Source organism: Klebsiella sp. 2-CIP_Kleb. (assembly GCF_050378715.1).
Lineage (GTDB): Bacteria > Pseudomonadota > Gammaproteobacteria > Enterobacterales > Enterobacteriaceae > Klebsiella > Klebsiella quasipneumoniae.
The window spans coordinates 395,744-452,515 of record NZ_JBNRLG010000003.1 but is presented as its reverse complement, the minus strand read 5'-3'; the positions used below and the strand labels follow the sequence as shown (position 1 = coordinate 452,515).

At 55.6% G+C, this 56,772-nt stretch carries 53 protein-coding genes, 1 other RNA gene, 3 pseudogenes and 1 other annotated feature (1 of these 58 running past the window's edge); of the genes and pseudogenes, 28 read left to right on the top strand and 29 right to left on the bottom strand.

The window, feature by feature from the left end:
* Positions 1-238: 238 nt before the first annotated feature.
* From raiA to pheA, 3 genes are all read left to right on the top strand, one after another.
* The gene (gene raiA, locus ACQUTP_RS15155) at positions 239-574 is read left to right on the top strand and encodes a ribosome-associated translation inhibitor RaiA (protein ID WP_002914111.1); all 336 of its coding nucleotides are present in this window, start codon (positions 239-241) and stop codon (positions 572-574) included.
* A 105-nt stretch (positions 575-679) separates the two neighbouring features.
* Positions 680-804: a sequence feature (Phe leader region), on the top strand.
* Positions 681-728 carry a pheA operon leader peptide PheL gene (gene pheL / locus ACQUTP_RS15150; RefSeq protein WP_100250063.1) on the top strand — a complete coding sequence of 16 codons (48 nt, stop codon included), beginning with the start codon at positions 681-683 and terminating at the stop codon, positions 726-728. (Overlaps the previous feature by 48 nt.)
* A 24-nt stretch (positions 805-828) precedes the next feature.
* Positions 829-1,989, top strand: coding sequence for a bifunctional chorismate mutase/prephenate dehydratase (gene pheA / locus ACQUTP_RS15145; RefSeq protein WP_049092790.1), 1,161 nt, complete (start codon positions 829-831; stop codon positions 1,987-1,989).
* On the opposite strand, the gene ACQUTP_RS15140 is transcribed toward pheA, so the two are convergent.
* The 3 genes from ACQUTP_RS15140 to aroF form a co-directional block, all read right to left on the bottom strand.
* On the bottom strand, positions 1,986-2,858 hold the full coding sequence (locus ACQUTP_RS15140; protein WP_004206842.1) for an SMP-30/gluconolactonase/LRE family protein: 873 nt from the start codon (positions 2,856-2,858) through the stop codon (positions 1,986-1,988). The two genes, pheA and ACQUTP_RS15140, sit on opposite strands and share 4 nt — an antisense overlap.
* Positions 2,859-2,920: 62 nt before the next feature.
* Positions 2,921-4,042 carry a bifunctional chorismate mutase/prephenate dehydrogenase gene (tyrA, locus tag ACQUTP_RS15135; protein ID WP_004206843.1) on the bottom strand — a complete coding sequence of 374 codons (1,122 nt, stop codon included), beginning with the start codon at positions 4,040-4,042 and terminating at the stop codon, positions 2,921-2,923.
* A gap of 9 nt (positions 4,043-4,051) precedes the next feature.
* On the bottom strand, positions 4,052-5,122 hold the full coding sequence (gene aroF, locus ACQUTP_RS15130; protein WP_004206844.1) for a 3-deoxy-7-phosphoheptulonate synthase AroF: 1,071 nt from the start codon (positions 5,120-5,122) through the stop codon (positions 4,052-4,054).
* 342 nt (positions 5,123-5,464) lie between these two features.
* On the opposite strand from aroF, the gene ACQUTP_RS15125 reads away from it, so the two are divergent.
* From ACQUTP_RS15125 to ACQUTP_RS15115, 3 genes are read left to right on the top strand one after another with little or no spacing between them, the layout of a single operon-like run.
* Positions 5,465-5,974, top strand: a complete 510-nt coding sequence (locus ACQUTP_RS15125; RefSeq protein ID WP_017900644.1) for a YfiR family protein — start codon at positions 5,465-5,467, stop codon at positions 5,972-5,974.
* Complete coding sequence (gene dgcN / locus ACQUTP_RS15120) at positions 5,967-7,190, top strand: diguanylate cyclase DgcN (RefSeq protein ID WP_062913707.1); 1,224 nt, start codon at positions 5,967-5,969, stop codon at positions 7,188-7,190. Before ACQUTP_RS15125 ends, dgcN begins: the two co-directional genes overlap by 8 nt.
* A 13-nt stretch (positions 7,191-7,203) precedes the next feature.
* Complete coding sequence (locus ACQUTP_RS15115; RefSeq protein WP_017900643.1) at positions 7,204-7,686, top strand: OmpA family protein; 483 nt, start codon at positions 7,204-7,206, stop codon at positions 7,684-7,686.
* Between the two features lie 8 nt (positions 7,687-7,694).
* On the opposite strand, the gene ACQUTP_RS15110 is transcribed toward ACQUTP_RS15115, so the two are convergent.
* From ACQUTP_RS15110 to ffh, 7 genes are all read right to left on the bottom strand, one after another.
* Positions 7,695-9,053 carry a PepSY-associated TM helix domain-containing protein gene (locus ACQUTP_RS15110; RefSeq protein ID WP_004206847.1) on the bottom strand — a complete coding sequence of 453 codons (1,359 nt, stop codon included), beginning with the start codon at positions 9,051-9,053 and terminating at the stop codon, positions 7,695-7,697.
* A gap of 54 nt (positions 9,054-9,107) precedes the next feature.
* Positions 9,108-9,569: a DUF2946 domain-containing protein gene (locus ACQUTP_RS15105; RefSeq protein WP_004206848.1), complete on the bottom strand. Its 462-nt coding sequence runs from the start codon at positions 9,567-9,569 to the stop codon at positions 9,108-9,110.
* 119 nt (positions 9,570-9,688) lie between these two features.
* The gene (gene rplS, locus ACQUTP_RS15100; protein WP_002914145.1) at positions 9,689-10,036 is read right to left on the bottom strand and encodes a 50S ribosomal protein L19; all 348 of its coding nucleotides are present in this window, start codon (positions 10,034-10,036) and stop codon (positions 9,689-9,691) included.
* Positions 10,037-10,075: 39 nt separating this feature from the next.
* A complete protein-coding gene (trmD, locus tag ACQUTP_RS15095; protein WP_002914147.1) occupies positions 10,076-10,843 on the bottom strand; it encodes a tRNA (guanosine(37)-N1)-methyltransferase TrmD in 768 nt (255 codons plus the stop codon).
* A 31-nt stretch (positions 10,844-10,874) separates the two neighbouring features.
* Complete coding sequence (rimM, locus tag ACQUTP_RS15090) at positions 10,875-11,423, bottom strand: ribosome maturation factor RimM (protein ID WP_004150977.1); 549 nt, start codon at positions 11,421-11,423, stop codon at positions 10,875-10,877.
* Between the two features lie 18 nt (positions 11,424-11,441).
* Positions 11,442-11,690 (bottom strand): 30S ribosomal protein S16, encoded by a 249-nt coding sequence (rpsP, locus tag ACQUTP_RS15085; RefSeq protein ID WP_002914149.1) that lies wholly within the window; start codon positions 11,688-11,690, stop codon positions 11,442-11,444.
* Between the two features lie 306 nt (positions 11,691-11,996).
* Positions 11,997-13,361 (bottom strand): signal recognition particle protein, encoded by a 1,365-nt coding sequence (ffh, locus tag ACQUTP_RS15080; RefSeq protein WP_002914152.1) that lies wholly within the window; start codon positions 13,359-13,361, stop codon positions 11,997-11,999.
* Positions 13,362-13,524: 163 nt separating this feature from the next.
* Here ffh and ACQUTP_RS15075 point away from each other — a divergent pair, with 163 nt between their 5' ends.
* Positions 13,525-14,316: a cytochrome C assembly family protein gene (locus tag ACQUTP_RS15075; protein WP_002914153.1), complete on the top strand. Its 792-nt coding sequence runs from the start codon at positions 13,525-13,527 to the stop codon at positions 14,314-14,316.
* Between the two features lie 19 nt (positions 14,317-14,335).
* Entirely contained in the window at positions 14,336-15,622 is a 1,287-nt protein-coding gene (locus ACQUTP_RS15070) for an HlyC/CorC family transporter (protein ID WP_004149392.1), read from the top strand.
* A gap of 119 nt (positions 15,623-15,741) precedes the next feature.
* Here the strand turns inward: ACQUTP_RS15070 and grpE are convergent, their stop codons facing one another.
* Positions 15,742-16,332, bottom strand: coding sequence for a nucleotide exchange factor GrpE (grpE, locus tag ACQUTP_RS15065; RefSeq protein WP_004174800.1), 591 nt, complete (start codon positions 16,330-16,332; stop codon positions 15,742-15,744).
* A 124-nt stretch (positions 16,333-16,456) separates the two neighbouring features.
* On the opposite strand from grpE, the gene nadK reads away from it, so the two are divergent.
* From nadK to bamE, 3 genes are all read left to right on the top strand, one after another.
* Positions 16,457-17,335: an NAD(+) kinase gene (gene nadK, locus ACQUTP_RS15060; protein ID WP_002914158.1), complete on the top strand. Its 879-nt coding sequence runs from the start codon at positions 16,457-16,459 to the stop codon at positions 17,333-17,335.
* Positions 17,336-17,421: 86 nt separating this feature from the next.
* Entirely contained in the window at positions 17,422-19,083 is a 1,662-nt protein-coding gene (recN, locus tag ACQUTP_RS15055) for a DNA repair protein RecN (RefSeq protein ID WP_004206849.1), read from the top strand.
* Between the two features lie 147 nt (positions 19,084-19,230).
* Entirely contained in the window at positions 19,231-19,572 is a 342-nt protein-coding gene (gene bamE / locus ACQUTP_RS15050; protein WP_002914160.1) for an outer membrane protein assembly factor BamE, read from the top strand.
* Between the two features lie 66 nt (positions 19,573-19,638).
* Here bamE and ACQUTP_RS15045 read toward each other — a convergent pair whose 3' ends face one another.
* Both ACQUTP_RS15045 and ACQUTP_RS15040 read right to left on the bottom strand, forming a co-directional pair.
* The gene (locus ACQUTP_RS15045) at positions 19,639-19,929 is read right to left on the bottom strand and encodes an RnfH family protein (RefSeq protein WP_004145682.1); all 291 of its coding nucleotides are present in this window, start codon (positions 19,927-19,929) and stop codon (positions 19,639-19,641) included.
* Positions 19,919-20,356: a type II toxin-antitoxin system RatA family toxin gene (locus ACQUTP_RS15040; protein ID WP_004174798.1), complete on the bottom strand. Its 438-nt coding sequence runs from the start codon at positions 20,354-20,356 to the stop codon at positions 19,919-19,921. The genes ACQUTP_RS15045 and ACQUTP_RS15040 overlap by 11 nt, the downstream gene beginning before the upstream one ends.
* A gap of 149 nt (positions 20,357-20,505) precedes the next feature.
* Here ACQUTP_RS15040 and smpB point away from each other — a divergent pair, with 149 nt between their 5' ends.
* The 3 genes and pseudogenes from smpB to ACQUTP_RS15025 form a co-directional block, all read left to right on the top strand.
* On the top strand, positions 20,506-20,988 hold the full coding sequence (gene smpB / locus ACQUTP_RS15035; protein WP_002914164.1) for an SsrA-binding protein SmpB: 483 nt from the start codon (positions 20,506-20,508) through the stop codon (positions 20,986-20,988).
* Positions 20,989-21,132: 144 nt separating this feature from the next.
* Positions 21,133-21,495, top strand: a transfer-messenger RNA (tmRNA) gene (gene ssrA, locus ACQUTP_RS15030).
* A gap of 215 nt (positions 21,496-21,710) precedes the next feature.
* Positions 21,711-21,890 (top strand): annotated as a pseudogene (locus ACQUTP_RS15025) (integrase arm-type DNA-binding domain-containing protein); the annotation flags it as partial.
* Positions 21,891-22,013: 123 nt separating this feature from the next.
* Here ACQUTP_RS15025 and ACQUTP_RS15020 read toward each other — a convergent pair.
* From ACQUTP_RS15020 to ACQUTP_RS14995, 6 genes and pseudogenes are all read right to left on the bottom strand, one after another.
* Positions 22,014-22,281, bottom strand: a pseudogene (locus ACQUTP_RS15020) (integrase core domain-containing protein); the annotation flags it as partial.
* A gap of 17 nt (positions 22,282-22,298) precedes the next feature.
* Entirely contained in the window at positions 22,299-22,994 is a 696-nt protein-coding gene (locus ACQUTP_RS15015; protein ID WP_043521400.1) for an alpha/beta fold hydrolase, read from the bottom strand.
* Between the two features lie 46 nt (positions 22,995-23,040).
* Positions 23,041-24,420 (bottom strand): MFS transporter, encoded by a 1,380-nt coding sequence (locus ACQUTP_RS15010; protein WP_285756430.1) that lies wholly within the window; start codon positions 24,418-24,420, stop codon positions 23,041-23,043.
* 1 nt (position 24,421) lies between these two features.
* On the bottom strand, positions 24,422-25,279 hold the full coding sequence (locus ACQUTP_RS15005) for a phytanoyl-CoA dioxygenase family protein (RefSeq protein ID WP_004205782.1): 858 nt from the start codon (positions 25,277-25,279) through the stop codon (positions 24,422-24,424).
* A 596-nt stretch (positions 25,280-25,875) separates the two neighbouring features.
* Positions 25,876-26,940: an iron-containing redox enzyme family protein gene (locus tag ACQUTP_RS15000; RefSeq protein WP_285756429.1), complete on the bottom strand. Its 1,065-nt coding sequence runs from the start codon at positions 26,938-26,940 to the stop codon at positions 25,876-25,878.
* A gap of 181 nt (positions 26,941-27,121) precedes the next feature.
* On the bottom strand, positions 27,122-27,697 hold the full coding sequence (locus ACQUTP_RS14995; protein ID WP_004205780.1) for a TetR/AcrR family transcriptional regulator: 576 nt from the start codon (positions 27,695-27,697) through the stop codon (positions 27,122-27,124).
* Positions 27,698-28,400: 703 nt separating this feature from the next.
* Here ACQUTP_RS14995 and aroA point away from each other — a divergent pair.
* The 5 genes and pseudogenes from aroA to ACQUTP_RS14970 all read left to right on the top strand — a co-directional run bounded on the left by aroA (position 28,401) and on the right by ACQUTP_RS14970 (position 34,337).
* Positions 28,401-29,764 (top strand): annotated as a pseudogene (aroA, locus tag ACQUTP_RS14990) (3-phosphoshikimate 1-carboxyvinyltransferase).
* Between the two features lie 39 nt (positions 29,765-29,803).
* Positions 29,804-30,583 (top strand): phytanoyl-CoA dioxygenase family protein, encoded by a 780-nt coding sequence (locus ACQUTP_RS14985; protein WP_285756428.1) that lies wholly within the window; start codon positions 29,804-29,806, stop codon positions 30,581-30,583.
* Positions 30,584-30,586: 3 nt separating this feature from the next.
* Positions 30,587-32,317, top strand: a complete 1,731-nt coding sequence (locus ACQUTP_RS14980) for a thiamine pyrophosphate-binding protein (protein WP_032426134.1) — start codon at positions 30,587-30,589, stop codon at positions 32,315-32,317.
* A gap of 13 nt (positions 32,318-32,330) precedes the next feature.
* A complete protein-coding gene (locus ACQUTP_RS14975; RefSeq protein ID WP_049003959.1) occupies positions 32,331-33,536 on the top strand; it encodes a multidrug effflux MFS transporter in 1,206 nt (401 codons plus the stop codon).
* 12 nt (positions 33,537-33,548) lie between these two features.
* On the top strand, positions 33,549-34,337 hold the full coding sequence (locus ACQUTP_RS14970) for an SDR family oxidoreductase (RefSeq protein WP_069135455.1): 789 nt from the start codon (positions 33,549-33,551) through the stop codon (positions 34,335-34,337).
* 170 nt (positions 34,338-34,507) lie between these two features.
* On the opposite strand, the gene ACQUTP_RS14965 is transcribed toward ACQUTP_RS14970, so the two are convergent.
* The 3 genes from ACQUTP_RS14965 to ACQUTP_RS14955 all read right to left on the bottom strand — a co-directional run bounded on the left by ACQUTP_RS14965 (position 34,508) and on the right by ACQUTP_RS14955 (position 36,944).
* Positions 34,508-34,729, bottom strand: coding sequence for a hypothetical protein (locus tag ACQUTP_RS14965; protein ID WP_043521388.1), 222 nt, complete (start codon positions 34,727-34,729; stop codon positions 34,508-34,510).
* 409 nt (positions 34,730-35,138) lie between these two features.
* Positions 35,139-35,939 carry a nucleotidyltransferase domain-containing protein gene (locus tag ACQUTP_RS14960; protein WP_285756427.1) on the bottom strand — a complete coding sequence of 267 codons (801 nt, stop codon included), beginning with the start codon at positions 35,937-35,939 and terminating at the stop codon, positions 35,139-35,141.
* A gap of 120 nt (positions 35,940-36,059) precedes the next feature.
* Positions 36,060-36,944: a LysR family transcriptional regulator gene (locus ACQUTP_RS14955; protein WP_285756426.1), complete on the bottom strand. Its 885-nt coding sequence runs from the start codon at positions 36,942-36,944 to the stop codon at positions 36,060-36,062.
* Between the two features lie 211 nt (positions 36,945-37,155).
* Between ACQUTP_RS14955 and ACQUTP_RS14950 the strand changes: the two genes are divergently transcribed.
* Complete coding sequence (locus ACQUTP_RS14950; protein ID WP_004205767.1) at positions 37,156-37,728, top strand: flavin reductase family protein; 573 nt, start codon at positions 37,156-37,158, stop codon at positions 37,726-37,728.
* Positions 37,729-37,747: 19 nt separating this feature from the next.
* Here ACQUTP_RS14950 and ACQUTP_RS14945 read toward each other — a convergent pair whose 3' ends face one another.
* Positions 37,748-38,101, bottom strand: coding sequence for a helix-turn-helix domain-containing protein (locus tag ACQUTP_RS14945; RefSeq protein WP_004205765.1), 354 nt, complete (start codon positions 38,099-38,101; stop codon positions 37,748-37,750).
* Positions 38,102-38,434: 333 nt separating this feature from the next.
* Between ACQUTP_RS14945 and oqxA the strand changes: the two genes are divergently transcribed.
* On the top strand, positions 38,435-39,610 hold the full coding sequence (gene oqxA / locus ACQUTP_RS14940; RefSeq protein WP_148390354.1) for a multidrug efflux RND transporter periplasmic adaptor subunit OqxA: 1,176 nt from the start codon (positions 38,435-38,437) through the stop codon (positions 39,608-39,610).
* 23 nt (positions 39,611-39,633) lie between these two features.
* Positions 39,634-42,786: a multidrug efflux RND transporter permease subunit OqxB gene (oqxB, locus tag ACQUTP_RS14935; RefSeq protein WP_285756425.1), complete on the top strand. Its 3,153-nt coding sequence runs from the start codon at positions 39,634-39,636 to the stop codon at positions 42,784-42,786.
* Between the two features lie 68 nt (positions 42,787-42,854).
* On the opposite strand, the gene ACQUTP_RS14930 is transcribed toward oqxB, so the two are convergent.
* From ACQUTP_RS14930 to ACQUTP_RS14915, 4 genes are all read right to left on the bottom strand, one after another.
* Positions 42,855-43,334 carry an RrF2 family transcriptional regulator gene (locus tag ACQUTP_RS14930; protein WP_004205761.1) on the bottom strand — a complete coding sequence of 160 codons (480 nt, stop codon included), beginning with the start codon at positions 43,332-43,334 and terminating at the stop codon, positions 42,855-42,857.
* Positions 43,335-43,608: 274 nt separating this feature from the next.
* A complete protein-coding gene (locus tag ACQUTP_RS14925) occupies positions 43,609-44,001 on the bottom strand; it encodes a C-glycoside deglycosidase beta subunit domain-containing protein (protein ID WP_043521384.1) in 393 nt (130 codons plus the stop codon).
* A gap of 11 nt (positions 44,002-44,012) precedes the next feature.
* Positions 44,013-45,026, bottom strand: a complete 1,014-nt coding sequence (locus ACQUTP_RS14920; RefSeq protein ID WP_023290705.1) for a sugar phosphate isomerase/epimerase family protein — start codon at positions 45,024-45,026, stop codon at positions 44,013-44,015.
* Between the two features lie 20 nt (positions 45,027-45,046).
* Complete coding sequence (locus ACQUTP_RS14915) at positions 45,047-45,820, bottom strand: TIM barrel protein (RefSeq protein ID WP_080841353.1); 774 nt, start codon at positions 45,818-45,820, stop codon at positions 45,047-45,049.
* 220 nt (positions 45,821-46,040) lie between these two features.
* On the opposite strand from ACQUTP_RS14915, the gene ACQUTP_RS14910 reads away from it, so the two are divergent.
* From ACQUTP_RS14910 to ACQUTP_RS14900, 3 genes are all read left to right on the top strand, one after another.
* Positions 46,041-47,498, top strand: a complete 1,458-nt coding sequence (locus tag ACQUTP_RS14910) for an MFS transporter (RefSeq protein ID WP_285756424.1) — start codon at positions 46,041-46,043, stop codon at positions 47,496-47,498.
* Between the two features lie 127 nt (positions 47,499-47,625).
* Entirely contained in the window at positions 47,626-49,125 is a 1,500-nt protein-coding gene (locus ACQUTP_RS14905) for a GMC oxidoreductase (RefSeq protein WP_428902405.1), read from the top strand.
* Between the two features lie 269 nt (positions 49,126-49,394).
* Positions 49,395-50,642: an MFS transporter gene (locus ACQUTP_RS14900; RefSeq protein WP_096833922.1), complete on the top strand. Its 1,248-nt coding sequence runs from the start codon at positions 49,395-49,397 to the stop codon at positions 50,640-50,642.
* An 11-nt stretch (positions 50,643-50,653) separates the two neighbouring features.
* Here ACQUTP_RS14900 and ACQUTP_RS14895 read toward each other — a convergent pair whose 3' ends face one another.
* Positions 50,654-51,298, bottom strand: coding sequence for a TetR/AcrR family transcriptional regulator (locus tag ACQUTP_RS14895; protein WP_012967405.1), 645 nt, complete (start codon positions 51,296-51,298; stop codon positions 50,654-50,656).
* A 202-nt stretch (positions 51,299-51,500) separates the two neighbouring features.
* Here ACQUTP_RS14895 and ACQUTP_RS14890 point away from each other — a divergent pair, with 202 nt between their 5' ends.
* From ACQUTP_RS14890 to ACQUTP_RS14880, 3 genes are read left to right on the top strand one after another with little or no spacing between them, the layout of a single operon-like run.
* Positions 51,501-52,595 (top strand): LLM class flavin-dependent oxidoreductase, encoded by a 1,095-nt coding sequence (locus ACQUTP_RS14890; RefSeq protein WP_043521379.1) that lies wholly within the window; start codon positions 51,501-51,503, stop codon positions 52,593-52,595.
* Positions 52,596-52,615: 20 nt separating this feature from the next.
* Positions 52,616-53,239, top strand: a complete 624-nt coding sequence (locus ACQUTP_RS14885) for an NADPH-dependent FMN reductase (RefSeq protein ID WP_048298064.1) — start codon at positions 52,616-52,618, stop codon at positions 53,237-53,239.
* Positions 53,214-55,658, top strand: coding sequence for a glycoside hydrolase family 3 protein (locus ACQUTP_RS14880; RefSeq protein WP_096833923.1), 2,445 nt, complete (start codon positions 53,214-53,216; stop codon positions 55,656-55,658). Before ACQUTP_RS14885 ends, ACQUTP_RS14880 begins: the two co-directional genes overlap by 26 nt.
* A gap of 136 nt (positions 55,659-55,794) precedes the next feature.
* On the opposite strand, the gene ACQUTP_RS14875 is transcribed toward ACQUTP_RS14880, so the two are convergent.
* On the bottom strand, positions 55,795-56,772 hold the 3' portion of the coding sequence (locus ACQUTP_RS14875) for a carbohydrate porin (RefSeq protein WP_043521376.1). It continues 333 nt past the right edge of the window; the window shows 978 of its 1,311 coding nt (coding positions 334-1,311); the start codon falls outside the window, past its right edge; the stop codon is at positions 55,795-55,797.

The following is a 56,772-nucleotide window of genomic DNA, read 5'->3' as shown; positions in this document are numbered from 1 at the left end:
GCTGCCGTTTTTTTATTCGTTATCCTGGTTAGCTGAAGCGGTTTAGCGTCGAGTTAACTCATCAAATATGGCCTGCTTTGGCAGGTTCGACAAGTAAAATCTCACTTCTTCCTGCCCTGTCTCACAAAATGAATTCGTTGACAAAAAGTGACAATAAAACGTGATTTAAATCACACATTTTGACATTAGGAAAGGTATGCTGGATTCACCAAGACGGGAAAGACAAGAGGTAAAATTTATGACAATGAACATTACCAGTAAACAAATGGAAATTACTCCGGCAATCCGCCAGCATGTCGCAGACCGTCTCGCCAAACTGGATAAGTGGCAAACTCATTTAATTAACCCGCACATCATTCTGTCTAAGGAGCCGCAGGGTTTTATCGCTGATGCAACCATCAACACGCCAAACGGCCATCTGGTTGCTAGTGCGCGTCATGAAGATATGTACGCCGCCATTAACGAATTGATCAACAAGCTGGAACGGCAGCTCAATAAAGTGCAACACAAAGGGGAAGCCCGCCGCGCCGCGACGTCGGTGAAAGAGGCAGGCTTTGTGGAAGAAGAAGAGTAATCCTTAACTTAAGTTGTGTCATGCCACGCGCCTTCGGGCGCGTTTTTTATTGACAGAGTGAAAACAGTACAGGTACTGTAATCCCCACTACTTAAAGGAATTCATCATGAAACTCGTCCCGTTCTTCTTCGCATTCTTTTTTACCTTCCCCTGACCGGGAGGCAATTCGTCGTATAAGAAAGAATGCGAAGACGAACAATAAGGCCTCCCACCCGGGAGGCCTTTTTTATTGGATAACAACAAAGGCAACATCTATGACCGAGGAAAACCCATTACTGGCGCTGCGCGACAAGATAAGCGCGCTGGATGAGAAACTGCTTGCTCTGCTGGCGGAGCGTCGCGGGCTGGCTGTTGAGGTTGGTAAAGCCAAACTGGCCTCCCATCGCCCGGTGCGTGATATTGACCGCGAACGCGATCTGCTGGAGCGTCTGATGACCCTCGGCAAGCGCCATAATCTGGACGCTCATTACATCACCCGCCTGTTCCAGCTGATTATCGAAGACTCTGTACTGACCCAGCAAACCCTGCTGCAGCAGCATTTGAATAAAATTAACCCGCATTCGGCTCGCGTGGCGTTCCTCGGTCCCAAAGGCTCTTATTCGCATCTGGCGGCGCGTCAGTACGCCGCTCGCCACTTTGAGCAGTTTATTGAAAGCGGCTGCGCGAAGTTCGCCGATATTTTTAATCAGGTGGAAACCGGCCAGGCCGATTACGCCGTAGTGCCGATTGAAAACACCAGCTCCGGCGGGATCAACGATGTCTACGATCTGCTGCAGCACACCAGCCTGTCGATCGTAGGCGAGCTGACGATCCCTATCGATCATTGCGTACTGGTCAGCACCTCGACGGATGCCGATAAAATTCAGACCGTCTACAGCCATCCGCAACCGTTCCAGCAGTGTAGCCAGTATCTGAGTCGCTACCCGCACTGGAAGATTGAATATACCGAGAGCACCTCAGCGGCGATGGAAAAAGTCGCGCAGGCGAACGCCCCGACCGTCGCGGCGCTGGGCAGCGAAGCGGGCGGCGCTCTGTACGGCCTGCAGGTGCTGGAGCACTGCCAGGCCAACCAGACGCAGAATATTACGCGCTTCCTCGTTCTGGCGCGCAAATCGGTAAACGTCTCCGATCAGGTTCCGGCGAAGACCACGCTGTTAATGGCGACCGGTCAGCAGGCGGGTGCCCTGGTGGAAGCCTTACTGGTGCTGCGCAATCACAATCTGATCATGACCAAACTGGAATCTCGCCCCATCCATGGCAATCCGTGGGAAGAGATGTTTTATCTCGATATTCAGGCAAACCTGGACTCGCTGCCCATGCGCAAGGCGCTGAAGGAGCTGGCGGAGATCACCCGCTCCATGAAGGTTCTCGGTTGCTACCCCAGCGAAAACGTCGTGCCGGTGGATCCGGTTTAACGTTCGCGGAACGGTAATTTCTTCATCCCTGCCACCGCCACCGGCAGGGTGAAGATGGCGCCGGACAGCGGATACTGCGCCAACTCATCGTCCTCCATGTTTTCCCGGGTGGTGGTGATATAGAGCGTTTGCATATCCGCCCCGCCAAAGCAGACCATCGTCGGGCAACGTACCGGCATCGGGTAGGACTCCAGCTCCTCACCCTGCGGAGAGAAACGGGCGATCCGCCAGCCGTCAAACATTGCGCTCCAGTAACACCCCTCCACGTCAATCGCCGCCCCGTCCGGTATCCCTTCGCCAGGCTGAAAACGGCGAAAGACTTCGCGCCGGCCAGGCTCACCCTGCTCATCCAGCGGCGTACGGTAGATCACGGCGTTCGGCGTATCGGAGGTATACATCCAGCGCCGGTCGGCGCTAAACGCCAGACCGTTGGCGCCATGGATGTCACACTGGATCACCGTCGGCTTCAGGTCGTTATCGACCCGCATCAGCAGCGCGCCGTTATAATCCCCCGGGCCCCAGAAGGTGCCGGCATAAAAGCGCCCATCGCGATCGGTCCCGCCATCGTTAAACCGCGCCAGTTCCGGATTGCTCGGGTTATCGCAGACTTTACGCCGTAGCAGACCGTGGGCGTCGGTCAGCCAGATACCGCTGCGCAATGCAACGATAAACCCGCCCTTCTCGCGCAAGGAAAAACAGCCGACCTCCTCCGGAAATTGCAGCACCTGGTGTTCGCCGCTGCGGGTATCGTAGCGGTGAATTTCACATTCCATAATATCGGCCCAGTAGAGGGCCTGCTCTGCCTCGCTCCAGGTCGGGCATTCCGGCAGGTATCCGGTGTAGTCAAACAGCGGTTGTGGTTCAGCCATCGTTGTCATCCCTATAAAAAAAGCCAGCGGTCGCTGGCTTTATTGTATACACCTTTTTCGCTTTACTGCCGATTATCGTTCGCCTGACGCAGCAGCGTGCGGCTCTCGCTCTGGAAACGCTGGGCGTAATCGCCAAACCAGTGTTCGACTTTACGGAAGCTATCGATAAACGCCTGCTTATCGCCCTGCTCCAGCAGACCGATCGCCTCGCCAAACCGCTGGTAGTAGCGCTTAATCAGCGCCAGGTTGTTTTCCGAAGACATAATAATGTCGGCGTAGAGCTGCGGATCCTGGGCAAACAGACGGCCCACCATCGCCAGCTCCAGCCGGTAAATGGGTGACGAGAGCGCCAGCAACTGCTCAAGGCGCACATTCTCTTCCGCCAGATGCAGCCCATAGGCGAAGGTGGCAAAGTGGCGCAACGCCTGAATAAAGGCCATGTTCTGATCGTGCTCCACCGCGCTGATGCGATGCAGGCGCGCGCCCCAGACCTGAATTTGCTCGAGGAACCACTGATAGGCCTCTGGCTGGCGGCCATCGCAGTAGACCACCACCTGCTTGGCAAGGCTGCCGCTGTCCGGACCAAACATCGGGTGCAGGCCGAGTACCGGGCCCTGATGCGCCGCCAGCATCGCCTGCAGCGGCTCTGCTTTAACCGAGGCAAGGTCGACCAGAATGCAATCCGCCGGCAGCGGCGGCAGCCTGGCGATCGTCTCCACGGTGGTGTGAATCGGCACGCTGACAATGACCATGCCGGCATCGGCGACGATATCCGTCGCCCGCGCCCAGTCCTCTTTTTCCAGAATGCGCACCTGATAGCCGGACAGCGTTAACATCTTCTCAAACAGACGCCCCATCTGCCCGCCGCCGCCGACGATCACTACCGGCCGCAGATTCGGGTAAAGGGTTTTGAAGCCTTTGTCGTTTTCGCTGGAATAGGATTCGCGCATCACGCGACGCAGAACGTCCTCGATCAGATCCGGCGGAACGCCGAGCGCAGCCGCCTCTTCTCGCCGGGAGGCGAGCATCGCCGCCTCGCGTTCCGGGACGTAAATCGGCAGGCCATACTGGCTCTTCACCTCGCCGACTTCGGCCACCAGTTCCAGGCGCTTAGCCAGCAGGCTAAGCAACGCTTTATCTACTTCATCAATTTGATCGCGTAACGCGGTCAGTTCAGCAACCATACTTTCCTCTTACACCAAACGGGCCGCCAGGTGGCCGCGGAGATCCTTATCCAGTTCACGCAGTAGCGCATCGGTGGTTTCCCAGCTGATGCAGGCATCCGTTACCGAAACGCCGTATTTCATCGCCTCACGCGGCTGTTCAGAGGACTGATTGCCCTCGTGGATATTACTCTCAATCATCAGGCCGATAATGGAGCGATTGCCATCTTTAATCTGCGCGACAACGGATTCAGCCACGGCCGGCTGGCGGCGGAAATCTTTATTGGAGTTCCCATGACTGCAATCTACCATCAGCGACGGCTTCAGTCCCGCCTGCGCCATCTCTTTTTCGCATTTCGCCACATCGTCCGGACCGTAGTTTGGCGCCTTACCGCCGCGGAGGATCACATGGCCGTTCGGGTTACCCTGCGTTTGCAGCAGGCAGACCTGCCCGGCCTGGTTGATACCGACGAAACGGTGCGGCATCGCCGCGGCGCGCATGGCGTTGATGGCCGTGGCCAGGCTGCCGTCGGTGCCATTTTTAAAGCCTACCGGCATGGAAAGACCAGAGGCCATTTCGCGGTGCGTCTGAGATTCCGTGGTTCGCGCGCCGATGGCGGACCAGCTGAACAGATCCCCAAGGTACTGCGGGCTGTTGGGATCCAGCGCTTCCGTCGCCAGCGGCAGTCCCATATTCACGAGCTCGACCAGCAGACGACGCGCAATCTTCAGGCCGCCTTCAACATCAAACGAACCATCCATATGCGGGTCGTTAATCAGCCCCTTCCAGCCAACGGTAGTACGGGGTTTTTCAAAATAGACGCGCATCACCAGATAGAGGCTATCGCTGACCTCTGCGGCAAGGGCTTTAAACCGACGAGCATATTCGATCGCAGCTTCCGGATCGTGAATGGAGCAAGGACCGCAAACCACCAGCAGGCGCGGATCGCGGCCGGCGATGATATCGGAGATGGTTTCACGGGCGTGCGCGATCTGCGCTTCCTGTTCAACGCTCAGGGGGAATTCCGCCTTCAGTTGCTCCGGGGTCATTAACACATGTTCGTCGGTAATATGTACGTTATTCAGCGCGTCTTTTTGCATGATTGCGATCCTGTGTAGCTCGTTTGCGATAGGGGTTGCCTCAGCGGGCATGACGTAACGATACCATACAAAGTAAAGAATTCAATCCATATTACGTAAATTTTACTTTACACCAATAAATTAATTGGCACTTACCACGGCGTTAAACGTACAAAAATATTTACACATAGCGAAATCGCGCCAAAATGGCTCATCAGAGCCATCGGCATTACGAAAAATCCTGGTGAGATTTGTCCCAAAGCAAAGGGCGCATCTAATGACGGGTTTTGCTATCAGTGATATTCTTCGCCGGGCATCGGCAGCGGCTTTTCCCGCGCCAGGGCGAATTTGACGGAAGCGTTAATGACAGTATTACACCGTCTTTTATTGACTGTATTTTTTCTCATCGCGGTATCTCCTGTTTTTGCTGCCGGACCTTCAGAACATGTTCGCGCGATTGTTTCCGGGATCGTGACCTATACCCGTTGGCCGTCATTAACAGGGGCGCCGAAGCTGTGCATTTTTGCCTCATCACGCTTCACCCATAGCCTGGCTCATGAAGATCCGGATGCATTGCCCTATCAACCGGTGATAGTACGTAATAGTGAAGAAGCGTTAAAAACAACCTGCGATGGTTTTTATTTTGGCAGCGAATCGCCGACCCAACAGTCGGAATTAACTCGCCGCTATGGCTCGAGGCCGCTGTTACTCATCGCAGAACAAAATACGGATTGCTCAATTGGTAGCGCGTTTTGCCTGATCATCAACGACGACAGGGTCCGCTTCTCCGTTAATCTGGACGTTCTGACGCACAGCGGGGTTCGGGTTAACCCGGACGTCCTGATGCTTGCCCGGAAGAAACCACATGAATAAGGACTTTTCACAGACATCGCGCCCGACGTTCAAACGCGCGCTGCGTCGCATTAGCGTGATAAGCGTGGTGATTTCCATGACGCTGGTCTGGCTGCTGCTGAGCACGGCCTCTATCTTCACGCTCAAGCAGTACGCGCAGAAAAACCTTGAGCTCACTGCCGCGACCATGGGCCGCAGTCTCGAAGCCGCCCTGGTGTTTGGCGACAGCGCGGCAGCAGAGGAGACCCTCGCTTCGCTGGGGAAGCAAGGGCAGATTTCCCAGGCAATCGTGCTCAACGGCCAGAAGCAGCCCTTCGCCGCATGGCGCCACGAACCGCTGGCCAACAAAGAACAAGTGAGCGGCCTTATCAGTAAATGGCTGTTTCCGGAGCCCACGGTGCAGCTCATCTGGCACCAGGGCAAACAAATCGGCGAGCTGCGACTAACCGCGCTTGATGAACTAATTAGCCACTTTCTGGGCATCTCGATTCTGGTACTGACAGGCAGCATTCTGCTCGCCTCGTTTATCGGCCTGCTGCTGACCCACTCCCTGCACCGGGGGATCGTCGCCGCCCTGCAGAGCATCACCGAGGTCGTGCATGATATTCGCGAAAACCGCCACTTCTCCCGGCGGGTGCCGGAGGAGCGTATCGAGGAGTTCCATCTGTTTGCCCAGGACTTTAACAGTCTGCTGGGGGAGATGGAGGACTGGCAGCGCCAGCTGCAGGCCAAAAATGCTCAGCTGTTGCGCAGCTCGTTACACGATCCGTTGACCGGCCTGGCTAACCGCGCCGCCTTTCGCAACGCGCTTGCCGAGCTGATGAAAAATGAAGTGGATCACCAGACCTCAGCGTTACTGTTTCTCGATGGCGATAACTTCAAATTGATCAATGACAACTGGGGACATGCGGCGGGCGATAAAGTGCTGATGGAAGTCGCCAGCCGCCTGATGACTTTCGCCGGTAAACGCCATCTGGCGTGGCGTCTCGGCGGCGATGAGTTTGCCGTTCTGCTGCGCGAGGTGCGCTCGGAAGCAGAAGTCCAGGCCCTGTGCCAGGCGCTGTCGGAACAATTTCTTCCGCCATTCAATCTGCACAATGGCCATAGCGCCACGCTCTCGCTGAGTGTCGGTTATGCCCTGGCGTGGGAGCACGCCACTGCGGAATCACTGCAAGAACTTGCCGATCAGAATATGTATCGGATGAAAAACCAACGTATCCAGCAGACGCTGAAATAATAAAGGACGCATTATGATCACGAAATATTTCGCCCCCGCCCTGATGGCGGCGGCGCTTTTGACAGGTTGCCAGGCTCCTCAGGGAAAATTTACCCCCGAGCAGGTGGCGGCGATGAAATCTTACGGCTTCACTGAAAGCAACGGCGATTGGTCCCTGGGCTTATCCGATAGCATCCTGTTTGACAAGAATGACTACCGACTACGTCCCGACAGCCGCCAGCAGATCACCCAAATGGCCTCGCGGCTGGCGACAACCGGGATAACGCATAGCCGCCTTGAAGGCCACACCGATAATTATGGTGAGGATAGCTATAACGAAGCCCTGTCGCTTAAGCGGGCCAACAGCGTAGCCGATGCCTGGGCGGAAGGCGCCCATATCCCGCGCAGTAATTTAGTCACCCGCGGCCTTGGCAAAAAATACCCGATCGCCAGCAACGACACCGCGGCCGGGCGCGCTGAAAACCGCCGGGTTACGGTGGTCATCAGCACGCCGTAAACGTCCGCTTAATCGCTGGACTTCGCCATCCTCATTGCCGTTGCCGCGCGCCAGCGCAGGTAGTCAACGGCAATGAACAACACCAGGCTGATGCCCATCAACGGCATGGCCAGACCCAGGGCTAACGCTATCCCCAGCACCAGCCCACGGGCAGGCCAGGCGAGCGACAGCCACGCCCGCAGCAGCGAATGCGCCGGATCCCAGACGGCCTGAGGCGGACGGCGCATCCACCACAGCCGGTACCCCACGGCGATGGTTACGCACAGCGCACAGCCAAACCCCACCAGCAGCAGTTGATTCGCCAGACCGAAGAGGATCCCCATATGGAAATCGACGCCCCAGCGGGTAAGTTTCGCCATCAGAGGAAAGTCGGCAAAATGGGTGCGATCCACCACCTCCATCGTGGCGCCATCGATCGCTACCGCATCCACCTGCGTCGGCCAGCGGCGGTCGATCTCATTCACCGTCCAGGCGCGTCCGTCTGATACCGGGGGACGGATCTCCAGCCGGCTGGCGTTCAGCCCCGCCTGACGGGCCACCGCCAGTGCCCGGTCAAACTGCGCGGGCTGATGCTGGGTCATGGCCATCGCCTCCCTGTGATGCCCGGCATGGGGATCGTGTGCCATCGGTGCCTCACCGTGCAGCAGGGTATTGACCTGCGGCGTCCACCAGCCGAAAGCCGCCCGCATTTTATCAACATTGCCGCCGGCCCATTGCGACCAGGTCAGGCCGGTGGCGGAGAAGAGCAGCATGCCCAGCAGTAAACTCCAGCCCAGCGTCACGTGCAGCCGACGATGATTCTGCAGGGCGTTACTGATCCGCCGTTTTGGACGCGTCATCGCCCACAGGGCAATGCCCCCCAGCGCGGCCACCCACATCCATGAGGCAGCCAGTTCGCTGTAGAGCCGCCCGCTGTCGCCCAACAGCAGCGAACGATGCGCATAGTCAATCCACTGACGCAGCGGCAGGATGCCGCTGGTGCCGTAGACCGTCATATCGCCCTTCACCCGCAGCGCGATCGGATCGACAAAAATGGCCCGGGATTCCGACTCCCCGAGACGCGGATCGGCAAACATAATGCGGGTGGTCTCGCCCACCGCGGGGGCCGGACGCACCGCCAGCAGCCGCAGATTACCCTGGGTCGCTTCCTCGGCCAGCGCAATCTGGGCGCTGAGCGGTTGCGGGGTGCCTTCGGGAAGGCCATACAGCGCATCGTGATAGAGCCAGTTTTCCAGTTGCGGCGTCGCCACATAAAGCGTACCGGTCAGGGCTGCGACAAAGATAAACGGTCCGATAAACAGCCCGATATAGAAATGGAGGCGACGCAGCAGGTTCAGCCATGCCGCGCGCGAGGTGCAGGTTGTCATACTTTTCCTTTTTTTAAAGCAAAAGAGGTCGTTGCGCGGTGCGCAGATTGATTTTTATGAAAGGGAAAAAGCAGACAGCCGCGGCGGGGCGCGGGTTTCGGGGTAGAGCCAGGGAAAGTAGCGCCAGTGTTTTAATACCGGGCGAGAAGCCGGCAGGCGAATGCGCCGCAGGAGCATGGCGACGAACAGCGCCAGCGCGAAAATCAGCCCTGGGACATGGGCTAACAGCACGCAATAGCCACAGGCTTCGGCATGGTCCAGCGGCAGTTCGTGTCCGGTAGGCGTAGCGCCGTCTGTGCTGTGCATCATCGCCATATCGTGGCCGGGCATCTGCGCCATACTCGCTGGCGAGCTGTCCATCATCATGGCGTGGTGCATGCCGGGCATGGCGCTCATAGGGTCTTTTTGCAGGGAGACGGAGATCAGGGGGGCCACCACGATCAGCAGGATCGCCAACAGCGCCAGCCAGGCGGCTCGCCGTTTAGGTGTCGTTTGCTGAAAACTGTTACTGACCACCGCCCCTCCGAATAGAGGGCGTATTGTAAATGATTTAAATCACGATGGTTACAACAAAGATAAAAAAAGGGCCGGCCCTGAGGCCAGCCCTTTTTGTCAGGATGTCGCGAAAGCGAATCTTAGTTAAGACGCTCTTTGATACGAGCAGACTTACCAGTGCGCTCACGCAGGTAGTACAGTTTAGCTTTACGTACAGCACCACGACGTTTAACAGCAATGCTGTCAACTACCGGAGAGTGAGTCTGGAAGACACGCTCAACGCCTTCGCCGTTGGAAATTTTGCGAACAGTGAATGCAGAGTGCAGACCGCGGTTACGAATAGCGATAACCACGCCCTCGAATGCCTGCAGACGTTTTTTGGAACCTTCAACAACCCATACTTTCACTTCCACGGTATCACCCGGACGGAAGGAAGGTACGTCCTGCTTCATCTGTTCTTGTTCAAGTTGCTTAATAATGTTGCTCATAATTTAATCTCTTATCCTGGGTAAACTGATATTGGGGGCTCACGCCTGCCCATCATGTTTATGCTGCTGTTGCGCGTGTTCAGTTTTGAACTCCGCCAGCAGCTTTGCTTGCTCTTCAGTCAGAGCCAGGTTTTCCAGAAGTTCAGGTCTTCTAAGCCAGGTGCGGCCCAGCGACTGCTTCAGACGCCAGCGACGTATCTCAGCATGGTTTCCCGACAGCAATACTGGCGGTACTTCCATCTCTTCTAACACTTCAGGACGGGTATAGTGGGGGCAATCCAGCAACCCATCAGCAAAGGAATCTTCCGTTGCCGATGCTTCATGGCCCAGTACTCCCGGAATGAACCGGGAAACGGAGTCAATCAGCGTCATTGCCGGTAACTCACCACCGCTGAGAACGTAATCGCCGATTGACCATTCTTCGTCAATTTCGGTTTGGATTACGCGCTCGTCTATCCCTTCGTAACGACCGCACACCAGAATCAGTTTCTGATTCGTTGCCAGTTCGCTGACGCCCGCTTGATCAAGCTTGCGTCCCTGAGGTGACAGATAAATCACCTTCGCGCCTTCACCTGCCGCGGCTTTTGCTGCATGAATGGCATCCCGTAAGGGTTGCACCATCATTAGCATCCCCGGTCCGCCGCCGTAAGGACGATCGTCCACGGTACGGTGCCGGTCATGCGTGAAGTCGCGAGGACTCCAGCTTTCGATGCTCAGCAGGCCATTTTTTACTGCCCGGCCAGTTACCCCGTAATCGGTAATTGCGCGGAACATTTCAGGAAACAGGCTAATTATGCCAATCCACATAGCGCCGTCTTTTACCGTTTATCCGGAGAATTTAAAAACCAGGATCCCAATCTACTTCGATAGTACGCGTAGTGAGATCGACTTTCTTGATAACCTGCCCATCGAGGAACGGAACCAACCGCTCCTTGATACCAAATGCATCTTTCAGGTTTGCCTTGATGACGAGCACGTCATTAGACCCGGTTTCCATCATATCGATGACTTTACCGAGGCTATAGCCTTCCGTCGTCACTACCTGGCAGCCCATCAGGTCTTTCCAGTAGTAGTCACCCTCTTCCAGCTCCGGCAACTGCGATGAATCCACGATAATTTCGCAATTAGTCAGTAGATTCGCGGCATCACGATCGTCAACGCCTTTCAGCTTGATGATGATGTCCTGATTGTGGTGGCGCCAGCTTTCCAGCTCAACAACCTGCCACTGACCCGCCTTCTGGATTAACCAGGGCTGATAGTCAAAAATGCTTTCGGCGTCTTCGGTGGAGGAAAACACTCTGAGCCAACCACGGATACCGTAGGAAGAACCCATTTTCCCCAATACGATCGGATCAACAGGTGCTTGTGCGGTGTGTTGCTTGCTCATCATGACCACCGTGACAGATTAAGCTGCTTTGTTAGCGGCTTTGATCAGCGCGGCAACGCGATCGGAAACAGTAGCGCCCTGGCCAACCCAGTGAGCGATACGATCCAGATCCAGGCGAGTTTCTTCTTCCGCACCGTTAGCGATCGGGTTGAAGAAACCAACGCGCTCGATGAAGCGACCGTTGCGTGCATTACGGCTGTCGGTGACAACAACCTGGTAGAACGGACGCTTTTTAGCGCCGTGACGTGCTAAACGAATAGTTACCATAACATCCTCTTGTGTGAATAAAACAACCGGGCCCCATCGAGGAACGGAGCCCGGTGTCATATTAAAAGCCCGAAAATTTTACTGATTTCTGTGCAAAAATCAATTCAAAACTACATACGCTAAATAATTCGAGTTGCAGGACAAAACGCGAAAGCGTTTTGAACAGCGCTTGCGCTGGCCCCGAAGGGGTGAGGCCGAATGGCCGAATCACGCGGCCAGTGAGTAAATCCCCGGGAGCGTACACAAGTACGTGACCGGGGTGAACGAACGCAGCCAACGCATCTGCGGCTTGAATTATGACGCGTATTAACGGCCCGGGAAACCTGGAGGCATCATCCCTTTCATCCCGCGCATCATCTTCATCATGCCGCCTTTCGACTTCATCTTCTTCATCATGCGCTGCATGTCGTCGAACTGCTTGAGCAGACGGTTCACATCCTGCACCTGCATCCCGCAGCCGGCGGCGATACGGCGCTTACGTGAACCTTTGATGATTTCCGGCTTAGCGCGCTCTTTCAGGGTCATCGAGTTGATGATCGCTTCCATACGCACCAGCACTTTGTCGTCCATCTGCGCTTTGACGTTGTCCGGGATCTGGCCCATACCCGGCAGCTTGCCCATCAGGCTGGCCATGCCGCCCATGTTTTTCATCTGGCGCAGCTGCTCCAGGAAGTCGGTGAGGTCGAAGCCGTCGCCTTTCTTCAGCTTGGAGGCCAGCTTCTCGGCCTGCGCGCGGTCGACTTTACTCTCGATATCTTCGATCAGCGACAGCACGTCGCCCATGCCGAGGATGCGGGAGGCGACGCGGTCCGGATGGAACGGTTCCAACGCTTCGGTTTTCTCGCCGACGCCGAGGAATTTAATCGGCTTACCGGTAATATGGCGAATCGACAGCGCCGCGCCGCCGCGGGCGTCGCCGTCCACTTTGGTCAGCACCACGCCGGTCAGCGGCAGCGCTTCGTTAAAGGCTTTGGCGGTATTCGCCGCATCCTGGCCGGTCATCGCATCGACGACGAACAGGGTTTCAACCGGATTAATGGCGGCGTGGACGTGCTTAATTTCGTCCATCATCGCTTCGTCAACGTGCAGACGACCGGCGGTATCCACCAGCAGCACGTCGTAGAATTTGAGCTTCGCTTCTTTCAGCGCCGCGTTGACGATATCAACCGGCTTCTGCCCGACGTCGGACGGGAAGAAGTCGACGCCGACCTGCTCGGCCAGGGTCTCCAGCTGTTTGATCGCCGCCGGGCGGTAAACGTCCGCGGAGACCACCAGCACTTTCTTCTTGTGCTTCTCGCGCAGGAATTTCCCCAGCTTACCGACGCTGGTGGTTTTACCAGCCCCCTGCAGGCCCGCCATCAGCACCACCGCCGGCGGCTGCGCCGCCAGGTCGAGGGTCTGGTTCTCTTCGCCCATCGCCGCCACCAGTTCGTTGCGGACGATTTTGACGAACTCCTGACCCGGGGTCAGGCTTTTATTGACTTCATGGCCGACCGCGCTCTCTTTGACGCGGCTGATGAAGTCCCGTACCACCGGAAGCGCAACGTCCGCTTCCAGCAGCGCCATGCGCACTTCGCGCAGGGTGTCTTTAATATTGTCTTCTGTAAGGCGTCCGCGGCCGCTAATGTTGCGCAGCGTACGCGACAAACGATCGGTTAAATTATCAAACATTGTCTCTCGCCTGAGGTGGAAACGGTTGGTCGCCGCAGCGACACACAAAACGAATGTGGCGGAGTATAACACGACATCAATCTGAATGTGCTGCAACGGTTGGAGCAGAGGCCTGCTGACGTTATACTGCTTCTCTTTCTTATTTAGCCAACAGCCGACACCTATGCCTGTTTTTGCTCTACTCGCCCTTGTCGCCTACTCCGTCAGCCTCGCGCTGATTATCCCCGGCTTGCTGCAAAAAAACAGCAGCTGGCGGCGAATGGCGATTTTATCTGCGACTATCGCGTTGATCTGCCATGCTTTTGCGCTGGAAGCACGGATATTCCCCGGCGGCGAGAGCGGGCAAAACCTCAGCTTACTGAACGTCGGGTCGCTGGTGAGCCTGATGATCTGTACGGTGATGACTATCGTGGCCTCGCGCAATCGCGGCTGGCTGCTGCTGCCTATCGTCTATGCCTTCGCGCTGATCAACCTGGCCTTCGCCACCTTCGTGCCTAACGAATATATCACCCACCTGGAAACCACTCCGGGGATGCTGGTGCATATCGGCCTGTCGCTCTTCTCGTACGCCACGCTGATCATTGCCGCGCTGTATGCGCTACAGCTGGCGTGGATCGACTACCAGTTAAAGAACAAAAAGCTGGCCTTCAGCAGCGAAATGCCGCCGCTGATGAGCATTGAGCGCAAAATGTTCCACATCACTCAGGTCGGCGTAGTGCTGCTGACTCTGACGCTGTGCAGCGGCCTGTTCTATATGCACAATCTGTTCAGCAGCGAAAACATTGATAAAGCGGTGCTGTCGATTATTGCGTGGTTCGTCTATATCGTCCTGCTGTGGGGCCACTATCATGAAGGGTGGCGCGGACGTCGCGTGGTCTGGTTCAGCGTCGCTGGCGCCGGTCTGCTGACGCTGGCCTATTTTGGTAGCCGCGTGCTGCAACAGTTCGTGAGCTAAGTCTTTTAAGGAATCCTACGTGGAACATATCTCCACCACCACGCTGATCATAACGCTGATCGTCATGGTGATTATCTCTGCCTATTTCTCCGGCTCCGAAACCGGCATGATGACGCTGAACCGCTACCGGTTGCGCCACATGGCGAAACAAGGCAACCGCCCCGCCAAGCGCGTGGAGAAGCTGCTGCGCAAGCCGGACCGCCTGATTAGCCTTGTGCTGATCGGCAATAACCTTGTCAACATTCTCGCCTCGGCGCTGGGCACCATCGTCGGCATGCGCCTGTACGGCGACGCCGGCGTCGCGATCGCCACCGGCGTACTTACCTTTGTGGTGCTGGTATTTGCCGAAGTGCTGCCGAAGACCATCGCCGCCCTCTATCCGGAAAAGGTTGCCTACCCCAGCAGCTTCCTGTTGGCGCCCCTGCAGGTGCTGATGATGCCGCTGGTGTGGCTGCTGAATACCATCACCCGCATACTGATGCGCATGATGGGCATCCGCACCGATACCGTCATCAGCAGCGCCCTGAGCAAAGATGAACTGCGCACGATTGTGAATGAATCCCGTTCACAAATCTCACGACGCAATCAGGATATGCTGCTGTCGGTGCTGGACCTGGAGAAGGTCAGCGTTAACGACATCATGGTGCCGCGCAATGAGATTGTCGGCATCGATATCAATGATGACTGGAAATCTATCGTCCGCCAGCTGACCCACTCCCCGCATGGCCGCATCGTGCTCTACCGCGATTCGCTGGACGATGCCATCAGCATGCTGCGCGTTCGCGAAGCCTACCGTCTGATGACGGAGAAGAAAGAGTTCACAAAAGAGATCATGCTGCGGGCGGCAGATGAGATCTACTTTGTGCCGGAAGGCACGCCGCTCAGCACCCAGCTGGTGAAATTTCAGCGCAATAAAAAGAAAGTCGGTCTGGTGGTCGATGAATACGGCGATATTCAGGGGCTTGTCACCGTCGAAGATATTCTTGAAGAGATTGTCGGCGACTTCACCACCTCCATGTCACCCACCCTGGCGGAGGAAGTGACCCCGCTTAACGACGGCACGGTGATTATCGACGGCAGCGCCAACGTTCGCGAAATCAACAAAGCGTTTAACTGGCACCTGCCGGAAGATGAAGCACGCACCGTCAACGGTATTATCCTCGAAGCGCTGGAAGAGATCCCGGTCCCGGGCACCCGCGTGCGCATTGAGCAGTACGATATAGATATCCTCGACGTGCAGGACAACATGATCAAACAGGTGAAAGTGATGCCGGTGAAATCATTACGCGAGAGCGTCGCGGAGTAGCGCGAGCGAAGGAAGTAATATCACGGTGGGCTGCGGCCCGCCGTTTTTTTATCTCGCGCCGGGAGCGATGACACAAAAAACGGCCGCCCGCAGGCAGCCGTTGAGCAAGGCAGCAAGCGTTATTTCGCTTTCGCTACCGTCACCATCGCGGCGCGAATGGTGCGGCCGTTCAGGGTATAACCTTTCTGCATCACGGCCAGCACGTTGCCCGCCGCCACATCTTCAGACTCGACCATCGCAATGGCCTGGTGGACGTTCGGATCCAGCGGAACGTTGGTGTCGGCGATCACTTCCACGCCGAACTTACGCACTACGTCCAGCATAGATTTCAGGGTCAGTTCGATCCCTTCCACCATCGGCGCCAGCTCCGGGTTAGCCTTGTCAGCCACTTCCAGCGCGCGGTCCAGGCTGTCGATTACCGGCAGCAGTTCATTGACGAATTTTTCCAGCGCGAATTTGTGCGCTTTCTCGATATCCTGCTCGGTACGACGACGCAGGTTATCTTCGTCGGCTTTGGCACGCAGCATCACTTCACGTTCACGTTTCTGCGCTTCAGCCAGCTGGGCTTCCAGATTCGCAATTTTTTCATCGCGCGGATCCACCTGCTCAGCCGAAACTTCAGGCTCTACCGCCTCAACGTCGTCGTGCTGCTCCGTGATAATTTCTTCCGGGGCTTGCCCCTCAGGCGTTTTCTGTTCTTTACTACTCATGAATTTCTCCGCGTTTTTTTCGCATTCATCTCGCTAACTTCGCTTATTATGGGGATCAGTTTCCGGGTTTCAAGGGAAGCGGACAGATTGTCACTATTTCATTTAACGCAAGGACATCCAGATCATGAAGAACCATTTCAAGTGTATCGGCATTGTGGGACATCCTCGTCACCCCACCGCCCTGACCACACATGAAATGCTCTGGCGCTGGCTGTGCAGCAAAGGGTATGAAGTGCTGGTTGAACAGCAGATCGCCCATGAACTTCAGCTCAGCAACGTGAAAACCGGCACGCTGGCGGAGATTGGCCAACAGGCCGATCTCGCGGTGGTGGTGGGCGGCGACGGCAATATGCTCGGCGCGGCGCGGACCCTGGCCCGTTACGACATTAACGTCATCGGCATTAACCGCGGCAACCTCGGCTTTCTCACCGACCTTGACCCGGACAACGCCCTGCAGCAGCTCGCCGACGTGCTGGAAGGCCACTACATCGCCGAGAAACGCTTTCTGCTGGAGGCCCAGGTGTGCCAGCAGGATTGCCAGAAACGCATCAGCACCGCCATCAACGAAGTGGTGCTGCACCCCGGCAAAGTGGCGCATATGATTGAGTTCGAAGTCTATATCGATGAAGTCTTCGCCTTCTCCCAGCGCTCCGATGGCCTGATAATATCCACCCCGACCGGCTCCACAGCCTATTCGCTGTCGGCCGGCGGCCCGATCCTCACCCCGTCGCTGGACGCCATCACCCTGGTGCCGATGTTCCCGCACACCCTCTCGGCGCGACCGCTGGTGATCAACGGCGACAGCACCATCCGCCTGCGCTTCTCTCACCGCTGCAGCGATCTGGAGATCAGCTGCGACAGTCAGATTGCCCTGCCGATCCAGGATGGCGAAGATGTCCTCATCCGCCGCTGCGATTACCACCTCAATCTGATTCATCCCAAAGACTACAGCTATTTCAATACATTAAGCACCAAGCTCGGCTGGTCGAAAAAATTGTTCTGATTTACATCGCTGCCTCTTTACTGGATAAAAAACCAGTCTATACTGTACGAAAACACAGTATTGGTTTTTCATACAGGAAGGCAGCTATGTTGGCGCAACTCACCATCAGTAATTTTGCTATCGTTCGTGAACTGGAAATTGATTTCCACAGCGGTATGACCGCCATCACCGGGGAAACCGGCGCCGGGAAATCCATTGCCATCGACGCGCTGGGGCTGTGCCTCGGCGGCAGAGCGGAAGCCGACATGGTGCGTCGCGGCGCTACCCGTGCCGACCTGTGCGCGCGCTTCGCGCTGAAAGATACCCCGGCCGCCCAGCGCTGGCTGGAAGAGAACCAGCTGGAAAGCGGGCGTGAGTGTTTACTTCGCCGGGTGATCAGCGCCGACGGCCGCTCGCGCGGCTTCATCAACGGCACCGCCGTCCCGCTCTCGCAGCTGCGCGAGCTGGGCCAGCTGCTGATCCAGATCCATGGCCAGCATGCGCACCAGCTGTTGACCAAACCCGAACACCAGAAAACGCTGCTCGACGGCTATACCGGTGAGTATGCGCTCACTCAGCGTATGGCCGAGCACTATCGCCAGTGGCACCAGAGCTGCCGCGAGCTGGCCCAGCATCAGCAGCAGAGCCAGGAGCGTGCCGCCCGCGCCGATCTGCTGCAGTACCAGCTTAAAGAACTGAACGAATTTAACCCGCTGGCGGGAGAGTTTGAGCAGATTGACGAAGAGTACAAGCGCCTGGCCAACAGCGGCCAGCTGCTCAGCACCTGCCAGCACGCCCTTACGGTACTGGCGGACGGCGAAGAGGCCAATCTGCAGAGCCAGCTTTATACCGCGAAGCAGCTGGTCAGCGAGCTGGTGGGCATGGACAGCAAGCTTTCCGGCGTCCTGGATATGCTGGAAGAGGCGGCCATTCAGCTCAGCGAGGCCAGCGACGAGTTGCGCCACTACCATGACCGTCTGGATCTCGATCCGAACCGTCTGTTTGAACTTGAGCAACGGATTTCCCGACAAATCGCGCTGGCGCGTAAACATCAGGTGATGCCGGAAGAGCTGCCGGCGGTTTATCAGGCGATGCTGGAAGAGCAGCGCCTGCTGGACGACAGCGCCGGCTCGCTGGAATCCCTCAGCCAGCAGGTGGTCGAACATCATCAGCTGGCGCTGGAGACCGCGCGCCAGCTGCATGCCCTGCGCCAGGCCAGCGCCGACGAGCTGACCCAGCTTATCACCGAAAGTATGCACTCACTTTCGATGCCGCACGGGGTCTTCGCGATTGAGGTCGCGTTCGATGAACGCCATCTCACCGCCGACGGCGCCGACCATATTGAGTTCCGCGTCACCACTAACCCCGGTCAGCCGCTGCAGCCAATCGCCAAAGTGGCCTCCGGCGGCGAACTGTCGCGCATTGCGCTGGCGATTCAGGTGATCACCGCGCGTAAAATGGAAACCCCAGCGCTGATTTTCGACGAAGTGGACGTCGGTATCAGCGGCCCGACCGCCGCCGTGGTCGGCAAGCTGCTGCGCCAGCTGGGCGAGTCCACGCAGGTGATGTGCGTGACCCACCTGCCGCAGGTCGCAGGCTGCGGCCACCATCATTTCTTTGTCTGCAAAGAGACCGATGGCGAGATGACCGAAACCCATATGCAGCCGCTGGATAAACGGGCTCGCTTGCAGGAGCTGGCCCGTCTGCTGGGCGGCAGCGAAGTCACGCGCAACACCCTGGCGAACGCGAAAGAGTTGCTTGCGGCGTAAACTTTTTGATTTTCACAGGGTCATAGTGAACAGCAAATTGCCTGCTGACCTGCAGCCGGAGGTTTCCAACGGCGCGAAGGTCTATTATTATCGGCATATTACAGATGAGCCACGTACTGCTCGGGCCCAAAAAGGAATCAAATCACTATGCGCTGTAAAACGCTGACTGCTGCCGCAGCGGTTCTTCTTATGTTGACCGCAGGCTGTTCCACTCTGGAACGAGTGGTTTACCGTCCTGACATCAACCAGGGTAACTATCTGGCACCAAACGATGTAGCAAAAATTCGTGTCGGTATGACGCAACAGCAGGTAGCTTATGCTCTGGGGACGCCAATGATGACGGATCCGTTCGGCACCAATACCTGGTTCTATGTCTTCCGTCAGGAGCCGGGCCACCAGAAAGTGACTCAGCAGACCCTGACCCTGACCTTCAACAGCGGCGGTGTGTTGACTAACATTGATAACAAGCCCGCGCTGACCAGTCAGTAAGGCCCGGAAAAGCAAAAAGCGCTCGGTGAGCGCTTTTTTTATGGCTGATAGCCGGTCTGCTGCAGGTTACTTTGCGGCGCTTTTCTCTGCCCGCTGGCGACGCAGCTCTTTCGGGTCTGCGATCAGCGGTCGATAGATTTCGACCCGGTCGCCGTCGTGAACTTCGTCATGCAGCTTTACCGGACGACTGTAGATACCCAGCTTGTTTTTCGCCAGATCAATGTCATCACGCAGCGCCAGCAGACCGCTGGCGATAATCGCCTGCTCGACCGTCGCCCCCTCGTCCAGGGTGACCCGCTGCAGATACTGCTTTTCAGGCAGCGCGTAGGCGACTTCAACACGAATATTAGCCGGCACTGTAAACCTCTTTGGCGCGCGAAGTGAACGCCTGCACCATGTTAGCGGCCAGCTCTTTGAAGATCCGGCCAAAAGCCATCTCAATCAGTTTATTGGTAAACTCGAAATCGAGATGGAATTCTATTTTGCAGGCCTCGGGGCTCAGCGGAATAAACTTCCAGCCGCCAATCAGCTTCTTGAACGGGCCATCCACCAGGCTCATCAAAATGCTCTGGTTGCTGGTCAGTGTATTGCGTGTGGTGAAGGTCTTACTGATGCCGGCTTTGGACACATCAACCGCCGCCGTCATTTGCGTCGGCCCCAATTCCAGCACGCGGCTACCGGTGCAGCCTGGCAGAAAATCAGGATAGGACTTCACATCGTTTACCAGTTGATACATCTGTTCCGCGCTGAAAGGCACCAGCGCAGTACGGCTAATCTGAGGCATAGCAGGTTCCACATTTAAACACAGTGCAAATAATATCATTTATCTGCTGCTAAAAAAAACGCTGTGCCGCAACTCGTGCTAAGATGCGCAGTACACCTCGCAGGATGCGATCGAGGTAACTGTGTATAAGACGATGACTTCAGGACATTATGACTAAGAAAAAAGCCCACAAACCTGGATCAGCCACCATTGCGCTGAATAAACGCGCCCGTCACGAATACTTTATCGAAGATGAATACGAGGCTGGTCTCGCCCTGCAGGGCTGGGAAGTCAAATCCCTGCGTGCAGGCAAAGCCAACATCGGCGATAGCTATGTCATCCTGAAGGATGGCGAAGCCTTCCTGTTCGGCGCCAACTTTACGCCTATGGCCGTGGCTTCCACCCACTATGTCTGCGACCCGACGCGCACCCGTAAGCTGCTGCTCAACCAGCGTGAGCTGGACACGCTGTACGGCCGCATTAACCGCGAAGGTTACACCGTCGTCGCCCTGTCGCTGTACTGGAAGAACGCCTGGTGCAAAGTGAAAATCGGCGTCGCCAAAGGTAAGAAACAGCACGACAAGCGTACCGACCTGAAAGATCGTGAATGGGCGCTGGATAAGGCGCGTATTATGAAGCACGCCGGACGTTAATTTCCCCTCCCCGAGGGCCAGCTCTCGCTGGCCCTTACGCTATATCCTTGTTGATGCTGATTTTTCGTCCACCCTGCTGAAATAATCCTGCGTGATGGGGCTGGTAACGACATTCACAAATCTGTTATACTTGACCTACACATTGGGGCTGATTCTGGATTCGACGGGATTTGCGAAACCCAAGGTGCATGCCGAGGGGCGGTTGGCCTCGTAAAAAGCCGCAAAAAATAGTCGCAAACGACGAAAACTACGCTTTAGCAGCTTAATAACCTGCTCTGAGCCCTCTCTCCCTAGCTTCCGCTCTTAAGACGGGGATCAAAGAGAGGTCAAACCCAAAAGAGATCGCGTGGATGCCCTGCCTGGGGTTGAAGCGTTAAATCTAATCAGGCTAGTTTGTTAGTGGCGTGTCTGTCCGCAGCTGGCAAGCGAATGTAAAGACTGACTAAGCATGTAGTGCCGAGGATGTAGGAATTTCGGACGCGGGTTCAACTCCCGCCAGCTCCACCAAAATTCTCCATCGGTGATTACCAGAGTCATCCGATGAAGTCCTGAGAGCCCGCACGGCGTAAGCCCTGCGGGCTTTTTTGTGTCTGCAATTTGTCCCGCGAAGTCCGAAGAAAACTCATTAAATCCGAACCTTTTAGGCCTATTGATTGGCCCAACGAAAAGCTCCAATGTTTTCGTTGGGCCTAAACGCATGGAGACTCCCCATGGCAAGATAAACCAAGCCGTTAACCGATACGGAGATCAAAGCCGCCAAACCTAAAGATACCGATTACCAGATATACGATGATGCAGGGTTGACGTTGCTTATCAAGTCCGGTGGAAGCAAACTCTGGCAGTTTTGTTATCATCGGCCTTTAACAAAGCAGAGAACTAAACAAAGTATCGCTGCTTACCCTTTTTGACCTGCACCCCGTTGATTAATGCACATCGATATTAGTTATGTCTTCATATGAGCCTGACCCCGAATATGATCCAGTCGTAATCAGGAATTACCGGCTTCATGTTGGCTGTATATTCTGCTAACCGGCAGTCTTCTCAGTGAATTCGGATGACGTCATCCAGCCCAGTGCAGAATGGGGACGCCTCTGGTTATAATAGTGTATGCGCCAGGCCTTGATTTTGCACCGTGCTTCCTCCAGAGACATGAACCCGTTCTCGTTCAGACATTCCTGTCGCAGCCTGCCATTGAACGACTCCACTATGGCATTGTCCGTCGGAGATCCCGGCCGGGAAAGTCTATACGGCCCCCCTTTCATATCCCCACTTGTCCAGCATTTTTCCTGCAAATCCAAAGCACGCCTCAGTTAGATTATCCCCGTATCGTGAAGCCACTCTTTTATTACCTGCATTAGTTTGTCAGGTTGCTCAAGAGGCAGCATATGGCCAGCATTCTCAATAACATGTAATACTGATGCAGGATAGTCAGAATGCAGCGCCTCAGCCTCAGAGAGTGTTCTGAGCTCGTCACTGGCAGAAGCCACTATCAATACGGGAAAATTAACAGTTCCTGTCAAACTGACTGGGCTGTTACGCTGTAACTGCAATTGTCGAACAAAAACATCCGGACCTAATCGCAGGCTCATCGAACGTATAAACTCAATTAGCGTTGTATTCTTTTTATTTGAATCATGCAGCGATGAGCGTATCGTCGCCGTACTCAGACCGCCAAAAGATACGGTATTGACCATTTTTGCTGTTAGGTGTTTCGCAGTCATGAGATTAACGTCATCGGGTTTATTTGAAGAGGCAATCAATATCATTGCATCAATCCTTTCCGGGACCAGCGATGCTATCCAGCGCGCAACATAGCCGCCTAAAGAAAATCCAACCAAAATAAACCGATCTGGTAATACAGCAATATTACTCAGCGCCATCTCTTGTAGGCTCTGTCCATAGGATAAATCACCATAGATAATTTCTCCCAGAGAACGAATACTCTCTTCCATATCGCGCCATAAGGCCCGGTCAGTCATAAACCCGGGTATTAATACAAAATTCATGCCGCCCCCCCCCAAAATTTCATGATGAGTATCAAAGTTGTTGGCTTTATTTTATCGCCTCACGATTTAGGCTAAGCACCCAGCGGAGAGTACAAATAATAAACCCACCCATTGCAACACCACCGCCTATCCAGAGTACAATTGTTATGTTTTCGCCTGGAAATATACTTAGGCACAGTGCGACAAGCCCAGCGCCAAACGTTTGACCAAGCAATCGGGATATAGCGACAATACCGCTTGCGCTTCCACTTCTGGCGGCTGGTACGGAGCCCATTATAGCCCGCAGGTTCGGTGACTGAAACAAGCCGAATCCAATGCCACAAATCGCCATTTTGACTCCTGTGCCAAACATAAAGGAGGAGTCTGATACCATTGCGAGAGAGACCATTCCTCCCATCAGAATAAGTAGACCGGCACCGCTGAGAATTTCACTTTTATAACGGTCAGAAAGTCGCCCTGCAATTGGTGCCATAACCGCGACCATCGCAGACCAGGGGGTGATAAGTAACCCTGTCTCAATTTGATTTTTATGTAATACCGTTAGAAACAGAAATGGCAATGAAACAAATGCTAACCCCTGTACGGTAAAAGCACATATTGAAGTAAGAGAAGAGAGTAGAAGGTTAGCAGACTGCAGCAGGTCGATAGCTAATATGGGTGAGGGATGCGTTGATTGTTTGTATGCCAGTAGGATGGAAAAAACAAGGGTGACTGACCACTCAAGTAATACCACCGGCCAATACCCTTGATGCGTTAGCTCTCCAAACCCCAGAATAAAGAATAAAAATAACAGAAAGCAAAGCATTGCTGCGAACCAATCAAATTTCGTTACTGGCAAATGGTCGTTGTGTTGCTCCTTAGGCAAATAAATAGCTGAGAGTATCAGAGCCATACAACCAACAGGAATATTAATAAAAAACAGCCATTCCCAGCGAGCAATGGATAAAATCGCAGCAGAAATCAATGGCGCGATAGTGAACGAAACAGCAACAATAAGTGCATTAAAACCTAACCCTTGACCCAGTTTATTTGGGGGGTAGATGAATTTAATAAGTGCGGTATTAACACTCATAATCGCTGCCGCGCCGAATCCTTGCAATGAACGTGACAGTATCAAAAAAAACAGACTATTTGACAGACCACACATTAATGATGAGACAAGAAAGACGCTAAGCCCAGTTATATATACTCTACGATATCCAATAACTTCGCCAAGCGAAGCTAAGGGCAGTAGCATAGATATCATAATCATTTGATATGCATTAATAATCCATACTGCGCTGGAAGGATTTGAACCTAGTTCCCGTGAAATAACAGGAAGCGCCGTATTGACTATAGCGGTATCTATTGTCGCCATACAGATAACAATAGAAATGGCGACTAATGACAATCGCCATTTATAAGTAACCTCAGCGTTTTTTTGCATGTTAGACAGCGTAACCTGATTTTTTCATTGCATCAACAGACTTACTTTCGTGAGATCCTTCTTGCACCTCATAAATAGAACCAAATTCGGATCTGGCAATAGGTAAGTAGTGAATGCCACTATCAACTCTAGCCTGTCTCGATACCTGTCCACGAAGTAGTTTTATCCCTGCCTCGTTATGTGCTGCGTGGGGGCCGAAATAGATTGGAAAAGCATCAGCACTACGATATGCAGGTAGAAAGGTACGCCGCGGAACAGGTGAGCTGTTCACCGCAGAGGCATGCATGCAGAGGCAGTGAAGAAATAGCACATCACCCGCTTCCGCCTCTATATAAACTGCATCATCTTCATCAATATCAGAGAGTTTCCCCCGAAAGAACCCGTCAATATCATGCGATAAAAGACCTTTTCTATGAGAGCCAGGAATAACCCGCAAGCAACCGTTCTCTTTATTTGCATCATCCAGAAAAATCAAGGCCGTTAATAAGTCAGTATTGGTGTGTGGGTAATATGAAAAATCCTGGTGCCATTCCACTATACTTCCAACCCGTGGGCCTTTCATATTCAGCTTGCTGTAATGAAATAAGATGTTTTCACCAATTAAACTCTGCACAACATCAAGTAACTGTTTATCCTCTGCCAATTCCACAAATGTTTCATGTTTTTGTGTCGGAGACCAGATACGTCTCACAACGGTGCTATCTTTTGGCTCTTTCTCAGAATTTTTATCGGCATCATTACGTAATAATATTTCATCAATTGCTATAAGTCCCTTCGTGATTTTATCTTGACCAAAAAGTTTTTTTACCAGCACATAACCATTGTCATGGTAAAATTTAATATCAGCAGCGTCTGTCATTCTACTCCCCCTTGCTAAAAGTTGTTTGTTTAAACCTTCATTGAACCAGGCTGATTGCAGATAAATTCTTTTGTAAACGCTCAACTTCTATTACTGAGCTTTTACTCTTCAGCCAACAATTGGAAAATACCAGTATATCCGACAGCTAAAAGTTACCAACTAGTAACAAAACCTACACCACCAAAAACAAATGGTCAACAATTTTTTAACCAAAAATACACATGAATATATCAAATAAAATCAATAGGATAAACAAATACCCTTACGCAATATCGTTACTGCTGATAAAATTAATGCCAAATGAACTGCCAATCCACGCTATCACAAAGCATAAATCTTACCACTCAGTACAGTTTTCGGTTCTTTCAATTCCCCCGTTGGGCAGACGTTTCTGTGTACATGGCAAAGAGATCAGGGACTCACCAGTAACATGTATGACCGTCATCAGTATCAAATTGAGGAAATTGGATCTATGGAAACCCCTGGCAGCATCGACCTATTGCAGATCAACACATTACGCGACAGGCTAAAGGCGGAGGAGATCACGAGTATGAAAATTTAACTCCGGCATACTGCAGCTTGCCGGAGAGACGCACTTAAATTCTGCGCAACGTATCCAGCAAATTATCGTAGTAATCCTGGCACGTTTGCAGACGGAGCTGCGCGCCAAAGTAGATTTCTTCGAGCGACTCTGGGTTACGACGAGCGACAGGCTCGATGACCTTATTAAGCCAGCCATCTGCATGACCAATATCGACTCTAATATGTTCCGCGTAATAATAGACATCACGTTCAGAAAGTCCCAGGCGGTGACTTCCATTGACCAATTTTTTATATTGTGACGGGTCGAGAAGTTCTGTCATAGCCATCATACCAACCAATTTATAATAATGACGACGAGTGACGCCCCCCATCATAAAGAGGTTATGTCCGGCCAAACCTTGCCAGTCATAGAGATGGCTGAAGTGGTCTTCAGGTAAATCGATGTCCCGTCTTTTAAGGAGGTCTTTATATAGATTGACGTGCGTAAAGTCATTACTGCCCTGGCCAATTTCATCCCACAAATTTTGACTTATTTCACCACGCGTTTCGGGAACAGATCCAACCAGAGTCATCGCTACTAAATCAAAAAAAAGGAGATTTAATGCACTGTCACTTTTAAAAAAATAATACAACTGCTGATTATTCGCCTCACTTTCAAGAAAATCAAAAAGAGGATGTTCAGATACCTTGTGACAGCGCCATAATTTTTTTATTTCAGCGCCGATATTATCAGGCGTTAAAGTATTTAAACATGGAGGGCAGCGTTTTGTTTCTGAATCAAGCCAGCGTGATTCAAGTAAGTGACGTACATGCAGCAATACTGGATGGTATTGATTCAGGCTAAAATTAGAGAGGGGCTCGGCCAAATTTGCCCGATAAGAGTAAAAAAGTGTCTGATGAATTTGACGTAATGCCTCAGTAGACCGGAAGATAAACGCCTCATCGCACCGTTTTTTTGCTAAGGCAACTAACTGCTCAAATGGTACTTCTTTGCCTGCTACATCCAGATGCAACGCTGTCGATTCAATCAGACTGAAGAAAAGCTCATCGAGGCAACCATTGTCCTCTCGTCCGGCATCTTTGCTGTTAATCGTCGGTAAATATTCATCCAGGCTCATCGTTTCAAAACCTTCGTTGTGATGGGATTTTCACTCTATCGCCATTACCTCCATCACGCAACACAAATGTTACGTGATAGTATCATTATTGTTAATTTTTGGATAATTTTACGCTACGGATCCTTGTGCCGTGCCCGTAAGTCATCGTTTAAGTATGCATACCACCTGGAGCATTTTGTTATTAATCCCCTTTTTCAGCAGCAATTATAGTTTTGGCTGCTGCCCATGCAGACATGGCCGGAGGGAACTCGCGAATCTCTTTATCCATTGTCTGACTAACGGATATCGCACCATCGATCAACATCAGAATGACAAAAGCGACTCTCTCAGATTTTATTGGGCTAAAATAATCCAGTAAAATCTCCTGTATTAGCCGATATAGACCGCTCTTAAAATCAAAGGTAATGCTCTTCAAGGCTGGCATTGTATTTCCGAGTTCAACAACTGCCCGAGTGAACATACAACCATGAAAACTTTCTCTGGCAAACCAATTTTGATAAAAATCAAATATTGTGAATAGCTTATCTTTGGCTGTTTCTTTTTCCGCAATTAAAGATTTCAGCTCCAGTATGAACGTATTATGTTTCTCTTCGAGAACAGCCTTAATCAGTGCTTCTTTATCTTCAAAATAACGATAAAAAGTCATTTTTGAGATGCCAGCCGCTTCTGCAATACGATCGATACTAGGATTAAGGAAACCTTCTCGATTAAAAAATTGAGACGATAAATTAATAATTTCATGATATTTTGGTTTCATTACTGCATATCCGCACGGTTACTGTGATTATTGCGATATTTTTAGTATATAGGAAAACAGGTTACCTGTGCCAATTTACAAGCAAAACAAGGGCCAGGCCCGCACAGTGATGCCACTCTTCAAACTGGACTGACACTTTTCCTCCTGTTTTCAACGTCATCATTTCAATAGTAAACATATGTTCAGGTACAGCTGACATTTTCACGGGGAGGACACATATATAGCACAACGCCTACCCCGCCTGCAGGGTGCAGACAGAATAAAAATGGCGATGACTCCCCGTCTCGGCTTCTTCTGCAGCCATGAAATCATACTCAACGAACTGATCACCCATACATTTACCATATAGTATACTTTTATCATTGTTAACATTTATCTTACAATTTACACAAAATTACACATATTATTTATCCATTTAAATCAATAAGTTAATTACCACATTGCTAAATAAATGTAAATTTACATAGATATACCAAACAGTAAATAAAAAGTGATGTTATGTTTTCTTACCAGTATCAATGGCAGGTAAAAACATGCATTGGGGCAGGCTTACAGCCGAATCTCTGGTTAAACAACAAGCCTGCATGCTATAGACATTGAAAAAGGAGAGAGGTGTAAGAAAACAGCCCTATTCACTATCGACGCAGTCCTTATCTTAATCTTACAAAATCTGGCGAGCATTTTGCTTGTCAGCAATATTATTATGCAAGGAGATATCATGTCGTCAGTTAACTATCTGGTGGTGGAACCGACAAACCATATTCTGCATTCAGCCTGGATACCATCGTCAAAACCTGAGACTCAGAGAGCAATACTTGCTGCAACATTGGCTAATGGTAAGTCTGTTATCTACAACGATCTTCGTTGTCTGGAGACCAGTACCATGAAAGATGCATGCCGAAGCATTGGTGCAAAAATTATCGAAGAGCCTGGTCGTCTTATTATTTATGGAACCGGTGGTAAAATATCTCCGGAAGAAAAAGTCATTGATGCACTGGGCTCAGGTTTGGTATTCCGCGTGTTGACTGCTCTGACATGCTTTAGCAATAAACCGGCTGTTATTACCGGTGACACCATTCTTAGAACGCGTGTGATGGAACCATTGCTGGATGCCATTAACATACTGGGAGGAAATGTTTCAGTATCAATATGAATGGTAAAGCCCCCTTTGTTAATTGGGGAGGTTATGCAGGAGGTGAATGTGAAATCGCGGGCAATATCAGCTCACAATTTATCACTGCAATCCTGTTCGCCGCTCCGCTGGCTCAACACAGTACCACGCTACGTATCACAGGCGAGATTCTTTCTCTGTCTTATATCCGTCAGACACTCGCAACGCTAAAAGCTGCTGGAATTCATTTCTCACATAATGCGGACCTTTCCGAGATCACAGTTTTCCCCGGTGAATATCGTCCTGCTGAATATACGATCACCGGGGACTATACCTCTTGTTCCTATTTAGTGGCTGCTTCAACCTTGTTCCCGTGTGACCTAACACTTAAAAATATCAACAGTCACAGCTTACAAGGTGAGCAGGCAATCCTTAATTTTGTCGAAAAAATGGGGCTGCAAGTTATCCGAAATGATGAACAAAACGAATTACGTCTTATTAATAAGACAGGTCGTTTACGCGGTAACTTCGCGTTCGATGTGAGTGACTGCCCAAATATTGTACCGACGTTGGCTGCACTCGGGAGTTTTGTCGATGGGAATTTCCGCATTACAGGTGGTTCAATTACTCGCCTGCATAAGTCTCCACGTATTAAGGCGATGGTGAGTGAATTAAGTAAGCTGGGAGTAAATATCACTCCTCTGTATAAAAATGACATTTATGATGGGTTTGATATTCAGGGTGCAGCCAACTATAACGGTGATTGCTCACTCTCCAGCTGGGGAGATCATCGCATATTCATGTCACTGTTTGTCGCCTCATTGCGTTGTAAGCAGGCTAATCGCCTGGACGGGTATGAAGACGTTCATTGCTCCTTCCCTGACTTCTTTAAAGAATTCCAGCAATTGGGCGTCAGATTTGAAGAAAAAATCCCGCAAAAAGAAGAAGCCATTTAATTTAGTTCGGGGAGGGACCCCCTTAGTCGAGAGGAAAATATGAATATGATTGCGCAGATGCATCAGCACGGCTATGTTGTCATTCCGCAGGCAATTGGAAGCGATGAAATCCAAACAATTCGTGACTGTTATAAACATCTCTCCGAAAGCTCAGGGTTATCGACGTTGTTGCCTACGGACATTTTAAATCAACCTGCTATTTTCAATGTGTTATTGAAAGAAAACATAACTTCAGCAATTCGCGAACTCTTTGGGCGTAACTTCTCGCTTTTCCCAAATTTTACTATTCGCGAGAGCGTGTATATTCCCTGGCATAATGACGCCTACTTTCTTCCTCAGGAAGTGATTAACGCAGAATCTCCCTTACAATTCATGCAATGTGCCATTTACTTACAAGATAATGATCCTGAACTGGGAGGTGGCATAACGTTAATACCCTCCAGCCATCGACTTGATAAAGATGCCATTGAAAATATGCTGAAAGATTCGCAGGAATACGAAAAAATTGTTATGAGCAAAGCCGGAGACTTAGTGCTTTGGGATAATCGTATTACCCATAGAAGCACCTATCCGGATAAGGCACCGGACAGCACTAAACTCGCTTTACAATGGACTGTCAGCGCTTCTCAAGATCATAACGGCCCTTATCTTGACTACCTTCGAGCGCGTGCAGAACGAAGTATGCATGTTTCCGATTACCTTCCAAAAAGCCCTAAACCCTATTTTGCGGATATGCCCAACGTGGTATTCCCTACCTCATTTCATCAGGATTCTCTGTCTCGCATGACGCGGCAAAACATTCACTTTATAGGTTTATAACGTATGGCAAATCATATTTCTAAAAGGAACGAAACAGGAGCGGCATGGATTTTACGTCAATTGAAACAACTCGATGCCTCACACCTTTTTATGGTGCCGGGTAAATTGATCAACGCCTTTATGCGGTGTTACCCACGGGATGTCCAGGCCGGATCTGACGAATTCCCTGTCCCTATCGTGACAGCATGTGAAACAGGAGCCGCATATATGGCTGAAGGCTATGCTCGCGTCTCCAGTGCTTTTGGAGTTTGTCTGGTCATCGGTGGCCCCGGGGTCACGAATACCCTCACCGGTATCGCTTCAGCTTATACGGATAATTTTCCAGTTTTACTGCTAGCCGGGCAAATTGCCTCCGGGATGGAAATGCGTAACGTTCTTCAGGACAGTACACAATCCGGTATTAATCAACGTGATATTTTTGCGCCAGTCACCCGGGCTGCTTACGAAGTTAAAGAAGGGCAACCGCTGAGTCTCTTTCTTCGGGAGTCGTTACGGGCGTTGAAAGGTGCGGAACGTGGCCCTGTCTATCTTGGAGTCAGTAAAGAAGTCCTCACCAGCGTTGACGCCTACCGTGGCGAGATTACCGATAGCGTCAGTGATAGCTGGCAAAGAAAGCCAGTGGATCTGATTAAAATGCGCAGTTCGGCATTTGAAACTTTTCTCGCCAATAATCAACGCTGCATCATTCTCGCGGGCCTGAGAGGCAAGACACCTGAAACCAGCAGAGCGCTGATAGATTTTGCCGAAGCTTACGGTTTTCCCGTCGCGACTACGCTGAGCGCAAAAGGGCTTTTTCCTGAAGATCATCCGCTTGCACTGGGGGTATATGGTTATTCGGGGCATCCTCGCGCCATTGAAGCCTTAAAAGATGGTGAACTCGATGGCGTTATTTTACTCGGTATGGATATGACACAGTGGAGCACGATGATCTGGTCACCCGACCTCCAGCCCCCAGGGGGAGTGATTCAAGTTGATATCAACGCAGACTACCTTGGCAAATTCATGGATGTGACTTGCGGCGTTGTCGCTGACAGTAGCGCATTTCTTGATGCGCTGAGCGAATATTACCATCCTATTTTGGCAGAGGGTCGCAACGTCCGTGAACCTTGGGTGCAACGGCTTATGACGACCTCACGCTGCATGCCGATCGGTGACGAAAGCCGCCACCCAGCTTCTTATGTTGGCCTTCTGCAGACTCATTTTCCTGACAATGGCATCGTCAGCGTTGACTCTGGCGCACATCGTTCTTTTTTTGGACATTACTGGGTTTCTCGTACTCCTGATGCTTACCTTTCTGCCACAACGCTGGGACCAATGGGATGGAGTATTCCAGCAGGCATCGGGGCCAGTTTTGCCGCTCCCGACCGAAAATGCATGGTTATTACCGGGGACGGGTGCATGTTAATGCAAGGAATGGAGCTAGCGACGGCCGCGAAGTATCAGCGAAATGTACTTTTTGTCGTCTTCAATAACGCCTCCTATGCCGCCAGTTATTTTAATAACAAAGAAAACCAGGCAGATCTTACCGATATTCCTGATTATGATTGGTGTCTTTTAGCCAAAAGTTTTGGTATCGAGGCAATTTCTGTTCAATCTCCAGAAGAGTTAGAAGGAATGATTGCGGACATTATGCGCAAGCAGACCCCTTTTTTGATTGAAGTAAAATGCGATAATTATCATGCAACACCTAATACTGAATATAACCGTCGTGTTAAAGCGCATCCACTTATTTAGAAGGTATGAGGAAATGGCTTCTCGATTAATTATAACCAACTCCTGTATTATACTTATTCTGGGTTTATTCTCTATTGACCTGTATAACCCAGCATTGCCTACGATTAAGGCGGCTCTCAATATCAGTAACGCACAGGCCCAGAGTCTGGTCGTCTGGTATCTGGGCGGTTTTGCAGTATCACAACTGGTTTATGGCCCTCTTTCCGATAAATACGGCCGGGTCCCGGTAATATTATTATCACTGCTCTTTTCTGCCGTAGGTAACTATTTGACCTCAACGGCTGATAGCTACCAGATGTTATCTCTCTTCCGGTTATTTACCGGGATTGGTGCCGGAGGCTGCCCGGTAATCAGTCGGGCCATTCTCAGTGATACATTTCGGGATAAATCAGAGCTGTCAAAATCCCTGGCTGTTTTCTCTATGGCCTCACAAGTCTCTCCCGCTTTTGCTCCAGTGATTGGCGGATACATTACGGAATATTTTCCATGGAAATATAACTTCATTGCCTTAGCGTTGATGATGCTTGCCGGGTTTATATTCGTCAAAATAACACTGCCTGAAACCTCCCCCAGAAAAGCATTACCTGGCGGGCGTATTGCTGGATTTAGGATCTTATTCAGTGATTTAAACTTCATGATATATAGCGTGGTTTCAGCCGTATTATTCTCCATTACGATTGGGTATTTTACTGCTAGTCCCTTTGTTTTTCAGACACAATTTCACCTCACTTCTTCACAAAATGGCTATTTATTCATGATTTATTCTGCCGGAATTGTTATTGGCTCCTGGCTGACTAAGCGATGTTTGTCACGAGCAACGCCGGAGAAAATTTTGATGGTCTCGCTGCCCTTGTTAGTAGCTTTCACGCTGCTGGCTTCTTTATCTGTTCACTTTACCAGCGTGCTATCCATCGGATTCATTGTGATTTACAGCTTTGCGGTAGGTCTGGGATGTGGTCTCTCCTCACCTTTACTGCTGGGTATCAGTTTACACGGCCATGCCGAATTGGCCGGTACAGGAAGCGCGTTGCAAGGGGCTCTCAAAATGGCTGGCGCCGCATTGGTGCTGTGGTTTTTTGCTAGCGGGCGGACGGGCACAGCCTCAGGTCTCTTATCGGGCTTATTCTTACTCTCTCTGATTTGCCTTGTTCTGATCGCATTCGCACAATTCTGGACTGCACAGTCAGTCCATCAGCAATCATCCCCCGACAGAGATTAGCAGGAGCAAAACATGGATCTTGGCATTACAGGACGACAAGCGGTGGTGTGTGCCGCAAGCAGCGGGTTAGGCTTTGCCTGTGCCGCTGCGTTGGTGTCAGAAGGCGTCAATGTAACGATTAACGCAAGGCAAAGCGATAGACTTAATGAAGCCGTGCGCTTGCTGAGGACCATCAACTCAGCAGTACGAATACAGGGCATTGCAGGCGATATCACGTGTCCCGAGGTACAAAATGCCGTACTGACAGCGACACCCACCGTGGATATTTTAGTAACCAATGCGGGGGGACCGCCAGTCGGCGGCAGTCACGACTGGCCCCGTGAAATATGGTTGCAGGCGATTGAAACGAATATGCTCACCCCTATTGCATTAATTCAGGCTGTACTCAGCGAAATGAGAAACCGTCGCTTTGGCCGTATTGTTAATATTACGTCCGGGAGTGTTAAAGCACCGCGGGGTACATTAAGTTTATCGAATGGGTCACGTGGGGGTTTAACGACTTATATTGCCGGTCTTGCCAGAAGCAGTGAGCTTGCCAGTCAAAATGTGACTATCAATAATCTCCTCCCTGGCGCATTTTCCACACCGCGATTAATGCAAACCCTGGCAACTGATGCACAACGCTGGGGAAAATCATCTGAGAGCATGGAGATTGAGCGCAAAAAACTCATTCCTGCCGGACGTTTTGGTATACCAGATGAATTTGGAGCCTGCTGTGCTTTTCTTTGTAGCATGAATGCTGGCTATATAACCGGGCAAAATATTTTGATTGATGGTGGGGCATATCCAGGGGTGTTTTGAATATGAAGTCGTTCTGGTAAATCGCCGTGGGCTTAGAGACAGTCAGGCCCTGGTTGGTAATGGCTGCTTACCCGGTATCCGGCGACCAGGTGCCAGTCATAGCGTTTTTTCCAGACAGAGTGTGGAAAAGACACCAGGGTCAGTAATTGCTGATAGCTTTTTGGACTAACTCATTGGGGGATTATCGTTGCCACGTTAAGTGCTGGCCTGATTGCAGAACGTTCCTTGCCCTGCGATGGCGTCACGGCGAGATCGCTTTTAGGCGTCATGCTGATATCACTTTGCGCAGTGCCGATTTTTTTGTTCAGCCAGCTTGCATCGGCATTGAGGCTTACAGCCGCTTTTTTATTGCCGATGTCGCTTTTGGCCTGTTCGGCGTGTCCTGGGCTCATTCGCTAGATACGCATATTCCATAGAAGAAATTGGCTCGCGTATAGGCCTGTGATGCAGTGGGTTCGTTTGTGGCTATTTCCTTCGGTGAGACGGTCGCCGGACCGCTAGCAATATATTTTGGGGGCAGCAATGTACTCTTAGTTTCAGCGATGGTGGTAGTCATCGCCACTATAGCTGCCAGTATGGTTCCTGCAATTAGGCTGCTGGATAACTCATCATAGATTAAGTCCCAAAAGGTACGGTGCATGAACTGGATAAACTCTGATCGTCTGGCTGTGCGGAACAAACCGGGCCAGGGGTCGTTTTAGCGTTACCAATTACCCGCCCCCCCTCTCAGGATAAGACCACCCACAACATCTCGCGCAACCCTTATACACTCCGGCCGCGTCCGCGGCCGGAGGGATAGATTTACCCCTTGTCAGAATACGCGTCCAGCATGGCAAGGACCGCCCGACGCGCCGCATCGTCTGCGATATTGTCAGGCAGCGCATCAGCCCGCAGGTTGACATAAGCGTCAGCAGCCCTTCGAATGGCAATCCCGACGGAGTGACGATCGTGTGTTGCCAGAGTGGAAGTCAGCAGGCCATCGGGATCAATGCCGAGGGCTTCTATTCGACGAACGCCGCGTTGCGGTAGATTGGCGCGACGAAACAGCATCGGTCCCAGCACTTGTTCCCGGAAGAAGGACAGCATCCCCAGCGCTTCGAAGAGTTCGCCCCTGCCCAGTTTAACCACGGCATAATGCAGCCAGATCCAGGCTCGGGACTCAAACCACTCCGGCGTCATGTTCGGCCAGTGCGCGCTAAATTTTGCCAGCTGCCGCTCGAGAGCATCGTTATCACGGGTAAATAGCACGGCAGGCTCCTCAACGCGCTGAGTGAGCATGTCCAGGGTGATAAATTTCAGATCGACATGCAGAAGTTCCGGGCCAAACAGGCAGATCAGCAGGCGAGGCTCACCGACGTGTTCCCCGGTGAAAGCATGTAGCAGATGGCCGAGGGTTCCGGCGAACGCCATACGCTGAGCCATGATTTCGTCATAATAGAGAGGGTCGACCACCACCACAAAATCCAGATCGGAGTATTGATCAAACCCGCCATGGATAAACGAGCCGCCGGCGAGAAGGGCGTGGATCCGCGAATCGGACTGTAATTTAAGCTTCAGTTGCTCTGCGAAACTTCTGTGTAAGTCGGGTAGCGTATTCAGCATGCTTTTTCCTGTTCACAAAAAAGACAAAGCATTACAGAATATCGAGTGATTGATCGGCAGACCAGATATTTCTGCAGGAACCCTGCGCTCCCTGGAGGGGCTCCCGAAACGATACTCCCCTCAAACCACCTCCCGCATCCACTCAGCAAACGCCCGCACGGCGGGAGAGAGAAAGCGCTGGTGCGGGTAGAGCAAAGTGACGGGTACCGGGGGCGGCTGCCAGTCCGCCAGCACTTCCACCAGCCTCCCCTCCTGCAGGTGGTCAGCAACGATATTCTCCGCCAGCTGCGCCAGCCCGAAGCCCGCCAGGCACATTTTTATATAAAGCCCCGTTTCATTCACCGCGGCGGTGCCGCTGACGGGTACAGAAAAAGTCTCGCCGTGGCGAAGGAAGCGGAACTCATCGGCCCGCCTCGCCTGGCCGGAGAAATAATGCACGGCCCGGTGCTGAGAGAGCGCCTCCGGTGATGGCGGCACGCCATATTCCCTGAGATAGTCCGGTGACCCGCAGGTGACCCAGCGAAAGCGGCCCAGAGGCCGGGCCACCAGGCTGGAGTTGTTCAGCTCTCCCGTGCGTATCACGCAGTCGACGCCTTCCTGAATGAGATCGACCGGCCGATCGCTGACGCCGATCATCAGGTAGATGTCAGGGTAGCGTCGGTAAAAGTCTTGCAGATGGGGCATGACGATGAAATGCGCGATGCCCGCGGGCATATCAACCCGCAGGCGCCCCTGAGGCCGCGCCACAGACTCGCTCAGGCTGGATTCGCTATGTTCGATGAGGGCGAGAATTTCCCGGCACTGCGCCAGATACTGCATCCCTTCCGGAGTCAGGCTCACCCGCCTTGTGGTCCGGTTCAGCAGCCGCACCTTCAGGTATTTCTCAAGGTTTTTAATGGTACTGGTGACAGTGGAGGCTGGCAGGGAAAGGGTTTTCGCGGCACGCACGAAGCTCCCTGCCTCCGCGACGCGCACAAACATCTGCATAGCCTGGATACGATCCACCTTCTTTCTCTCCTGTAGCGAGCAGCTTACCGACAGATGGCATGATTATTCGTTAATTATGAATAATGAAAACAATTTACGCACCTTTTTGCGCTTAATCGCCTGGCGTATCGTTGCACGGTGGATGACGAATGAAGGGTTGAAAATGACCATGACCTCAACAAATATCCATACAATCAACAAATTAAATAACACGTATAAAGGAAAAATCATGTCCGTTCAGGCTGTCGAATTACGTAAGGCCTATCGTTTATTGCAGGTCGGGTCCACCACCATGATTTCCGCAAAATATGATGGCGTCGAAAATGTCATGTCAGCCGCCTGGGTTGGGTTGGCAGGCGAGCGAAAAGTGGTGGCCTATATCGGCACCCAGGCCTTCACTCGTCAGCTGGTGGAAAAGAGCGGCTATTTCGTCGTGCAGATCCCCGTAGTCAGCCAGATGGCAACCGTCCTCTACGCTGGCGGGCGCAGCTATGCCGATGCGCCGGATAAAAACGACACCATCCCCTTCTTTTATCAGCCAGGGTTCGATCTCCCCCTTGTCGCAGGCTGCGCGGGCTGGCTGGTGTGCAAAGTGATGCCTTACCCGGACATCCAGCAACAGCACAATCTGTTTATGGGCGACATCGTCGCCGCCTGGAGCGATGACCGGGTATTCCGCAACGGACACTGGATCTTTGATGATGCACCGGACGAACTACGGACCGTTCACTATGTCGCAGGCGGGCAGTTCTATGCCATCGGCAAAGGCAGCAAATTCGATCATGGACCGGGTAAGGACTGACCCCCCCCGGTCATGAAGATTACTGACGAGATGTCTGCGCGGCAGAGCGGCTGATACTCCGGCGCCAGACGCCGGGCGCCTGGCCATACTGGCGCTTGAAGCTGCGGTTGAAGGACTGCTGGGAGTCAAAGCCGAGGGCGATCGCCACGTTGAGGATCGGCTCGTTGCTGTGGGCTAAGCGTTCAACCGATTTTTGCAGCTTTTGCGCCCGGATATACTCCCCGAGGGGGTGCCCGGTATGTTCTTTGAAGATCCGCTGCAGGTGCCACTTCGAATAGCCGGCTCGCCGGGCAACGGTATCAATATCCAGACGGCTATCAAGATGGTTGTCGATCCAGTCGATCAGATCCTGAATGATGGCGCCAGTGTTCATCATATTTCCCCCTCGCGGCCGGTTAAAAGCATCTTTAGCAGTTGCATTAAAAGGTGGCCTGGTTTTACACAAAATGCAAGTTTTATTGTTGCATTTAAAACCCTGCCAGGATCGCGCCTTTTTTCTCCGGTGAGGATCGCACATAAAGTGCAACAATTATTCTTGCACTTAGTTAAGCGCCTTCCTACAATCGCCGCGATAGTGTATTCGAAATTGTTACAATTTTGTGGCGATGATCGACACAAATGGCCTTAAGCCAGCCCGGACAAAGGAAGTGGCGCAGCCTCTCAGGCTGCGTCTTGCCCGGCGGCTACAATGACTGGAATAAAAATAATGAGCCTGCAAAAAACCTGGGGAAACATTCACCTGACCGCGCTCGGCGCGATGATGCTCTCCTTTCTGCTCGTCGGCTGCGACGACAGCGTCGCACAAAACGCCGCGCCGCCCGCGCCGGCCGTCAGCGCCGCTAAGGTGTTGGTGAAGTCGATCAGTCAGTGGGATAGTTTTAACGGTCGCATTGAAGCGGTGGAGAGCGTTCAGCTCCGCCCCCGCGTCTCGGGATATATTGATAAAGTGAATTATACCGACGGCCAGGAGGTGAAAAAGGGCCAGGTGCTGTTCACGATAGACGACAGAACCTATCGCGCCGCGCTGGAGCAGGCGCAGGCGACGCTGGCGAGAGCCAAAACGCAGGCCAGCCTGGCGCAAAGCGAGGCGAACCGCACCGATAAATTAGTGCATACCAACCTCGTCTCCCGTGAAGAGTGGGAGCAGCGTCGGTCAGCCGCGGTTCAGGCGCAGGCCGATATTCGCGCCGCGCAGGCGGCGGTGGATGCCGCGCAGCTTAACCTCGACTTCACCAAAGTGACTGCCCCTATCGACGGCCGCGCCAGCCGCGCGCTGATCACCAGCGGCAATCTTGTCACGGCGGGCGACACCGCCAGCGTGCTCACCACCCTGGTCTCGCAGAAGACGGTGTATGTCTACTTTGACGTCGACGAGTCAACCTACCTCCACTATCAGAATCTCGCCCGCCGCGGGCAAAGCGCCTCCAGCAATAATCAGGCGCTTCCGGTGGAGATTGGCCTGGTTGGCGAGGAGGGCTACCCCCATCAGGGAAAAGTGGATTTTCTCGATAATCAGTTAACGCCGAGCACCGGCACCATCCGCATGCGCGCCCTGCTGGATAACTCGCAGCGGCTGTTCACGCCGGGGCTGTTTGCCCGCGTGCGTCTTCCGGGCAGCGCGGCGTTCCAGGCTACGCTTATCGACGACAAAGCAGTGCTCACCGATCAGGACCGCAAATATGTCTATATCGTTGATAAAAATGGCAAAGCGCAGCGACGTGATATCACGCCGGGGCGGCTGGTCGACGGTTTACGCATCGTGAAGCAGGGTCTGAAGCCTGGGGATAGCGTCATCGTTGACGGCTTACAAAAAGTGTTTATGCCGGGTATGCCGGTTAACGCCAAAACCGTTGCCATGACCCCCAGCGCCGCCCTCAACTGATCCCTTATCAGAGAATCCAAGACATGGACTTTTCCCGCTTTTTTATCGACAGGCCCATTTTCGCCGCAGTGCTGTCGATTTTAATTTTTATCACCGGGTTAATCGCCATCCCGCTGCTGCCGGTGAGCGAATATCCTGACGTCGTGCCGCCCAGCGTGCAGGTGCGCGCGGAGTATCCCGGCGCCAACCCGAAAGTGATCGCCGAGACCGTGGCGACGCCGCTGGAGGAAGCGATCAACGGCGTTGAAAACATGATGTACATGAAATCGGTCGCCGGCTCCGACGGCGTGCTGGTGACCACCGTGACCTTCCGCCCGGGTACCGACCCGGATCAGGCGCAGGTTCAGGTGCAGAACCGGGTCGCGCAGGCCGAGGCGCGTCTGCCGGAGGATGTGCGCCGTCTGGGGATCACCACCCAGAAACAGTCCCCGACGCTGACCCTGGTGGTACATCTGTTTTCGCCTAACGGTAAGTACGACTCGCTGTATATGCGCAACTACGCCACGCTGAAGGTGAAGGATGAGCTGGCGCGCCTGCCCGGCGTCGGCCAGATCCAGATATTTGGCTCCGGCGAATACGCGATGCGCGTCTGGCTGGATCCCAACAAGGTGGCCGCCCGCGGTCTGACGGCCTCGGATGTGGTGACGGCGATGCAGGAGCAGAACGTCCAGGTCTCCGCCGGTCAGCTTGGCGCCGAGCCGCTGCCGCAGGAGAGCGACTTCCTGATCTCGATTAACGCCCAGGGCCGTCTGCATACCGAAGAAGAGTTTGGCAATATCATTCTGAAAACGGCGCAGGACGGCTCGCTGGTCCGCCTGCGCGACGTGGCGCGCATCGAGATGGGTTCCGGTAGCTATGCGCTGCGCTCCCAGCTCAACAATAAGGATGCGGTCGGGATCGGTATCTTCCAGTCCCCGGGGGCTAACGCCATCGATTTGTCGAACGCCGTGCGTGCCAAAATGGCCGAGCTGGCCACCCGCTTCCCGGAAGATATGAAGTGGGCGGCGCCGTACGACCCGACGGTTTTCGTCCGCGACTCCATCCGCGCGGTGGTGCAGACGCTGCTGGAGGCGGTCGTGCTGGTGGTACTGGTGGTGATCCTGTTCCTGCAGACCTGGCGCGCATCGATTATCCCGCTGATCGCGGTGCCGGTATCGGTGGTCGGTACCTTCAGCATTCTCTATCTGCTGGGCTTCTCGCTGAATACCCTGAGTCTGTTCGGGCTGGTACTGGCGATTGGTATCGTGGTGGATGACGCCATCGTGGTGGTGGAAAACGTCGAGCGCAATATCGAAGAGGGGCTTGCGCCGCTTGCCGCGGCGCATCAGGCGATGCGAGAGGTCTCCGGGCCGATTATCGCTATTGCGCTGGTGCTGTGCGCGGTGTTCGTGCCAATGGCGTTTCTCTCAGGCGTTACCGGTCAGTTCTACAAGCAGTTTGCGGTGACCATCGCCATCTCCACGGTGATCTCGGCCATCAACTCGCTGACGCTCTCCCCGGCGCTGGCGGCCCTGCTGTTAAAGCCGCACGGCGCGAAGAAAGACCTCCCTACCCGGCTGATCGATCGTCTGTTTGGCTGGATTTTCCGTCCGTTTAACCGCTTTTTCCTGCGCAGCTCGAACGGCTATCAGGGGCTGGTGAGTAAAACCCTCGGTCGCCGTGGCGCAGTGTTTGTGGTGTACCTGCTGCTGCTCTGCGCCGCAGGGGTGATGTTTAAAGTCGTTCCCGGCGGATTTATTCCCACCCAGGACAAACTGTACCTGATTGGCGGCGTGAAGATGCCGGAAGGTTCGTCGCTGGCGCGCACCGATGCGGTGATCCGCAAAATGAGCGAGATTGGGATGAATACCGAAGGGGTCGATTATGCGGTCGCCTTCCCCGGTCTTAATGCGCTGCAGTTCACCAACACGCCGAATACCGGGACGGTCTTTTTTGGCCTGAAACCGTTTGACCAGCGCAAACACTCGGCGGCGGAAATCAATGCGGAAATCAACGCTAAAATCGCGCAAATCCAGCAGGGCTTTGGCTTCTCCATCCTGCCGCCGCCGATTTTAGGACTGGGTCAGGGCTCCGGCTACTCCCTTTACATCCAGGATCGCAGTGGGCTGGGCTATGGCGCGCTGCAAAGCGCGGTGAATGCGATGTCCGGGACGATTATGCAGACGCCGGGGATGCACTTCCCGATCTCGACCTACCAGGCTAACGTGCCGCAGCTGGACGTGCAGGTCGATCGCGATAAGGCGAAAGCGCAGGGGGTATCGCTGACCGATCTGTTCGGCACGCTGCAGACCTATCTCGGCTCGTCTTATGTCAATGACTTTAACCAGTTCGGGCGTACCTGGCGCGTGATGGCCCAGGCTGACGGACCATACCGCGAGAGCGTGGAAGATATCGCCAATCTGCGCACCCGCAATAATCAGGGCGAAATGGTGCCGATCGGCAGTATGGTGAATATCAGTACCACCTACGGGCCGGATCCGGTGATCCGCTACAACGGTTATCCGGCGGCGGACCTGATTGGCGATGCCGATCCGCGCGTTCTCTCCTCCTCGCAGGCGATGACGCTGCTGGACGCCATGTCTAAACAGGTGCTGCCGAATGGGATGAATATTGAATGGACGGATCTCAGCTTCCAGCAGGCCACCCAGGGCAACACGGCGCTGATCGTCTTCCCGGTGGCGGTGCTGCTGGCGTTCCTCGTGCTGGCAGCGCTGTATGAAAGCTGGACCCTGCCGCTGGCGGTGATCCTTATCGTGCCGATGACGATGCTCTCCGCGCTATTTGGCGTCTGGCTGACCGGGGGCGATAACAACGTCTTCGTGCAGGTGGGGCTGGTGGTCCTGATGGGCCTGGCCTGTAAAAACGCCATTCTGATCGTCGAGTTTGCCCGCGAGCTGGAGATTCAGGGCAAAGGCATCATGGAGGCCGCGCTGGAGGCGTGCCGCCTGCGTCTGCGCCCGATTGTGATGACCTCCATCGCCTTTATCGCCGGGACCATTCCGCTGATCCTCGGCCACGGCGCAGGAGCGGAAGTTCGCGGCGTCACCGGGATCACGGTGTTCTCCGGGATGCTGGGGGTGACGCTGTTCGGTCTGTTCCTGACACCGGTGTTTTACGTGACGCTACGGAAACTGGTGACCCGCAGTAAGCCGGTCCAGGAGGATCTGCGCGCCTAGCCTGCAGCAGATAACAAAAAACCGCCTTCACAATTTGAAGGCGGTTTTTTTTCGTCACCAGAAAATGATTAATGCGCTTTTTTAAAGCGGGCGATCATTTCCGGTACCGGGTCGCAGCCGCTGGTATCGGCGTTTTTGAGCGCCTCCAGCGCGCTGGCCACGGTATGGCGAGCAAGGACGTTCAGCGAAGCCTGCTCCGCTTCGTCAGCGACCGATTTGAAGTACCAGCAGGCGTTGGCGCTGACCACGCAGCGGGCCGGGACCTCAGGACGCGACGCCCACAGTTTTTTATCTTCGATAACGGAAAGGTAGATATCACGCAGAGTGATTTTGTCCGCCGGGCGGCCAAGATGAATAGAGCCGTTGCGGCCAAGCGTGGAGACAATGATGCCGTCACGGGTGAGCGGAACCATTAATTTGCGGATAAAGCTCGGGTTGGCTTCCAGGCCGTAGGCCAGAATCGCACTCGTTGAACGTTCACCCATCTGCTCCGCCATTGCTACGCTGAGAACCATCTGCAAAGCTGTCGGGAAGCGGTAATCTAACATGGTTTTGTCCTGGGTTGCGGTGAATCTTGTTCTTTTTGGCACCGCAGAGGTGAGTAATCAATGAACAACAATATAACAAATACGGGAATTTTTTTGAAGCAATCTGCGGTTAGCCTGCGAAGTAAATTTTCTGATTTCGTCCGCAAAGACGGGCTGAGAAACCGCGCTCTTCCGTACCGGTTTTACTGAACGGCAATCTCCTCACCGTTTCCCAGTGGCTGCCCCCTGCGTTAAAGAAATCCGCTGCCATAACGGCAGCGGATCCTGCAGGGTGTTATGCCGTTAATTCCAGCTCGGTTTCAAAGGTGGTCACCGGCACAAACGGCAGATAGGAGATCCGCAGCCTCTCGGCCACCTTCAGGCGATGCCAGCCGGCCGGCAGGCCACCGGGTTTGAGCACCGTGATGATCGCCTTTTCACCGAAGTTCCACCGGTCGTCGTAGACGCTCTCCAGCTCGTCGAGCGTCCACTCCCGGCCGCGCAGCGCCAGGCGGATCGCCTGCCGCGGGATGGCTTCGCCGTTGAGGGTCACGGCGATATCTTCCACCATCGACAGACCCAGACCGCGGTAGTAAGGCAGACGGGCCAAAAAGCGCACGCCGATAACTTCTCCGTCGCGGGTGACGTTACTGAAACCTTCGCGGCAGATAATATGCTGATCAAACATGATAATGCTCCTTACTGGCCCAGCAGCGCCGGGGGTGGGGTTTCATCTAACAGGCGACAGAACATCAGCTGCTGGCGGCGGACCTGCTCCAGGCTGTCCACCTCCTGCGCGTCTTCCACCCAGCGGTTGCCTTCATACTCGGAGCACACATACCCCTCATAGCCGCCCTTCTGCAGCACGCGGAAGATCTCATCGTAGGGAATCGACCACTCGCTTATCTCATCGGTCATCTCATAGAATTTGGCATGAATGTTGTGGATCCGCGGCATAAAATCGAGCATCCGCTTCGGCTCGAACGCCGCGTTGTGGCGCAGCGTTTCCGCCATCGCCAGCTGCGGGCCCGGTCCCCATTTTTGCATCACATCCAGGATCACGTATTCGCTGAGCGTCCGCTCCTCATAGGCTTTCTCGATAAAATCCGCTGCCGCCTGTGGGCAACCGTTACGAATAAAGCGCTCTTTCCACACCCGCGGGAAGCGGGCTAAAAACATTCCCATATCCGGCAGGAAGCCCAGCGCCCGGGTATTGGCTTTTTCATAGGCTTCGGCATGACGAATAATCCACGGATGATCGAAATGCAGCGGGGCGTGCACTTCCAGCAGAATGGTGATCCCTTTGTCTTCCGCATACGGCGCCGCCGCCACCAGCACCTCCGGCGCCACGGAAACCAGAGAGCGGATAAAGCGCATGCCCAGCCGGGCGGCAAAATCGATGTCGTTTTGCACGCTGCGCACCTGCTCGTCAAACGGCATCGGCCGGTCTTTATAACGCTTATAGTCGAGCATAAAGTCATGGCACACCGGCACCGTGTCATGGCGCTGCATCAGACGGTGCCAGTCGGCGATCGCCGCCTCCGGCATGCCGCACTCCGGCCAGCCGGCGAAGGTCTGTTCGCCGACGACTTCAATGCCGCGGGCGCCGAACGCCGCGCAGTGACCGATCGCCTGATCGAGGGACATCTTGCCGAGATAGGTCTCATTCTGAAAACTGTACAGACTGACGCCGCGTTTTATTTTCTGAGTCATAAAAGTACCAGGTAAGTTGGTTAACAGGATAAGCCGGTCGCTTCGCGGGCGCGGGCCACCGAGGCCGCTGCGGGCAGCGACGGTTTATACTCCAGGCCAATGGCCCCGTTGTAGCCCAGGCGTTGCAGCCGGGCGATCACATTGGGCCACTCGCCGCTGCGCGGATCCGGTTCGTTACGATCCGGCGCCTGCGCTATCTGCACGTGCCCCACCCGATGCATTCTGCCGCCGAGCACCTCCTCCATCTCCTCTTCCATCACCATCGAGTGATAGACGTCAAACAGTAGCTGCAGCCGCGGGCTGTCGACCGCCTCGATAATGTCCAGCGCCAGCCGGGTGTCGTTTAAGAACATCCCCGGATGATCGATGCGGGTGTTGAGCGGCTCCAGCAGCAGAGTGACCCCGGCGGCTTCCGCCAGTGTCGCCGCCTGGCGCAGGATGTGGATCGCCTGCGCCTGCTGTTCGGCGATAGCCACCCCTTCGCGGCTGAAGCCGGAGGCCACCACCAGCGGCGGCGACCCCAGCTGGCGCGAGACCGCCAGGCTGTCGCTCACTGCCGCCAGAAACTGCTCATGCTCCGCCGGATCCACCAGGCTGCGCCGGGGCTCCACCACGAAGCTCGACAGCGTCACGCCGGTCTCCTCCAGCGCCTGCGCCAGCGCCGCCAGCGGTTTATCACGCCAGAGATGAAACTCAACATGGCTGAATCCCTGCGCTTTCGCTGCCCGGACCCGATCGCTGAAATCGGGATACTCTTCACGAAACAGCCATTCAATACATGCGGACAAATACATCCGACCCCCTTCTCTACTTGCCAGAACAAAACAAACAAAATTAGAATAAGAATTCTTATTCTGTTTCGAAGCGGCAGTGTGACGCCTTCCCTTCTGGCGTCGCGGTCAACAGCAGGATCCGACGCGGCATAACCAGAATGAGTGCTCTAATTCTAATCTCTGGTTGCTATAAATTGTCAACATCATTTAACAAGTTTTTAACCAAATCTGAAGGTACATCATGCTCAATAACGCTTCGGCGGCCACGGTTCAGGCGCCTCCCTATACCAGCGAGCGGCAGCGCACGCTGGCCACGCTGGTGGTTTCGATAGCGCTGGTGCTGGAGATCATCGACGTCTCGATCATTAATGTCGCCATCCCGGTGGTACAGCGGGATCTGCTCGCCAGCCCGCGGCAAATTGAATGGGTGGTCACCGGCTACCTGTTCTTTTTCTCCATTCTGCTGCTCACCGGCGGTCGGCTCGGCGATCTGTATGGCTACCGGCGGCTGTTTATCAGCGGCCTGCTGGCGTTTGGTGCCGCATCGGCCGGCTGCGGACTGGCCGCCAGCCCGGAGATGCTGGTGGCGATGCGTATTGCGCAGGGGGCCAGCGGGGCGATGATGGGCCCGCAAATTCTCTCCCTGATGCAGGTGCTGTATCGCCCGCACGAGCGTTTCCGGGTGATGAGTATTTTCGGCCTGCTCGGCGGCGCCGCCGGGATCCTCGGCCCGGTGCTCGGCGGGATCATCATCGAAAGCAATCTGTTCGGCCTCAGCTGGCGGCCGATCTTTTTGATCAACGTGCCGGTGATCGTTATCGCCGTCGCTCTCGCCTGGCGGGCGCTGCCGGCGGTGCGCAGCCCGGAGGCCAAAGGTATCGATCCGCTGGGAACCCTGCTGGCGGTGGTGGGCGGCGGCGCGCTGCTGCTCACCTTGATCGAAGGCCCCGCCCTGCGCTGGCCGCTATGGATGGCGCTGCCGCCGCTGCTGTCGCTCATCACGGTGTCACTCCTCTGGCGTCATCTGCTGGGCCGTGAACGCCGGGGCGGCACACTGCTGTTGCCCCCCGCGGTGCTGCGCGACCGCTTCTTTCGCGCCGGGATCGTCATCACCCTGCTCTATCAGCTGACCACCGCCTCGCTGCTGCTGGCCACCGCGCTGGTGCTGCAGAGCGGACTGGGCTTCAGCCCGTTCCATACCGCCCTGCTGCACATCCCCTTCGCCCTTGGGGCGATGTTTTCCATCGCCGTCGCCGGCCGCCGGCTATCGCCTCGTCTTGGGCGTAACGTGACGCTGGTCGGGGTGGCCGTGCAGATGAGCGGCCTGCTGCTGATGGGCTACGGGATCGCCACGGCGCCGGGGACGCTGGCGCTGAACGCGCTGGGTCTAGGCTTCGGCCTGTGCGGCTGTGGGATGGGGCTTATCTCCGCCCCGCTGCCGGCCTTTGCCATGGCGGCGATCCCGGTGGCCCACGCCGGCGCGGCGTCGGGATTATTTCGCACCGGCCAGCAGTTTGGCGCCGCCCTCGGCATGGCGACCCTCGGCGGCTTCTATCTGGCGCAAAGCGCCTCCGCGCCGGATGCCTGGCGCGGGGCCTTTATCACCCTGCTGACCCTTGGCGCCCTGATCCTGCTGGCGATTGCCGCCCTCAGCCGCCTGCTGCCCGCCTCAGTGCTTCCCCCGGCGGGTAAGCCATGACCTATCGCGTCCGGCAATGGCTGCTATCATGAGGAACCATTTATCAGGACGCACAAAGCTGTAGTACCTATTTTCTGTACACCTGCAACGGGCATGCGCCCGGAGAACAACAAAGGCATGGACTGATATGGATGAAAACATCGATGTACTGATCATTGGCAGCGGCCCGGTGGGCGCCACTTTCGCGCGGCGGATTGCCGATCGCCGCGCCGCGCGGATCCTGGTGGTGGAAGCCGGCGAAGCGCTGACGTCCGCGACCGGGGTTAATATCCGCAACCTGGCGCCAGCGCAGCGGGAAACGGCCTACGACCGCGCCCGGGCGTTTCCGCTGGCCGCCCTGCCGGAGAACCTGCCGGCAGACGCCCTGCAGGCACGGCCCGGCACCCACCTTCTCGACCCGGCGGCGCCCCACAGCGGCATGCCGGCCGCCGCGCTCTCCACTAACCTCGGCGGCATGGGCGTCCACTGGACCTGCGCCTGTCCGCGACCGGGCGGCAGCGAAGTCATTCCCTTCCTCGATCCGCGGGAGATGGTCGACGCCTGGGAGTCGGCTGAGCATTATCTGCAGGTGACCCGCGAAGGATTTCCGGCCACCGCCATCGGCCGGCAAATCGTCGATGCCCTTAATCAGCACTTCGCCAGCGACCGTCCGCCGGCGCGGCTGGCGCAGCCTATGCCGCTGGCCTGCGCCGCGACGCCGGAGGGCAAGCCGCGCTGGTCCGGCGTCGACGTGGTGCTTGGCGAGCTGGCGGAGGAAGAGACCCGCCGCCAGCGCGGGGTGGAGATCCGCACCGCCACCCTGTGCACGCGGATCCTCAGCGAGGACGGCGTCGCCCGCGGGGCGGAGCTGCGCGATCTGCGTACCGGCGAACAGTATGTGGTGACGGCCAAAGCGGTAGTGGTCGCCGCCGATGCGCTGCGTACGCCGCAGCTGCTGTACGCCTCGGGCATCCGTCCGCGGGCGCTGGGGCGCTGGCTCAACGATCAGCCGCAGGTGATCGCCCTGATTGAAGTGGACGCCCCGCCGGCCGCCGTCGCGCCGACCTCCCCGGTGCGCGACGGACGGGACAATGTCTCCGGCGTCACCTGGCTGCCGTTCCATGAGCCCGATTTTCCGTTCCACGGTCAGCTGATGCAGATGGATACTTCGCCGATCGCCTTTACCCAGCCGTCGGGTACCCCGGCGAAGCCGGTGGTGGGCCTGGGGTTGTTCCTCGCCAAGGAGCTGCGCGAGGAGGACCGGATCGTCTTCAGTGATGACACCGACGCCGTAGGGCTGCCGAAAATGCAGCTGAACTATCAGTTAACCGACGGCGATCGCCGCCGTTTACAGCAGGCGGTGGCGGTGACTGAACGCGTCGGCGCCGCGCTGGGCCGCGTGGCGCCCGGCGGGGAGGCCATTATCCTGCCGGCGGGCACCTCGCTGCATTACCAGGGAACCTGTCGCCTGGGGGACGCGAACGACGGCAACAGCGTGGCCGACCGCCACTCGCGGGTCTGGGGTTTTCACAATCTGTACGTCGGCGGCAACGGCACGATCCCCACCTCAACCGCCTGCAACCCGACGCTGACCAGCGTCGCGCTGGCGATCCTCGCCGCTGACGATATCGTGGCGCGCCTGCTGTAGCGCCTCTGGCTTACCGGGGCAAAAGCGGCCCCGGCTTCTCGCGAAAGGCGACATCGGTCGCCTTTTTATTGCCGCAAAATCCACATAAACCTCATGGTATTTTTGTTTGTGATGGATCACATACGTAATCACAATTTTTCCCCGCGCCGTTCCTGCTCCTACTCTTAAATCCGCGGCTATTCCCGCCGCCACCTGTATCCCTGACCTGCATACTAAAAAACCGCGCCGCCGCCAACGACAGGCGACCCGCGCGATAAAAGGAGAACGTCGTGAGCCATAGTCTGAATCCGCCCCACGCGCCGCAAGCCGGCGCGATCCAGGGCATCATCATCGCCCTGACCGCCTTTCTGCCCATCCTGGCGATCGTTTCCCTGGCGCCGGCGGTCCCGACGCTGATCCAGCACTTCGCCGGCGTGCCTTATGTCGAAACCCTGGTGCCGCTGATGCTTACCGCGCCCGGTCTGGTGATCGCCATCGCCGGGCCCTGCACCGGCTGGCTGGCGGATAAATTTGGCCGCCGCAAACTGCTGCTCAGCGCCACGCTGCTGTATGGCATCTGCGGCACAATGCCGCTGTACATCACCTCCCTGACCGGCATCTTTTGCAGCCGCCTCGGCGTCGGGCTGGCGGAGGCGGTGGTGTTGACCATCGCTAACACCATGCTGATTGATTACTTTGACGACAAACAGCGCCGCTTCTGGCTGACGGTACAGGGGGTGATTGGCCCTGCGCTGGCGGTGCTGGTGCTGGCCAGCTCCGGCTATCTGACCGCCCTGCGCTGGAACGGCGCCTTTATGATCTACTTTGTCGCCATCCTGCTGTTTCTGGCGATGTACTTCTGGATGTTCGAACCCGCTCAGGCGGCCCGTCCGCAGCACGCCGCCCAGGCGGTGCAGCATAATCCGTTTCCGTGGCCGCGAGTGATCGCCCTCAGCGTGCTCACCTTTGTCTGCGCCATCATTTATTACGTGTACACCATCAACGGCGCCAACGCCTTTCATACCCTGCAAAACGCCAGCCCGCAGCGTATTGGCCTGATTATGTCGCTGGTCAGCCTCGCCGTGCCGGTCGGTTCGCTGCTGTTCGGTCTGGTCTCCCGCCGCTATACGCCGGAGCGAGTGCTCGCCATCATGCTCTGCCTGATGGGGATCGGAATGCTGGTGGTGGGCGAATCGCGGACGCTGATCGCCATGGGGATCGGCTCCGCCATCCAGCAGCTGGGTGCCGGCATGGCGATTAATGCGATGATTTACTGGGTAGGGTCGTTGATTCCGCCCGCCTACTGTGGCCGGGCGATGGGCGCCTGGTCCGGGGCCTTCTTCGCGGGCATGTTCGTCAGCCCGATTATCGTCGGCGCGATCCGCCTGCGGGCCGGGAACGATGTGCTGAGCGCCTTCCTGACGCTCGGCATCGCGGCGCTGGTGCTGGCCGCCGCGATATTTCTTTATACCTTCTCCCGCCATAGCCAGCGCCTGCGTCAGCACAAGCAGGCCAGCGCCTGGCAGTTAGCGAAGTAAAATCCCGCAGCTTAGCCGGCCTCGACGGGGGTAACCAGATAGCTCAGACACATCATGCCCAGATGGCGTTTGAGCTGTTCCCAGTCGCCCTCACCGGCGGCTTCTGCCGCCGACCCCAGGCCGAGGAAGCGCGCCAGCGCGGCATACGAAACCGTAAAGCAGAAGCGGGCGGCCTGCTCTGGCTCCGGGTGGCGGATCTCCGCCGCGGCGTCGAGCAGCTGGTCGATGAAGGTCTGCTCGTTTTTCTGGTAAGCGGCTTTACCAATCCCCGCCACGCGCTCATCATCCGCCCGCGCCATAAACGGCCGCAGGATCCCGGCATGGCGCCGCAGATACTCCGCCTGGACATCCATCAGCGCCGGAAGCCGCTGGCGCAGCGGCAGATTGCGCGCGTGCAGCTGCTGGATCAGCTGCTGCCATTCGGCGTCCAGCTCCTGCATCACCTCCATCATGACGGCGATAAACAGATCTTCTTTGCCGCCGAAGCGGGCATAAATCGAGCCGACAGAAACGCCCGAGCGTTTACTGATTTCAGCAATGGTCAGCAGCTCAAAGGTGCCTTCATGCAGGATTTCACGGCTGGCGGCCATCAGCCGCTCCAGCGCCACCCGGCTCCGGTCCTGTTTCGGCTGGCGCATCGCGGGAAGATCGGTCATCGCAGTTCTCACCTCTTTATCCATAGAAAACCCCCGCAGTGTATTGCAGTTAGCAACCGCGCTGCAAATTGCCCGCCCGACTCACTCGTGGGCCATGTGGCAAAAGTGTGATGGCGGTCATTTTCATTCTTTGATAAACAACTAGAATCATAATTCTAGTTCTATTTAATAATAACAACCACCACACAACCCAGGAGTTGCTATGCGTTTCTCTGTTTTCCTCGTCGGCCGTTCCACCGCCCCCGAGCAGGATCGTTTTGTCATGCAGTCGCTGATCGATCATGCGCGCCAGGCCGAAGATCGCGGCTTCGATGCGGTCTTTATGCCAGACCATCACTTCACCGGCTATGCGCCGATGTCCAGCGATCCGTTTGTCTTCGCCGCCTACCTGGCCGGCCAGCTGAAAAAGATCCACTTCGGCATGTCGGTGACCACCGTCCCGCTGCACCACCCGGTGCGCTTCGCCGAGCGCGTTAACCTGCTGGATCAACTCACCGAAGGCCGCCTGCTGGTGGGCATCGGCAGCGGCACCACGCCGGAAGAGATGATCGGCTTTGGCGTGAACTACAAGGACGCCTCCAGCCTGCTGCAGGAGAACCTCGATCTGGTCCAGCGGCTGTGGGAGAAAAATATTGAAGACGATCCGATCATTTTCGAAACCGGCCACTATAAGGGCGCGGTAGTCCAGCGCATCGTTCCTGCCCCCTGGCAAAAACCGTTCAACCGCATTATGCCGGTGGCGCTGCGTGAAACCAGCATGCAGCGCGCCGCCGATAACGGCTGGCCGGCCTTTATTCCCGCGTTTACTCCGCCGATCCCGGCCAGCAACGATCCGTTTGGCCAGCTGACCCACTATTTCACCCGCTACCGCGATGCCCTGCTCAACGCCGGCCATAGCGACGAGGTGGTGAACCACTGCCTCTCGTGGACCACCCACACCTGGCAGTGCGTCCATATCGCCCCCACCGACGAGCAGGCCCGCGAGGAGATGCTGCAGATCATGGGCTGGTACCAGCAGGCCATCGACCGGGAATATGAGTACAACAAGCGGGCGGAAGAGTTTAGCGGCGTTACGCTGCACCGCCATCCGGACTGTTTCAGCGAAGAGTGGATCAAAACCTGGTGCCTGTACGGCAGCCCGGAGACCGTCGCCGAGGAACTGGAACGCCATCAGCGGCTGGGCATCGGCAACGTGCTGCTCGGCTTCACCAACGGCCCGCTGACCGAGGAGCGCCTGCGCCTGAGCCAGCAGTCGATCTCGTTGTTCGCGGACCAGATCCTGCCGCGCTTTCGCTAATCCAACCGGGAGATCCTGCTATGAATAAGCCTGCTTTCTCACGCCCGCCGCTGCTGATCGGCATCGGCGGCACCACCCGCCCGGGCTCCAGCACCGAGCGCGCCCTCGCCGCCGCGCTGGCCCACGCCCGCACGCTCGGCGCGCAGACCCAGCTGTTCGGCGGCGCTGAACTGGCGGCCCTGCCGCCGTTTAACCCGGAAGTCACCACCCGCACGCCGCAGGAAACGGCGTTTGTCGACGCCGTGCGCCAGGCCGACGGCATTCTGCTGGCCTCGCCGGGCTACCACGGCGGGGTGTCTGGTCTGGTGAAGAACGCCATCGACCTGCTGGAAGATTTGCGCGGCGACAGCCGGGTCTATCTTGATGGCCGGGCGGTGGGCTGCATCGTCACCGCCGCCGGCTGGCAGGGTTGCAACACCACCCTCGGCGCCATGCGCGGGATCGTTCACGCCCTGCGCGGCTGGCCGACTCCGCTGGGGGTGACCCTCAACACCGCCGGCGTGTCGCTGTTCGACAGCGAGGGCCGCTGCACCGACGACGCGGTCCAGCGCGCGCTGGCCACCGTAGCCGAACAGGCGCTGGCCTTCGCCCCCGCCGCCCCCTTACGGAGACATGCCGATGCCTGCGCTCAGTCTGTCGCTTAGCGTTGCCGAAAAAGCGCGGCTCACCGCCGGGATGGGGATGTGGTCCACCCACCCTATCCCCCACTCCACGCTGGGTTCAGTCACCCTGTCCGACGGCCCGATGGGGATCACCGGCGGCCGGGTTGACGAGCGGGATATTGCCCTGCTCAGCCCCTGCGGACTGGCGCTTGGCGCCAGCTGGGACCGCCAGCTGGTCAGCCGGGTTGGCGGCGTCATCGGCGAGGAGGCGCTGCGCACCGGAACGCAGGCGCTGCTGGCGCCTAACCTGAACCTGTTGCGCAGCCCCCTTGCCGGCCGCGCGTTTGAGCTTTTCGGCGAAGACCCGCGGCATATCGCCGAGCTCGGCGCGGCGTGGATCGACGGCGTCCAGCGTCAGGGGGTGGGCTGCATCGTCAAGCATATGGTCTGCAATGATTCGGAAACCGATCGGCGGACCATGAACGTGGTCGTCGATGAAGCCACCCTGCGCGAAGTCTATTTCTGGCCGTTCGAAGTGGCGGCCAGCCGCGGCGTCTGGGGCATGCTGACCGCCTATAACCGGGTGAACGGGATCTATTGCGCCGAGCAGCATCAGGCCATCAGCCAGTGGCTGAAGCGCGATCTCGGCTGGGACGGGCTGGTGATGTCCGACTGGTTCGGCACCCAGAACGGCCCGGCCAGCTTCCGCGCCGGGCTGGATCTGGAGATGCCGGGCCCGGCCCGCCATATGGGCGAGCGCCTGCTGCCCGCGCTGATGGATACCGACAGCGACGCCCGGCGTCTTGACGATGCCGCCGCCCGGCTGGCGCGGCTGGCCGAACGGGTCAGCCATCCTCTGCCCTGGGATGGCTCTGCCGCCGCCCAGGCGCAGCGGCGTCACACCCTCGAAGAGGCGGCGGCGGCGGGCTTTGTCCTGCTGCACAATCGCCAGCGGCTGCTGCCCCTCGCCGCGCAGGCGGGACAGCGGCTGGCGGTGATTGGCCCCAACGCCACGACGCCCTGCTTCCAGGGCGGGACCTTTGCCAGAGTGGCGCTGATGCCGGGACTGATCTCTCCTCTGGAGGCCATTCGCCAGCGCTTTTCCGCCGCTGGGGTCGAAATAAGCTATGCCCAGGGGGTGGAGAGCGATTACCGCATCCCACCTCTGCATCATTTGCCGCTGCGCACCGCCGCCGGCGAGCGCGGCCTGGACGTTGCCTACGCCACCGCTGACGGGGGCGTGGTTCATCAGGAGGTGCGCGACGCCTCCTCGCTGATCTGGTTCCGCGATATGCCGGGCGTCGGCGACATGCTGCGCCTGACCGAACGCGCCACCGTGACGGTAAGCTGCCAGTTCACCGCGCCGGTGAGCGGCCGCTACGGCTTCTGGATCGGCGGCACCGGGGAGATCGCCCTCCAGCTGAACGGCGAGCGCGTGGCGACCTTCAACGGCGAGGCGCTGGAGGGGGATATCATGGGCAAGCTGATGCAAGCCCCGCATACCCGTCTTGAATTTCCGCTGCAGGCGGGGGAAAACCTGACCTTCCGGGCCGAGATGGCGCTGGGCAGCAGTATCGCCCACGGCATCTGGTTCGGCTGCCAGCCCCCGCAAACCATCGACCTGCTGCAGCAGGCGGTCGACCATGCCCGGGCGGCCGACAGCGTGGTGCTGGTGATAGGCGAAACGGCCGATGCCGGTCTGGAGAGCATCGACCGGGACGCTACCGCGCTGCCGGCGCATCAGGTTGCCCTGATCCGCGCCGTCTGCGCGGCGAACCCGCGGACGGTGGTGGTACTGAATGTCGCCCATCCGGTGGATACCGGGTGTCTGGCTGACGCGGCGGCGGTGATGGTCGTCTGGTATCCTGGCCAGGAGTTTGGCCCGGCGCTGGCCTCGGTGCTGGCCGGGGATCGTGAGCCTGGCGGTCGCCTGCCGGTCACCTTCGCCCAGCGCCTGGACGACTATCCGGTACGCAGTCTGACGCCGGACGCCGCGGGGGATCTCTGGTATCACGAGCGCCAGCAGGTAGGCTATCGCTGGTTTAACGCCCGCGAACGCCCCGCCGCCTGGGCCTTCGGCCACGGTCTGGGGTATGCTGATATCACCCTGATCGCCGCTGCACTGACAGGCGACGAGGTGGACGCTCTGCAGCTGCGCTGCCGGTTGGAAAACCGCGCCGCCCGCGCCGGGAAAGCAGTGGTCCAGCTCTACCTGCGGGGGCCGGAGACGGCCTGGTCGGCGCTGGCGGAGTTTGCGGCAGTCAGCGTCCCGGCGCACGACGAGGCCGCCCTGACCCTTGTCCTGCCGCGTCACGCGCTGCAGCGCTGGCAGGTGCCTGCCCAGGAATGGCGCCTGGCCAGCGGCCCCTGGCAGCTGGCGGTGGGTTTCGCCAGCGACGATATCCGGGCAACCTTTGACTTCGTGCTAACTCCCGACGGGAAAATCAGCCACCGGGGCTAAGCCCGGACCGATGGCAAAGAGGGTCGGCAACGTGCCGGCCCTCTTTTTTTGTTCCTGCGCCAGCCGGTTCGCGATAAAAAAACCGCCCGGCGGCAGCGTACCGACGGGCGGGATTAAAATCCTCGGGCGGTCTGTGTCAGAAGTTCCAGTACATCGAGGACTGCCAGAGAACCGCCGACTCATGCTTCGGCACCAGCGTCGGGTTATCCTGCCAGGTGATACCGTTGATCCAGTAAATACCTTTCGTCACGCGCAGGGCGTGCGACAGGGAGATGGCGTTGATGCTCTGCGGCGCCTCCATTCCCGCCTCGCCGACATAATCGCGGAACTTCTTACTGATAAAGGAGCGGGTGTAGCCCAGCGAGGTCATATCCTGCTCTCGGCCGGGAAACAGGCCGATGTCAAAGAAGGTCACCTGGAAGTCGCTGGTGTAAGCATTGCGATCGTCCGGAGCATAGTCCGCTTTCACATCGAGATACAGCCCCAGCGGAAGCCCCTTTTTCGGCTGGGTCAGCTGCATGGTGTTGGCGACGTAGAACGCATAGTTACTGCTGCTGTCGCCGGGCTGGTCAAAATACTGGTAGTGCGAGGTGTTATAGATAGCCCCGGCGCGGAACCACAGCGAGCGCTGCGACTCGCCCGCCGCCTGCTTAAAGCCAAACTCGTTTACCAGGATCGGGTTGGCGCCATCGACGTGCCATTTCAGCCCCGAGGGGTTCTGCTCCACGTCGTCGAGGTGTCCGGCAGGCGACATACTGCGGCTGACGGCAAAGTTGTTATAGAATTTCTTATCGCTGTCGCGGACGATGGCGGTGAAGGTCGGCGTCGGCGCATTGAGGCTGATCCCCACCTGCACCGGTATCACGCTGGTCGGCCCCAGCGCGGCTGAGGAGGAGTTGCCCCCCAGCACCATGCCGTAAAACTGACGAATTAACGGATAAAAACCATACTGCAGCTCCAGCTGGCCGTTTAATAAGGGCTGGTTCACCGCCAGCACCGCAATATTATGCAGTTCCGGATAGCTGTCATGATAATTCGAGGTCGCCCACTGGGGAGAAAAAGTAAATTGCGCGTCTTTGCTAAAACCAATTCGACTTAAATCATAGGTGACGTT

Coding starts and splice junctions, on each gene's coding strand:
- raiA (WP_002914111.1), top strand. CDS start 239: ATGACAATGAACATTACCAGTAAACAAATGGAAATTACTCCGGCAATC.
- pheA (WP_049092790.1), top strand. CDS start 829: ATGACCGAGGAAAACCCATTACTGGCGCTGCGCGACAAGATAAGCGCG.
- ACQUTP_RS15140 (WP_004206842.1), bottom strand. CDS start 2,858: ATGGCTGAACCACAACCGCTGTTTGACTACACCGGATACCTGCCGGAA.
- tyrA (WP_004206843.1), bottom strand. CDS start 4,042: ATGGTTGCTGAACTGACCGCGTTACGCGATCAAATTGATGAAGTAGAT.
- aroF (WP_004206844.1), bottom strand. CDS start 5,122: ATGCAAAAAGACGCGCTGAATAACGTACATATTACCGACGAACATGTG.
- ACQUTP_RS15125 (WP_017900644.1), top strand. CDS start 5,465: ATGACAGTATTACACCGTCTTTTATTGACTGTATTTTTTCTCATCGCG.
- dgcN (WP_062913707.1), top strand. CDS start 5,967: ATGAATAAGGACTTTTCACAGACATCGCGCCCGACGTTCAAACGCGCG.
- ACQUTP_RS15115 (WP_017900643.1), top strand. CDS start 7,204: ATGATCACGAAATATTTCGCCCCCGCCCTGATGGCGGCGGCGCTTTTG.
- ACQUTP_RS15110 (WP_004206847.1), bottom strand. CDS start 9,053: ATGACAACCTGCACCTCGCGCGCGGCATGGCTGAACCTGCTGCGTCGC.
- rplS (WP_002914145.1), bottom strand. CDS start 10,036: ATGAGCAACATTATTAAGCAACTTGAACAAGAACAGATGAAGCAGGAC.
- trmD (WP_002914147.1), bottom strand. CDS start 10,843: ATGTGGATTGGCATAATTAGCCTGTTTCCTGAAATGTTCCGCGCAATT.
- rimM (WP_004150977.1), bottom strand. CDS start 11,423: ATGAGCAAGCAACACACCGCACAAGCACCTGTTGATCCGATCGTATTG.
- rpsP (WP_002914149.1), bottom strand. CDS start 11,690: ATGGTAACTATTCGTTTAGCACGTCACGGCGCTAAAAAGCGTCCGTTC.
- ffh (WP_002914152.1), bottom strand. CDS start 13,361: ATGTTTGATAATTTAACCGATCGTTTGTCGCGTACGCTGCGCAACATT.
- ACQUTP_RS15075 (WP_002914153.1), top strand. CDS start 13,525: ATGCCTGTTTTTGCTCTACTCGCCCTTGTCGCCTACTCCGTCAGCCTC.
- grpE (WP_004174800.1), bottom strand. CDS start 16,332: ATGAGTAGTAAAGAACAGAAAACGCCTGAGGGGCAAGCCCCGGAAGAA.
- nadK (WP_002914158.1), top strand. CDS start 16,457: ATGAAGAACCATTTCAAGTGTATCGGCATTGTGGGACATCCTCGTCAC.
- recN (WP_004206849.1), top strand. CDS start 17,422: ATGTTGGCGCAACTCACCATCAGTAATTTTGCTATCGTTCGTGAACTG.
- bamE (WP_002914160.1), top strand. CDS start 19,231: ATGCGCTGTAAAACGCTGACTGCTGCCGCAGCGGTTCTTCTTATGTTG.
- ACQUTP_RS15040 (WP_004174798.1), bottom strand. CDS start 20,356: ATGCCTCAGATTAGCCGTACTGCGCTGGTGCCTTTCAGCGCGGAACAG.
- smpB (WP_002914164.1), top strand. CDS start 20,506: ATGACTAAGAAAAAAGCCCACAAACCTGGATCAGCCACCATTGCGCTG.
- ACQUTP_RS15015 (WP_043521400.1), bottom strand. CDS start 22,994: ATGAATTTTGTATTAATACCCGGGTTTATGACTGACCGGGCCTTATGG.
- ACQUTP_RS15010 (WP_285756430.1), bottom strand. CDS start 24,420: ATGCAAAAAAACGCTGAGGTTACTTATAAATGGCGATTGTCATTAGTC.
- ACQUTP_RS15005 (WP_004205782.1), bottom strand. CDS start 25,279: ATGACAGACGCTGCTGATATTAAATTTTACCATGACAATGGTTATGTG.
- ACQUTP_RS15000 (WP_285756429.1), bottom strand. CDS start 26,940: ATGAGCCTGGATGAATATTTACCGACGATTAACAGCAAAGATGCCGGA.
- ACQUTP_RS14995 (WP_004205780.1), bottom strand. CDS start 27,697: ATGAAACCAAAATATCATGAAATTATTAATTTATCGTCTCAATTTTTT.
- ACQUTP_RS14985 (WP_285756428.1), top strand. CDS start 29,804: ATGAATATGATTGCGCAGATGCATCAGCACGGCTATGTTGTCATTCCG.
- ACQUTP_RS14980 (WP_032426134.1), top strand. CDS start 30,587: ATGGCAAATCATATTTCTAAAAGGAACGAAACAGGAGCGGCATGGATT.
- ACQUTP_RS14975 (WP_049003959.1), top strand. CDS start 32,331: ATGGCTTCTCGATTAATTATAACCAACTCCTGTATTATACTTATTCTG.
- ACQUTP_RS14970 (WP_069135455.1), top strand. CDS start 33,549: ATGGATCTTGGCATTACAGGACGACAAGCGGTGGTGTGTGCCGCAAGC.
- ACQUTP_RS14965 (WP_043521388.1), bottom strand. CDS start 34,729: ATGAGCCCAGGACACGCCGAACAGGCCAAAAGCGACATCGGCAATAAA.
- ACQUTP_RS14960 (WP_285756427.1), bottom strand. CDS start 35,939: ATGCTGAATACGCTACCCGACTTACACAGAAGTTTCGCAGAGCAACTG.
- ACQUTP_RS14950 (WP_004205767.1), top strand. CDS start 37,156: ATGTCCGTTCAGGCTGTCGAATTACGTAAGGCCTATCGTTTATTGCAG.
- ACQUTP_RS14945 (WP_004205765.1), bottom strand. CDS start 38,101: ATGAACACTGGCGCCATCATTCAGGATCTGATCGACTGGATCGACAAC.
- oqxA (WP_148390354.1), top strand. CDS start 38,435: ATGAGCCTGCAAAAAACCTGGGGAAACATTCACCTGACCGCGCTCGGC.
- oqxB (WP_285756425.1), top strand. CDS start 39,634: ATGGACTTTTCCCGCTTTTTTATCGACAGGCCCATTTTCGCCGCAGTG.
- ACQUTP_RS14930 (WP_004205761.1), bottom strand. CDS start 43,334: ATGTTAGATTACCGCTTCCCGACAGCTTTGCAGATGGTTCTCAGCGTA.
- ACQUTP_RS14925 (WP_043521384.1), bottom strand. CDS start 44,001: ATGTTTGATCAGCATATTATCTGCCGCGAAGGTTTCAGTAACGTCACC.
- ACQUTP_RS14920 (WP_023290705.1), bottom strand. CDS start 45,026: ATGACTCAGAAAATAAAACGCGGCGTCAGTCTGTACAGTTTTCAGAAT.
- ACQUTP_RS14915 (WP_080841353.1), bottom strand. CDS start 45,820: ATGTATTTGTCCGCATGTATTGAATGGCTGTTTCGTGAAGAGTATCCC.
- ACQUTP_RS14910 (WP_285756424.1), top strand. CDS start 46,041: ATGCTCAATAACGCTTCGGCGGCCACGGTTCAGGCGCCTCCCTATACC.
- ACQUTP_RS14905 (WP_428902405.1), top strand. CDS start 47,626: ATGGATGAAAACATCGATGTACTGATCATTGGCAGCGGCCCGGTGGGC.
- ACQUTP_RS14895 (WP_012967405.1), bottom strand. CDS start 51,298: ATGACCGATCTTCCCGCGATGCGCCAGCCGAAACAGGACCGGAGCCGG.
- ACQUTP_RS14890 (WP_043521379.1), top strand. CDS start 51,501: ATGCGTTTCTCTGTTTTCCTCGTCGGCCGTTCCACCGCCCCCGAGCAG.
- ACQUTP_RS14885 (WP_048298064.1), top strand. CDS start 52,616: ATGAATAAGCCTGCTTTCTCACGCCCGCCGCTGCTGATCGGCATCGGC.
- ACQUTP_RS14880 (WP_096833923.1), top strand. CDS start 53,214: ATGCCTGCGCTCAGTCTGTCGCTTAGCGTTGCCGAAAAAGCGCGGCTC.